The organism is Streptomyces sp. NPDC048659 (assembly GCF_040650575.1).
Classification (GTDB): Bacteria; Actinomycetota; Actinomycetes; order Streptomycetales; family Streptomycetaceae; genus Streptomyces.
Map to the genome: position 1 here is coordinate 1 of NZ_JBEZHM010000061.1, position 43,922 is coordinate 43,922.

Below are 43,922 nucleotides of genomic sequence, written 5' to 3' on the forward strand. Positions count from 1 at the left end.
GACCGTGATCCTGCACACGGACCTGCTGGCCTATCTGCGCACCTCCCCCGACCACTACGACGCCCTGTGCCTGGGTGAGCGAGACGAGGGGCGGCGCCCGGAGCGAGCGAAGCGAAGCGGAGGTCGCAGTCCGGACACCCCCTGCCCCCGCGGAGACTCCGGCGCCCGTGGAACCACCGACGGGGGCGAAGGCACCGACGGAGGCAATGCCGGAGGCGGCGGAAGCAAAGCCAGAGGCGGCGGAACTCCCCCACTCCCTGGGCCCCGCGGCAACGCCCCCCACAGGCTGGCAGGCGGTGCGAGCGGCCCGCGCCGACACCCGCCCCCGCGCCCCCGCCTACCTGGACGCGTACTTCACGGAGCGCGCCACGATCAGCGGCGACCGGTCCGGCGGCACGGACCCCGGGGTGGAGTGCGGCTTCGGCCTGCACGAGGGCCGGGTCGTGGCGTACGCGGCGCAGAACGGCGGGGCGACCCGCCCGGCGGGCTTCCGGACGGCCGCGAGGCTGGTGCGGCTGGCCGGCCGGCTGGGCATCCCGGTCCTGACCCTGATCGACACCCCGGGCGCGGCCAACGACGCGGAGGCGGAGCGGGCGGGCGCGGGCCCGGCGATCGCGGAGGCGTTCACGGCGATCGCGGAGGCCCGCACCCCGGTGACCTCGCTGCTGATCGGCGAGGGCGGCTCGGGCGGCGCGCTGGCGCTGGCGGCCCCGGGCAACACGTGGGCCGCGCCGGGCTCGTACTTCTCCGTCATCGCCCCGGAACTTGCCGCGCGGATCCTGAAACGGCCCCCCGCCCAGGTCCCGGAGACGGCGGAGCACCTGCGGCTGCGCCCGCCGGACCTGCTGGAACTGGGCGTGATCCGAGGCATGGCCACCCCGGCCCCAGCCCCAACCCCAGCCCCAGCCCCCACCCCGGCCCCGGCCCCGGAACGGCACAAGGCCCCCTCCGGAAAGAGGGGGCCCCGCGCCGAGCCGGATGACGGTTCAGGTCAGCCGATGTCGCCCGCGCAGTAGCTGAAGTCCCCACAGACGACGACCGTGTGGTCCACCACGGTCACGACGTTGACGTCGCCGTCGCCCTCGTCGCCGTACCCGTGGGCGAGGGCGGTGCCCGAACCCGAGAGGACGACGGCGGCGGCCAGAGCGGCCGTGGCGATGAACTTGCGCATGAAAACCTCCTGAAGAGCGGAGTTGCTCGACCGGAGCCTCTCCGGGGCATAGGCCCTCGGCAAGCGCACGCGCCCGGACCGGGGTGCGTGACTACCCGTTCGGGCGGCGTATTCGCTAGTTCACGCCCACCGCCCGGATGAGCTCCTGGGTGACGGCGCCGCCCCGGTCGTCGCGGGCGCCGGCCCGCAGCGAGACGGAGTCCGCCGCGCGGGGAACACGCAGCTCACCGCGCCAGGAGCGGTCGAGCGGGACCTTGGCCCAGGTCTTGCCCTCGTCGTAGGAGACCTCCAGCGTGCCGCCGCCGATCCGGCCGGTACCGGCCGCGCCGGCCACGTACGAGGCGGAGAGCTTCACCGGGACGCGGGCGCCGCCGCGCACGTCGCCCTTGAGGTCGGTGCCGAGGTCGAAGCCGAGGTTGATCAGCGGCAGGTAGGTGACCGAGTCGGCCGGGGTCTCGGCGGACCGGAAGGTCCACTCGGCGTGGCCGCGGGTGCCGAGCCGCCAGCGCGCCGGGTCGAGCGCGGTGTCGGTGACGACCTTGTACGTGGCCTCCTCGGCGGGGGCGTCCCAGGCGTAGGCGCCGGAGCTCTTGCGGCGGTCGACGCGGACCCCGTTCACGTACACCTCGGTGTACTGGGTCATGGTGTCGTCGCCCCACACGTCGCCGAAGCCGGTGTGGTCGGGCCCGGAGTCGCCCCAGCCCGGGGTGTTGAAGCGCAGGTCGTTGCCGCTGCGCTCCTGGCCCCAGCCGAGCCCGGTGCCGAGCCACGGGTGCCAGACCGGCTTGAACCACGCCAGCTCGCTCGTGGTGCCGCCCCGGTAGACGGACCGGCCGCCGCGCTGCTCCAGGGAGTCGCCGAGGTCGACGGACTCGTGCCAGTACTGGCCGGGGCCGGTGGAGACGTACTCGGTGCGCTCGGCGGGGAAGGCGATCCGCTCCTTGAAGCCGAAGCCGATCCGGAAGGTGTCGGTGAGCGAGTAGCGGAACTCGCCGCCGTCCTCCGCGCGGGCGGTCGGCATGTGGAACGTCGAGCGGACGGTGGCGAGGTCCTTGCGCCCCGGCCGGTAGACCAGGTCGGTCCCGATGGCGCCGGGGTGTCCCTCGGAGAGGTCGTAGGTGTACGGGGTGTAGCGGGTGCCGGTGAGGTCGAGCCGGGTGCCGCGGGCGGCGGCGCGCGCGAGGCGGGCGGCGTCGGCGGTGTTCACGGTGGCGACGGCGAGCGGCCGGTCCTCGTAGTCGGCGGTGCCGAACCAGGCCATCAGGCGGCCGGGCTGGTCGTCGGTGACGAACAGGGCCCCGGCGCCCGCGTCCTGGGCGGTCTGGGCGAGCGCGACGGGGTCGGCGCCTTCGGTGCGGCGGACCAGGACGGCCTTGCCGCGCACGTCCTTGCCCGCGTACTCGGCGGGGGTGCCGGTGCCCGCGTCGGCGACCTTGAGCCGCCGGTCGCCCTCGGGGAGCGCGGCGCCGGGCTGGGCGGTGACGTCGGCGAGCCGGGTGCCGCCGGCGGTCGCCTCCAGCAGCGGCTTGCCGAGCCGCCAGACGGTCCGGTACTCGAAGGTGCCGGTGGCGGGCTTCGCGGTGGGCGCGGCGAAGACGGAGTCGTAGGTCACGGGGACCTGGACGGCGCCGCCGTAGGAGACGCCGTTGGCCTGGCGGTCGAACTCCATGAGGAGCTGCCGGGTCTCGGTGCGCCGGTCGACCTCGGCGCGGATCTCGCGCAGCCGCCGCCCGTCGAGGGTGATCTCGCGGTCGCGGTCGAGGACGGTCTCGGGCACGGTGAGGAAGCCGAGGCCGAGGGAGTCGGCGCCGTGCGAGCCGCGCACGTCGAGGAAGGTGTCGACGGAGTACGTGCCCGGCTTCAGGCGCAGCCGGAGGGTGCCGGAGTCGTCGACGGAGACCGGGAAGGGCTCGTCTCCGGCGGTGAGCCGCTGCACGCCGAGGTGGGCGGCGGCGGGGGCGCCGTCGCGGTCCTTGACGTGCACGGTGAGGGTGTAGCGCTCCTCCTCCTTGACCAGGCCGAGCGCGGTGTGGGCGACGGCGGTGCCGGCCGCGCGGGCGGTGATCCGGCCGGTGCTGGCGCCGACGGGGGCCTTGGTGCCGTCGCCGGTGACGGTGGTGGCGGCGGTGCCGTGGGCCGGGACGGTCAGGGCGGTGTCGGCGAGGACGGCGCTGCCCTCGGGCATCCCTTCGACGGCGAGGTCGAGGCGGACGGGCGCGTCGGAGCCGTTGGCGTAGGTGACGGTCCGGGTCACCGGCTTGTCCGTCGCGTACGGCCAGGCGACGAAGCCGAGGTCGGCGGAGCCGGTGGCGGTGACGTCCGCGGCGATCGCGGCGCCGACGTCGACGCGCCCGGCGCCGAGGTCGTAGGCGGAGTCGGGGAGGGTCTTGGAGGTGGACATGAGGGCATTCTTGAGCTGGGCGCCGGTCCAGTCGGGGTGCTTCTCGGCGAGCAGCGCGGCGACACCGGCGACGTGCGGGGTCGCCATCGACGTACCGCTCATGGAGGTGTAGAGGCCGCTGCCGGGCAGGAGCTGGGAGCGGGCGGCGAGGATGTCGACGCCGGGCGCGGAGAGGTCGGGCTTGAGGCCCTGGTCGCCGTAGCGGGGGCCCTTGCTGGTGAAGTAGGCGGCCTCGTCGGCGGAGTCGACGGCGCCGATGGTGAGCGCGGAGTCGGCGGCGCCGGGCGAGCCGATGGAGCCGGGGGCGCCGGAGTTGCCCGCGGCGATGACGAAGAGGGCGCCGGTCTCGGCGGACAGCGTGTTCACGGCCTGGGCCATGGGGTCGGTGCCGTCGCTGGGCTCCTGCGAACCCAGGCTCATGGAGACGACCTTGGCGTCGACGTCCCGGGCGGCCCACTCCATGCCGGCGATGATCTGGGACTCGCTGCCGTAGCCCTCGTCGCTGAGGACCTTGCCGACGGCGAGGGAGGCGCCGGGGGCGACGCCCTTCTCCTTGCCGTCGGAGCCGGCGCCGCTGCCGCCGACGGTGGAGGTGACGTGGGTGCCGTGGCCGTTGCGGTCGGCGACCTCCTCGCCCTCGATGAAGGAGCGGGTCTCGGCGAGCCGCCCGGCGAGGTCGGGGTGGCCCGCGTCGACGCCGGTGTCGAGGACGGCGACCTTGACGCCCTTGCCGGTGAGCCCGGCCTCCCACGCCTTGGGGGTGCCGATCTGGGCGTTGGACTCGGCCATGTCGGCGGTGACGCGGGCGTCGAGCCAGATCTTGGCGGGGGCGGAGGCGGCGGCGCGGCCGGAGGGGGAGGCGGCGGTGAACGCGCGCCAGAAGGCGCCGGGTTCGGTGACGGTGAGGGCGGCGCCGCCGATGCTGGGCAGGGCGCGTACGGTCTCGGTGCCGCGCGGGGCGGCGGCGCGGGCGCCGCGGCCGTTCCCGTACGTGACGATGAGCGGGGTCCGGCCGGTGACGCCCTGCTCGACGAGGCCGCTGACGTCGAAGAGGCGCCGGTCGAGGACGCCGGAGTCCAGGTAGGGGCGGGCCTCGTCGGGTATGACGGTGACCTTGCCGTCGACGGTCTCGCTGCGGACGGCCCCGGTGGCGCCGGGGGGCCGCTCGACGGTGACGGTGCGGTGGCCGCCGCCGGCGTCGGCGAGGGTGACGCGGTCGCCGGTGACGAGGGTGACGGTGACGGAGCCGGCGGGGCCGGAGGCGGCCGGGGCGGCCGGGGCGCTGCGGAAGGTGTCCGGCACGGCGGCGGGTTCCGCCGCCCCGGCGGGGGTCTGGCCGACGGTGAGCAGCAGCAGGGAGAGCCCCGCGGCGAGCAGGCCGGCTGTCCCCCCTCCGGCGGAAGGTCTGATCACGACACACTCCTCGGCGCCCGGGGGAAGGGGTGGTTCCGGGCGTCGCGAGGAGTCTGGTCAGCGGTACGGGAGTTGACTCCCGTGGCGGCTGGCGGCTATGTGCCGTGGCGGCCAACCGCCAGTCGCGCGGGCCCCGTTCAGGCGGTGGGGTGCTCCGCGTCGTAGCGCCGGAAGCCCTTCCCGTACAGGGCGAGAAGGCCGATCGCGAGGACGCAGGCGAGGCCGCCGCCGGTGATGGCCACGGCCGGGGAGCTGAGGTCGGCGACCGAGCCCGCGAGGAAGTCGCCGAGCCGGGGCCCGCCCGCGACGACGACGATGAACACGCCCTGGAGCCGGCCCCGCATCTCGTCCGGGGCGGCGACCTGCATCATCGTGTTGCGGAAGATCATCGAGACGGTGTCGGAGTAGCCGGCGACGGCGAGCAGGAGCAGCCCGAGCCAGAGGTTCCGGGTGAGGCCGAAGGCGGCGATGGCGGTGCCCCAGGCCGCCACGGAGAGCAGGATCGCCTGCCCGTGGTGGCGGATCCGGCCCTGCCAGCCGGAGAGCACCCCGCCGAGCAGCGCGCCGAACGCCGGTGCGGCGACCAGGAGTCCGGCGGTGCGGGCGTCGCCGCCGTACCAGAGGACGGCGACGGCCGGGAAGAGCGCGCGGGGGTGGGCGAGGATCATCGCGCAGAAGTCGGAGAAGAAGGTCATGCGCAGGTTGGGGCGGGTGGCGAGGAAGCGCAGCCCGTCCAGGACGGAGGCCCGCTCGCCGCCCTCGCGGTCGGGCAGCATCGACGGCAGCCGCCACATCGCGTACAGCGAGGCGGTGAAGGCGACGACGTCGATGGTGTACGCGGCCTGGTAGCCGGCCAGGCCGACGATGAGGCCGCCCAGGCTGGGCCCGACGAGCGTGCCGAAGGTCATCGTCATGGAGTTGAGCGCGTTGGCGGCGCGGAGCTGCTCGGCGGGGAGCAGGCGGGGGATCATCGAGCTGCGGGCGGGCGCGTTGAGCGCGGCGCAGACGGCCTGGAGGGCGACGATCCCGTACAGGAACCAGACCGCGTGGAAGCCCGCGAAGGCCGCGGCGGCGAGGGCGGCGGAGAGCAGCGCGGAGCCGCCTGCCGAGGCGAGGCCGAGCTTGCGCCGGTCGACCGTGTCGGCGACGGCGCCGCCGTACAGGCCGAAGACGACGAGCGGGACGAGGGAGAAGAGCCCGACCAGGCCGACCGAGAACGGCGAGCGGGTGATGTCGTAGACCTGGAGGGAGATGGCGAGGGTCGTCATGCCCTGCCCGACCCAGGTGACGCTGTTGCCGAACCAGAGGCGGCGGTAGTGGACGGAGGTGCGCAGCGGGGTCAGGTCGGCGAAGACCCGGCGCTTCTCCGGTGCCTCGACGCCGCTCACGCGACGTCGAACCGGAGCTCGGGCCTGGCCCAGTGGATCCGGCCGCCGGGCGGGATGGTGCCGGTGCGGCGGGCGCCGGTGCGGAGGTAGAACTCCTCGGCGGGCGGGTGGGCGACGACCCGGACGCCGTCGAGCCCGGCGGCGCGGGCCTGCTCCACCATGTGCCCGATCAGCAGCCGCCCGACGCCGAGGCCCTGGGCCTCGTCGACGACGAAGGCGAGGTCGAGCTCGGCCTCGTCGAGGAGCAGGGCGTAGAAGCCGAGCACCTTGCCGTGGGGGTCGACGGCGGCGTAGACGGGGTGGTGCTCGATGTAGGTGGCGCCGACGACGTAGCCGTCGACCATGGCGGCATAGTCGCCCCGGTAGGCGCCGGATTTGCGGACGATCTGAGTGAGGCGCTTGGCGTCGTCCGCGGTGGCGCGTCTGAGGGTGATGTCGACCATGGAGGGAGTATAGGACCGAACACGTAAACCGATCCTTACATTTATGTGACGGATACACGGGTGCCCCTCGCACCCTCCTCGACGCCCCGCAACGCCCCGCGCGCACTAGCTCTCGTCCGCGCACTCCGCGAGCAGGTCCGGGTCGACGGTGTCGAGGCGGGCGGCGAGCGCGTTCAGCCGCTCCCGCAGCCCGACCAGCTCGTCCAGCTCCAGGCCGGTGGCGGCGGCGATGCGGCGCGGCACGGCGAGGGCCCGCGCGCGCAGCGCGACCCCCTCGGCGGTGAGCCGGACGGTGACGGAGCGCTCGTCCTCGGGGCTGCGCCGCCGCTCGACATGACCGGCCGCCTCCAGCCGCTTGAGCAGCGGGGACAGGGTCCCGGAGTCGAGCCGGAGCCGCTCGCCGATGCCCTTGACGGGCAGCTCGCCGTGCTCCCAGAGGACGAGCATCACCAGGTACTGGGGGTAGGTGAGCCCGAGCTCCTTGAGCGCGCCGCGGTAGACGCCGTTGAAGGCGCGGGTGGCGGCGTGCAGGGAGAAGCAGATCTGGTTGTCGAGCCGGAGGAAGTCCTCGGCGGCGGGCGCGTCGGCGGTGGGTCCGTCCATGGGGCCAGGATACGGGAGACGCCCGTCACACGCGATTAAGTTGTGCACAACTAAATGACGCGCTACAAATGAGGGAGAGCGAGCACGAGGCACCACCCGAGGCGCCACCCAAGGCACCGCCCAAGACACCGCCCCCCGGCGCGGCACGGCGCGGCGACCCCCGACCCGAAAGAGGACCCCATGGACGCGATCTACACCGCAGTAGCCACCGCCAACGGCCGCGAGGGCCGCGCCGTCAGCTCGGACGGGCGCCTGGACCTCCCGCTCGCCCACCCGGCGGCCCTCGGCGGCAACGGCCAGGGCACCAACCCGGAGCAGCTCTTCGCCGCCGGCTACGCGGCGTGCTTCGCGAGCGCGATGGGCGTGGTGGCCCGCCAGGAGAAGATCGACATCGCGGACGCCTCCATCACCGCCGAGGTCTCGATCGGCAAGGACCCGGCGGACGGCGGCTTCGGGCTCGCGGTCGTGATGCGCGCGGAGTTCCCGGACCACCTTCAGGGCGAGGCGGGCGCGGCGCTGCTGGAGAAGACCCACGCGTTCTGCCCGTACTCGAAGGCCACGCGCGGGAACATCAAGGTGGAGCTGGTCGTCGAGTAGGACCGCGCCCGGCACCGTGATCGTGGTGCTGTGCGTAACTGAACGCCCCCTGTGCGCTTTTCGCGCACAGGGGGCGTTCGCGTATGGGGGTTCCTGTGGGGTCACGGGGGATTCGCCTGCCGTACGGCGGGCAGTCATGGGACGGCCGCCGGGCGGTGGCTCGGGGGCGCTCTCCTTGGGGCGCCCGTGAGCCGGCCCGCCGGCTCCGCGCCCGCACCCCCACCGCCCGCCCCCACCCTCGGAGGACCTCGCCCCATGGCCGACCTCAACCGCCGCCGCTTCCTGCAACTCGCGGGCGGCACCGCCGCGTTCACCATGCTGTCGGACAGCATCGCCCGCGCCGCCGCCATCCCGGCGCAGGGCACGACCGGCACGATCCAGGACATCGAGCACATCGTGGTCCTGATGCAGGAGAATCGTTCCTTCGACCACTATTTCGGTGCGATGAAGGGCGTACGGGGCTTCGGCGACCCGCGCCCGGTGACGCTGCCCAGCGGCAAGTCGGTCTGGAACCAGTCGGACGGCAGCAAGGTGACCCTGCCGTTCCGGCCGACCAGCGACAAGCTGGGCATGGAGTACCTCCAGGGCCTCAACCACGACTGGCAGGGCGGCCAGAGCGCCTTCAACAAGGGCAAGTACGACAACTGGATTCCCGCCAAGACCAAGGCCACGATGGCCTACCTGACCCGCGAGGACATCCCGTTCCACTACGCGCTCGCGGACGCGTTCACCATCTGCGACGCGTACCACTGTTCGTTCATCGGGGCGACCGACCCGAACCGCTACTACATGTGGACGGGGTACGTCGGCAACGACGGTACGGGCGGCGGCCCGGTCCTCAACAACGCCGAGGCGGGGTACGGCTGGACGACGTACCCGGAGCGTCTCCAGGCGGCCGGCGTCTCGTGGAAGATCTACCAGGACATCGGCGACGGCCTGAACGCGGCGGGCTCCTGGGGCTGGATCAACGACGCCTTCCGCGGCAACTACGGCGACAACTCCCTCCTCTACTTCAACACCTACCGCAACGCGCAGCCGGGCAACCCGCTCTACGACAAGGCCCGCACCGGCACCAACGCGAAGGCGGGCGAGGGCTACTTCGACAAGCTCCGCGCCGACGTGCAGTCCGGGAACCTCCCCCAGATCTCCTGGATCGCGGCCCCCGAGGCGTTCTCGGAGCACGCCAACTGGCCGTCGAACTATGGCGCCTGGTACGTGGCGCAGGTGCTGGACGCGCTGACCTCGAACCCGGACGTGTGGGCGAAGACGGCCCTCTTCATCACGTACGACGAGAACGACGGCTTCTTCGACCACGTGGTCCCGCCGTACGCGCCGGGCTCGACGGCGCAGGGCCTCTCGACGACCGCGACCGCCCTGGACTACTTCGGCGGCAAGACGGGCTACGCGGCCGGCCCGTACGGCCTGGGCCCGCGCGTCCCGATGATCGTCGTCTCCCCCTGGTCCACGGGCGGCTACACCTGCTCGGAGACCTTCGACCACACGTCGGTGATCCGCTTCATGGAGACCCGCTTCGGCGTCCGCGAGCCCAACATCAGCCCGTGGCGCCGCGCGGTCTGCGGCGACCTGACGGCGGCGTTCGACTTCACCCGCACACAGACGCGGCAGCCCGCCCTCCCCTCGACGGCGGCCTACTACCCGCCGGACAAGAACCGCCACTCCGACTTCCTGGCCACCGCCCCGGCGGTCGGCACTATGCCCCGCCAGGAGCCGGGCGGCAAGCCGACCCGCCCCCTGAAGTACGCCCCGTACGTGGACGGCGCGGCGGACGTGTCGGCGGGCACGTACCGCCTGACCTTCAGCGGCGGCCCGGCGGCGGGCGCGCAGTTCTACGTGACGTCGGCGAACCGCACGGACGTCCCGTGGACGTACACGACGGAGGCGTCGAAGTCGATCTCGGACACCTGGAACACCAAGTACTCCAAGACCCTGACCGACCTCACCGTCCACGGCCCGAACGGCTTCCTCCGCCGCTTCCGCTCCCCCGGCAAGACGGCGGTCACGGAGGTCACGGCCCGCCACAACGCGACGACGGGCAACCTGGACCTGACCCTCACCAACCCGACCCCGACGGACACGACCCTGACCCTGACCAACTCCTACGCGGGCCCCCCGCAGACGGTCACGGTCCCGAAGAACTCCACGGTCACCCGCACCCTGGACCTGACCGCGTCCTCCCGCTGGTACGACTTGACGATCACGACCACATCGAACACGGACTACCTCCGCCGCCTGGCAGGCCACGTGGAAACGGGCACGACGGGCGTCTCGGACCCGGCGATCCTGACGTACTGAGGTCCGGCTCGCCGGGCATGCCGCCCGACCTCGTAGGGTGTCTCGCCGTGAGCGAATGGCAGATATCCGATGAGGCGGGCGGCGTGCTCGCCGCCCGTTGGTGGCAGTGGGCCCTGTCGGCGCCCGACGAGGTCAGCCCGGTCGCGGACAAGACCGGGGAGCACGCGGGCTGGCAGCAGCCGGAGGACCTGTGGTTCCTCGCCGGCACCTACGGCGGCCGGGTCGTCCGCCGCTGCGAACTCCCGTCCGGACGGCGGGTGTTCTTCCCCGTCCTGAACACCCACCACACGAAGATGCTGTCCCGCACACCCCTGACCCTGAACGTCGCCGAGGCCACCGCCCACCTCAACGGCGTCCCACTCCCCCTCAGGGAGTTCCTGGCACCCCCGTTCCGCGTCGGCCTGCGCATGCACCTCGCCTGGGGCCTGTGGACGGGCCTGGCCCCGCTGACCCCGGGCCAGTACGTCCTGGAGATCAGGGGCTCGACGGCGGAGGGCTTCCGGGTGGACACGACGTACCACCTGACCGCGGTGGGCGGTTGATCCTGCGGCTCGGCCCCCACGGGCACCCCCCACCCCGATGAGGTCTGACATGGCCGGCACAGCCCCAGAAACGCCGAGGCGGCTTACCGGGAGACCGGCAAACCGCCTCGAAGAATCGAACCCAAGCGGGCCGTCACGACCGCGATTCAACTCGCGAGAACATGGATTCTACAGTGCACAGATGGTCAGGATCGTCGCTGAGGCAAAGAGTTTTCCCACCGTCGACAACACTAACAAAAAAGCCACATCCACCGAGATCCTGTCCATCGAATGTCAAAGCAATCGATTTCCCAGAATCTGCTTGCGGATCCGAAAACAGACCGTCGCCTCGACTAACGAAGAAGCTCCACTCGCCTGTAGAGGCACCACTAGGACAGGACAAGTAGGTCTGCGATTCCAGCGAAACGGAGGTAAATCGGAAGGTCTGGTCCGACGAGAACTGCATCCGCTCCCCCTTCTCGCCGGTCCACGAACCCACCAGCTCCTGTTTCGCTATCTCGGCCGGTTCCTGCCCGCCATCCGCACATGCAGTCAGCGCAAGCAAAGCCACACAAGGCACCACTCGCCACCATTTCCAATTACCCACGACCCCCACCCCTCCCGACATCGATTCGACCAATCATACGGGAGGCAGGCCGCTTCACTCGCCCCACCTGTAGGGGTCACCCAGAGGGACCCTCTCGCTCCAGTTTATATGCTGGGAGGTTGCCGAACCCATGGAGTATCGGAACACAGGATTCCATTCTCTAGGGATAGCGTGAGTCGCAGAATTCCAGTCTGAAGTGTTCGTGACCTCAAAATCAAATATAGCCACCCCATTCTTTTTGTCCACACTTCTGATTTTGGCTTTTCCGAGATAGGAGCCCAGGAAAGCGTCTGCATAATTCCGCGTTCCTATCTTCCCGTTGCTCAGAGTTCCACTAAAATCTTGGATAGCGCCTCGGATTGAATTACCCCACCACCAGGGAGTTCCGGGCCCAGGACCCACATCATCATACGTAAAGCCGTAAGCCTTCCCCTCGGCGAGCTTTCCGTAACTCCAAGCTATACGGAGAAGCTCCATCCTCTTTATAGCGATCGTCCTGTCGGACGCAAGCTCAGCGACGAACTTATCTCCGCCCTTGAAATACTCATGCCGCTTAGCCAACATTTCCCGACCGAACAGCCACCCGAAGAACATCTGCTGCGAAGTCTCAAATCGATTTCCCCCCTCTTCATCTATAATGCCGAACTCGGGCTCCGCCAGTGGCTCCACAAAGCCGTAGAGGAAGTAGGGGTTCCAGCGTTTGGCCTCGTCGATCGTCGTGGGCCCCGGCGGCCATGTGCCACCCGAACCGCTGCCCTTTCCAGCATCGGACGTGCTCCCCGAGTGCGTTCCCGTCGATCCCGAACCCCCGCCCCCGGACCCGCCCGGAGGCTTTCCAGGCGTGCTGCTCTGCCCGCCGCCGGGTCCACCAGGTTCGTTGTGGCCAGTTCCGTCATCAAGCCACAGCCCCGTGGAGTCGCTGGACGTGACCGGAGTGTTGTTGGCATAGGCATAGCCGTTGAGCGACTGATGCTGGTCCAGGGTCAGAGCCGGGTCGACGCTGATGAACTGGCCGATTGCCGGGTCGTACTCACGGGCTCCAATGTGCGTCAGCCCCGTGTTCGCATCCGCCGGCTTGCCCAGGAATGCCTTGTCGTCCGGCCAGGCGCTCGGCGAAGTACCCCGAGGGGCGCCGAACGGTGTCGTCTGGCGTCGGGTGACGGCCCAGGTCGAGGCGTCAAGGGTAAGGCCCGACGTTCCGTGGTGGTCGGAGGCGAGGAAGCTGAGCTTGGTCCCCGTGACCCCCTTCGTCGCCGTGCGGACGGCGATGGTCTTGCCGGCGGCCGTGTAGTAGCGGGTTCCGGAAAGGACCTTGGTCGCGCCGGCGTCCTTCGTCGTGAGCCGTACCTCGTTGCCCGCGAGATACAGGACGGTGTCCCCGTCCTTGGTCGTCGGACGGCGGATCAGGAGTTCGCCGTTCGCGTCGTAGAGGTACTCGGTCCCCTGCGCGGACTTGCCCGCGGCGGCCGGCTCGGTGAGCGCGGCCAGCTTGCCCTCGGAGTTCCACGTCAGGGTCTGTGTCGCCTGGCCGCCCGGGCGGCTCGTGGTGTTGCCCGCGGCGTCGAACACGTAGTTCTTGGCCTGCGTGCCGGTGGTCGTCTTGGTCAGCGTGTGCGGCTGACCACCGTCCTCCTTGCCGTAGGAGTACTGCGTCGTGGTGTCGCCGCTCGTCGCGTGCTGCGTCTCGGAGCTGCGCTGGCCGGCCGCGTTGTACGTGTAGCTGGTCCAGTACGGAGCGATGCCGTCGATGGCGTCCTTGCTCGGAGCGGTGGCGCAGTCGGCGGTCTTCGGGGTCCAGGCGTCCTTGATGCGCCGGTGGCCGTCATAGGTGAAGCACTGGTAGTCGGCCTTGGCCGTGCCGCCCAGCGTCGTGTTGTCGAAAATCGACGTGACGTTGCCCGCGTCGTCCTGAGTGAAATTCAGGTCCTGGGGCGAGTAGGCATGGGCGTCCGTGGTGACGTACGACCGCTTCAATCGGCGCGTGCCCGGCTCGTAGGAGTAGCCGAGGTATGCCTTCTTGACCGAGTTCGTCTTGTCGGTTCCGACAGTCAGCCGCGTGACATCCCCCAGCGGGTCGTATGTCGCGTCGAGTAGGTAGCCAGTAGTGCCGGAGACCTCCGTCTGAAGACCGACGCCGGCGTAGTTGTACTTGTAGGAGACGAACTCGGAGGACAGACCGGCTACCGCGGGGCTCCCCGACTGCTTGATGCTGCCGTCGAGGCCGTAACCGGCGGAGAACGAGAGGGTGCTGGGCACGCCCGCCGCTACCAGCGGTTCGCTCGCCGGCAGGAACAGGCTCGACCCGGTGACCTGGTAGAGGCTGTCACGGGAGGTGACCTTCTGCGTATACGCCTTGCCTGTCTTGCCCGCTCCGCCGACGTACCGGATCGCCGTGTCCTGCTGCCCCTTCATGAGCGTGTCGAACTCCCACGCCGCGAGCTTGTGATCGTCGTCCTCGGTGCCGTCCCACAGGCCGGTCTTGCGTCCGAGGTCGTCGTACCCGCTGATGAGCGTCTTCTTGAGTCCGACGTTGGTGGACCCGACCGCCTGATCGAGCGCGTTGTACGTGGTGGTGGACGTTCCCTTGTCAGGGTCGGTCGCCGAGCTCTGGCGGCCGAAGAGGTCGTAGGTGTAGGACCAGACGGATGTGTCGGGCCCGGTGATCGAAGCCTGCTTCCCCGACGGCGTGTACGTGTACGTGGTGGTCGTGTAGTCGTCACCGGTCGGCGCCGGGCCCGCGTACTCCCGACGCTCGGTGAGCTGCCCGAGGGCGTTCGTCACCGATGCCGTGGCCTGGCCCCCGGCAGGAGCGGTCGTCGTGACGGTGTCACCCAGGTAGGCCGTGCCGATCGTCCACCGGACGACGTTGCGGGTCTTGGTGATCGCCTTGACCGCACGGCCGGCACCGTCGTAGACGGTGTCGGTCTGGACGGGCGGCTCCCCGCCGTCGGTCTCCACCGGGTTCCCGGACGGCTGCAGGGACTGTGCCCAGATGTCGGACTGCGTGGAGACGGCCAGTCCTCGTGAGTCGTACAGCGTCTGCGAGACGATCGAACCCCCGCCCGGCGAAGGGGTCTGCGCCTGGCGGGGGCGCAGCATCGAGTCGTACAGGGCGAACCCGGTGTTGTAACCCGTGCCGTCGCCCTTGATGGTGGCGCTGGAGACCCAGGGCATCGCCGACCTGGTGATGTTGTAGGTGTAGACGTGGCTGGGGGACTTCCCGGCGGCCTTCAGCTGGTTGGGCAGCCACACCTTCGTCAGACGCCCCAGGGCGTCGTATTCCGACTCGGTGACCTTGTTGTTCGGGTCGGTGACCTTCGTCGGGGCACCGGTGGCGAAGTCCACGAGGGTAGTCGTCGCGTGGTTGAGCGCGTTCTTCACCACGGTGGAGGTCAGGGGACCGGAGGCGGACGGCACATAGGACGTCGTCGCCGTCACGAGGCCGTTGGTGTTCTCGACGCTCGTCGGGCGTCCGAGATCGTCGTACGCCGTCGCGCTGATCTTCTGCCACTCGGGCGCGTTGTCGCTCTTGTAGCCCTTCGCGCGTCCGGTCCAGCGAGCCTCACCGATGGTCGGCTTCTGGTTCGCGGTCCACTCGGCCGTCGAGTCGAAGGTGATCGCCGAGTCGGAGACGATCTGCCCGGGCGTGCCTGAATCGGCGGGCAGGTCGAGGTCCTCGTCCTTGATCGTGCACGGGTCCGCGACCGGGTCGGTCTTGGCGTTCGCCACCACGCGGGTACGGGACACGAGGTTGTTGATGCCCACCGTGTCGTTGCGTGCGTACCACGTGTACGTGCAGGTCTCGTCGCCCGCCACACCGTCGTCGCCCCGGTCGGAGACCGTGACGGGCATTCCGTACGCGTCGTCGAACGAGGTCTTGACCGTACGGCTGCGCCAGGAGGGCGTGCCCGCGGAGGTGAGGTAGGTGTGCGTCGTCGTCGAGCCCGTGCGCACGAAGTACGCCTCGGTGTCCGCGTAGGACTTGTGCTGGGTGGAAGTGCGCTTGGACCACGGGGTGTTCACCGTGCTGGTGACCGGAGTCGTTCCGTCGTAGACGACGGACTCACGGGTGAAACCGGCGAACTCGTCCTTGTCGGTGAGGGCGCCCGCCTTGAATCCGGTGGAGGAGGCGGTCTTGCGCACCTTCTCGTCCAGCTTGCCCTCGGCGTCCAGGACACGGTCGCCGTTCATGCCGCGCATGTAGTAGGTGACGGTCTTGGACTGGGTGCCACCGGCCCTGCCGGTGAGGTGGGTGACCTGGTCGTAGCCTCGCCAGGAGGACCAGGTGCGTTCCTTCTCCTTGGTGAACGGGTCCTCGTTGTAGTGCCAGGCGCCCCCGTTCGAGCCGTAGAGGTAGGTGTTCTCGACGGCTTCGAGGCCGCCCTTGGGCGCCGTCGTCGACACCGTCTGGACGGGGTACTTGTGGAACCAGTCCAGGATCGGTGTCTTGCCGCCGTTCGGGGCCCAGTAGACCGGGTAGCAACGGCGAGTGTTCTTGTCGAGCGCCGGCATCGTCTGACCCGCGACGCAGTCCGCGGCCAGGTAGCTGACGATGGTCTGGGCGCCGCTCTCCGAGGTGACGGTCTTCAGACGGGGCTTGTGGAACGGCAGGATGTCATCGCTCGGGCCGTCGACGCGGTTGGACAGGAACTCGTGGGTGAAGGTGACCGGGTCGAGGGCCGGGGAGATCGCCGTGCCGTGCTTGCCGGTGCGGCGGATCTCCTGGAGCCAGAGCGACTGGTCGGCCGCGTCGCCGGTGTCACCGGGATCGAGGTAGGTCTGCTTCAGGGACCATTCGTCCACCGGCTCCAGGGCCGGGAAGCCCGTCGCCGCGTTCCACGCGTACGTGGTGATGGTGGTCAGCCGCTTGCGGGTGAAGAAGGACGGGCTGGTGCCGGTGCACTTGTCGCCGGCCTTGCAGACCATGTCGAACGGCACGTCCGGCCATTCGTCCTTGGTGGTCTCGGTCAGCTCGTTGCACGCCGAGCCCATCTCCTTGACGCACCGCTCGGCATAGCCGAAGACGACCGTGTTGGACGCGGTCGGATTCTTCGGGTCCGTGGTCTTGAAGAGCTCGCCCTTGCGCTGCCCGTAGCGGATCTCCTTGAGGAAGCCGCCGCGGACATAGGGAGTGCCCGTGTCGTCGTCGCCGAGCTGGTCGTAGTGGTTGGACTCGGCCTCGTACCAGTAGGACATGGCATTGCCCCGGGTGTCCTCGACGTAGTCGAGGTTCCAGCGCCACGCCTGCTTCACCGCGCGCTTGGCGAGCGTGTCGCCCGCGGCGTATCCGGGCTCGCCCGCGTCGTCGCCGAAGACCGGCACCGTCCAGACCGAGTTGGTCCTGACGCCCGCTCCCGCACCGTCCAGCTTGTTCAGGCCGAAGACGTACTTGGTGCCGTCGCCGGTCACGACGGTCCAGTGCTCGCCCTTGTCCGGAGAGCCCTCGTCGCCGTTGTCGGCGCCCGTGGAGAGCGTGACCGTGGAGGCGTCGTCGTTCTTCAGCCGCCAGACACCGCTCGTGTCGTCCTTGACGAGCTCGCTGGACTTGCCGTTGAGGACGAGGGACGCGTTCTCGAACTTCCAGCAGAGGTCGAACTTGTCGGTCTGCCCGTCGTCGTCACACGAGCCGTATCGCCGCTCGACGTAGGACGACGTCAGGTCGAAGCCCTCGCCTACCGTGGTGCCCTGGTTGTTGGTGGTCGCGGTGCGCCCGTCCACGCTGCCGGAGTCGTACGAGATCGACAGACTCGGGCTGGGTCCGGCGGCGGCCGGGGGCGTCGTGACCGGGTACGACCACGTGAACGAGCCGGACGAGCCGCCCGCCTCCCACGTCGACGATGCGGCCAGCGGCGTCGCCTTGTAGTCGCCCCGGGCCGAGGCCGCGCCGGCCGCGACGGCCATCAGCACCGTCCGGCCCGCGTCGGGAGCAGAGGCGCGCTGGCGAGCGGCGTCGCCCGAGCCGAATTCGACCTGCGCCGTGATCCGCTGCTCGGCGCGGTCGTTGGTGTACGGGAGCGTCTTCAGCGAGCGGCACTCGCCCGATGCCGGGGTGCTGAGAGCACACTCGGGAAGCCGCGAAACCTGAAGACGGCCTGCCCAGTCGCCTCCGTAGGCGCCGGCGAAGGCTCCGTAGTCGATGCCCAGCGAGGCGGATCCGCCTGCTGCCGGACCGGTCACCTTCAGGACCAGGCCCTTGACGCCGAGCTGCTTCGCCTGAGCTTGGCCGAGCACCTCGACGGCTACCTGGCCGGAGGCGGGTACGGCCTTCCTGCCCCGTGCGGTCGCACTGGGGCGGGACAGCATGACGGGAAGGGAGCCGGGGCTCGCGGTCGCCGTCCCGGCTGAGGGAACGTTCAGTGTGGTCTTGGCGGCCTTGGGCCAGACCGGGTTCTTCACCTGGTCGGTCCGCGCCCGGGACACGGCCGCGCGGGTCTCCTCCGCGGCCTTCTTCATCTCGGCCGCCGCCTTCTTGTCGACCTTGTCGGTCAACGGGGCGACCCGGTCCGCCTGATGGGCGGGAAGGTCGGGCCGCCCGAGCGGGGCTGCGGACGCGGCGAGGGTGACGGGTGTCAGAAGCTCTGGCACGAGCATGAAGCCGGCGACGGCGGCGATACGCCTCGCCCACGGACGTCTTCTGGAACCGGTACTGCCTCTTTCGGGCAGAGTTCCGTTTGGTTTCATCGTCTTTCCGCTCTCCTGGCGCCGCGGCCGAGGCAGCACGAAGTGCGGCGTGCCTCGGCGATGCATGGCGCGTCGATGTGTGTTTCGGGCTTGATGGGGATCCGTGGGCGGCAGCGTCAGCGCTGCCGCCCACAGAGATGAAAGTGCTACAGCTCGGGCGAAACGATCTTGTTTGCCACCTGGTCGAGGGACATGGCGCCCACCCAGACGCGAGCTTCCGACACCGCTCCGGGCATATAGTGCCCGAGGGCCCCGCCGGCCGCTCCTCGACCGAGCGCCACCGCTCCGCCGCCCTGGCTGTAGGACGAGAAGGCGGACTTCGCCATGTCCGTGCTCTGCTCGGCGGCGTTCAGGAAGAGGTGCAGCCTTCCATAGGCACCCGTCTCCCCGTCCCGCTCCGCGGCATCGAAGACACCCGTCACCTGCACCCAGTCTTCAAGGGTCGCGATGTCGTCGCTGCCCGTCTGAGCGGAGGCGGTGACGGAGCCGGTGCCGTCGACGGCCGTCCGGCTGAACCGCCACATGTAGACGCCGGTCGCCATCTTCTCCACCCACAGAGACCAGGAGGATTCGCTGCCTGCCGAGGTGGCCTGGCCGAGCAGCTGGGCACGGTACCCGTTGGGCTTGCTCTCGAGGGCATCGCCGGAGAGCTTGACGCGTGCCGTGACCGTGAAGGAGCCGGACTCGTCGACCACGGGCCCCGGGGGCGTACTGAGGTAGCTCGTCGTACCGTTCAACGGCACGGAGCCCTCGGCGTCCACCGCCGCACCGTTGATCTTCATGTCGCCGGCCACGTACTCGGTCGACTCGCCGATCACCGTGGCACCGGGTGCGGCTGATTCCGCGTTCCACTGCCCCACCAGTTCGGTGGCCGGGGCGTTGTCCGAGGCGAGGGCGCTCTCCCAGCGCAGCTCGTCCTCGTTCAGGGCGCGCTGCCACACCTTGGTCTCGTCGATTCGGCCCGTGAAGTACTGGGTGTAGACGCCGTTCACCCGAGCCCGGCCGATCTGCACGTCCCCCGTGGCGGACCACGGCTGGTAGGTGGAAGAGGCGTTCTTCAGGTTGACAGGCGCACCCTGCGGGCTTCCGTTGACGAAGAGCTGAAGCGTGTCGTCCGCCTCCACCGGCCGGCCGTCGTCGCAGGGACTCTGCACGCACTTCCCGGTGGAGTAGACCCCGGCCAGATGGGTCCACACGTTCACCGGCGGGGTCGCGTAGTCGGCGACGGACCGAATGGCGACGAGTCCGGTCGAGCCGTCATGGTTCGACCGGTTGAGCACCCACTTCTTGTCGGCGGACGAGTAGTACACCGTGAACGCGACGCCGGAGTTCCCCGGAGCGGCGAGGACCGCCTTCGTGGAGGAGGCGTCGGTCAGCATCACCCACGTCGACACCGTGAAGGAGTTCGCGGTGTTGATCGGCATCGGCGTCGTCGCGTAGCCGGTGCGCTTGGCGGGGTCCGTCACGTCGTCGTTGAGGCGCAGGGAGTGGTCACCGGAGCCACGGCGCGCCTGGCTGGACCAGGTCGCCGCCGCGCCCGCCTGCGGGTAGACCGTCACCGGCTTGGCAGTGCCCTCCGTCGCCGTGTTGGCAGCGGTGGTTCCGGTGCCTTCCGAGAAGCGCCACTCGCCCGTGGGTCCCTGCGGCAGCGGCACCCTGAAGGCGTACTCGGCGGGGGCGCCCCACCGGTTGCGCACGTCGCGTGCCTCGACGACCAGGGTGAGCTTGCCTCCCGTGGCCGGGATGGCCTCGATCGGCGTGTCGGGCCCGGTCTGGTTCGCCGCGATCTCACGTACCGTGCGCGGGTCCTGCAGGTACCAGCGGTAGCCCTTGATGTCCTTGTCGTCCGGGTGCGGTGTCAGCTTGAACCGGCCCGGGACATCCACGCCTCCGCCGGGGGTGCAGGTGTCCGAAGGAGTGCAGGTGTAGGGGTTGCCTGTGTCCAGTGAGATCTGTGGAGGCTTCGGAACCGTCGAGTCCATCGTGAAGTAGCACCAAGACGAGTACGCCGAAGACTGACTCGATGTCACGCCGGCATAGGTCCAGTGCGACTGGGTCAGGGCACGCATCCGGTAGAGAACGCCGTCCTCCCGGGCCGACAACCGGACCTTCTCGAGCGTGTTGTCCACGTGAAAGCCGGTGGAGGGCGCGGCCGCGGTCCAGGAACTGCTCCACGACCCGTCGCTCTTCTTCTTCTCGACGGCCATGTAGGCCCGCAGCGAGCCTTGGCCCTCGCCGGAGGCCGGGGCCACCTGCGTCTGCACCGCGGCCTGGACGATCGGGTCCGCGCGGGTGACCACGGTGGGCTTGCTCTCGGGCTCGCAGTAGGCCGTCGTGCCGTCGCCCGGGATCACTCCGACGCTGGTGGGCACGCCCGGCTTCGGGGCGTACTCGATCTGCAGCTCGGCGTTCTGGTTGAACCGCTTCCAGGCCCGGGGCTCGGACTCGTTGTTCGCCCGGAGCATGAGCGTCAGCCGGGCGAGTTTGCCGTCGGCGAACGACTGGACGGTGGGCGTCAGGTTCTCGTTGGGTTCCGCGGGATTGTCATGGAACTCGACCCAGGCGTCGGGCTGCGCCGGGCTGCACAGGTCCCCGCGTCCGTAGGACACCAGTCGGTCGCCGACCCAGTCCCGCTGCGCCGGCCCGGGCCAACGGGTCGCCTCGGAGATGTTGTCCGTGCGGACGAGGTCGACTGTCCACGGATTGCAGTTGAAGGACCAGGTCTCGTAGGCGCGGAACGTCGCGTCGAGGATCTTCTTGCCCGCGAGCTTCGTGGGGGCGAACTCGTAGTACATGCGGTTGGTGTAGTTGTTGCCGCAGGTGTAGCCGCCGGAGGTGCCGCAGAATCCGACGCCGTAGTCGCCGCTGAACTGCCAGAAGTGGTCGCCGTCGGAGGACAGCACCGTCCGCTCGGAGTACCCGAGGCCCATGGGCGGGTCGATGTACACGGGGTAGACCGTGTCCGAACCGCGCAGCAGGTCGAGGTCGGGGGTGACCGCGAGCGAGCCTTCCTGGACCTTGACCGGCAACGCCTCGCGGGCGTCCCCCTTGGTCGGGGCGTCGGCCTCGTCCACCGGCTGCTCCTCGGTGGGGACAGCCGCAGCCCGTGAAGAAGACTTCAACGCCGCCCTGGCGCCCATCGGCTGGGGCCCGGTCGGCGCCGTACCGGCGGAATCCCACATCAGGCCGGCGGGACCCTTGAAGACGGCGTTGCCGTTGTCGTCGAGCGCGCTGACACCGCCGCCCGCGCCCGGGACGACCCGCAGCCCGTCAGCCCGCACGTCGAGCTTGATGTGCTCCAACTGCGGATTCGCGGCGGCCTCGGCGCTCTTGACCACCAAGACCTCGCGGAAGCCCTCGGAGGTCGCGGTCAGCTGCAGGTCGACGCCCGCGAAGGCCTCGGGGTACGTGGCGGTGTCGCCCGAGAGGACCGGCGCCGGGAGAGGCGTCGGCCAGTCGAACGTCAGCGAGCCCCGGTCACCTCCCAGGCGGATCAGACCGTCGCCGTCGCCTCCGTTCGAGAAGCTCAGATCCACGACGGCCGACTTCGGACCGACGCTGCCGTCCGCGCGACGCTCGAGGGATGCGTCCACCCCGCGCCACGTACCGTCCGCGGCTCTCGCGCGCTGAGGCGTCGTCGCCTGCGTCAGCGTGAACGTGCCGTCCGGGTTCGCCATCGTCGTCGTGTACTCGGTGCGCTCGGCGACCACCTCGACAGGCTCTCCCGACTGCGCCGCTCGCACCGAAGGCGAACCCGCCTCGGCTGATGAGCCGGCCTTCGACTCCAGGCTTGTCGCCCCGAGAGCGATGCCGGGAGTGACGCCGACGGCAAGGACGCCGGCGAGTACACCCCCCGCCACTCTCAGTAGTCGACGCCGCGCATCAAAAGACATGACACCCCACCCCTCCAGAGCCCCCCCGGGCTCATACATACGTTCGAACGGCGGGCCAAGGGCCAGCCATTCGAGGCACCCTACGCACCGACCACGAACCCGATCAAGGGGAAATCGACAACGAAAACCGCACGTCAGGAAGGTGCGGCCGACCCAAACCGGGCGCAAGCGCCTACTCTCGGGGGCAAACGGATCGTCACGAGTCCATTACGGCAAGGTGGCTGCCGGGACGACTGTACGAGGCCGGCATCAAGGCCCCGCCGACCGGGTGACGCCGGCGTGTCGCTGCCCCTGCACCGGTCGTCGAGGGTGCACCGTAGGTATGAAAAGAAGCCCGCGCTCGCAGGCGAATCCTTCCTGCGGGCACGGGCAGTGGTGGGGCGGGTGGGACTCGAACCCACGGCCGACGGATTATGAGTCCGCTGCTCTAACCGGCTGAGCTACCGCCCCGAACACCACGGCGCGTACAAGTGTGCGCGCCGTCTGCCGCAGCATAGCCGCTCATACGATCTCCTGCTTCGGATGGTCGGCCATGCTCGATCTAGAGGACTCCGGGGCGCGGCCGGTGGTTCCCGGGGAAACGAAAAAGGACCCCGAAGGGTCCTCTTCCGCTCTGCTCCCCCGACTGGACTCGAACCAGTAACCCTCCGGTTAACAGCCGAATGCTCTGCCAATTGAGCTACAGGGGATCGCGCTCCCCCGACTGGACTCGAACCAGTAACCTGCCGGTTAACAGCCGGCTGCTCTGCCAATTGAGCTACAGGGGATTGCTGCGTTGCGACGAACGGATCCACCACTGGCCTTGCCAGGCGGCGGTCGCTCGCTGCGAGACATAGATTAGCGCAAGCAGGGGGGTGCTCCGCCAATCGGTATCCCCAGGGCGCTCCAGGGAAGGGTCACAGCCGTGCGGTACAAGCTGATCTTCGTCGCGGGACTGGCCGTCGGGTTCGTGCTCGGGACCCGCGCCGGGCGCGAGCAGTACGAGCGGATGAAGAAGTCCGCGCAGGCCGTGGCGCAGAACCCGGCCGTGCGCAACGCCGCCGAGTCCGCCGCGCAGACCGGGCGCGAGGCCGCCGGGAAGGCGCTGCACGCCGTCGGCGACCAAGCGCAGAGGATCCGGTCGCGGCGCGAGCGGAACGGGCAGCTCCCCGGGTTCGACGAGGACGACTGGGGGACCAGCAACACCTGACCCCGGCACGGCCCGGCATACGGCAGAATCATGTGTCATGGGGATAGTCGCCGGACTCGACAGTTCTTCGGATTCCACCCGCATCGTCGTCTGTGACGCCGATACGGGCGCCGTGCTGCGCCAGGGCCATGCCCCGCACCCGGTCGATCCCAAGGCCCCCGACGTCGACCCGCAGGCGTGGCTGCTCTCGCTCGGCGAGGCCGCCACCGGCGGGCTGCTCGAAGGTGTCGAGGCCATCGGGGTCGCGGCGCAGCAGCACGGGCTCGTCCCGCTCGACCCGCAGGGCGCCCTGGTGCGGCCCGCGCTGGTCGGCAACGACAAGCGGGCCCAGGTCGCCGCCGCCGACCTGGTGGAGGGGCTCGGCGGCCGGTCCGCCTGGGCCGAGGCCGTCGGCGTCGTCCCGCACTCCGGGCTCCCGCTGGCCAAGCTGCGCTGGCTCGCCCGCACCGAGCCCGAGCACGCCCAGCGGGTCGCGATGCTCCTCCAGCCGCACGACTGGCTCGTCTGGCAGCTCCTCGGCCGCCCCGCCCGCCGCACCACCGACCGCGGCGCCGCCTCCGCCACCGGCTACTGGTCCGCCCGCGGCAACACCTACCGCCCCGACCTCGTCGAGCTGGCCCTCGGCCACCAGGCCGTGCTCCCCGAGGTGCTCGGCCCCGCCGAGGCCGCCGGCACCACGCCCGAGGGGCTGCTGATCTCCGCCGGCACCGGCGAGACGATGGCCGCCGCCCTCGGGCTCGGGCTCGGCGCCGGCGACGCCGTCGTCTCCCTCGGCGCCTCCGGCTCCGTCATGGCCGTCCACCAAGAGGCGCTCAGCGACCCGGCCGGCGCCATCACCTCCTTCGCCGACGCCACCGGGATGCACCTGCCGGTCGTGCACACCTCGAACGCCGTGCGCGCGCTGCGCGGCACCGCCGAGATGCTCGGCGCGGAGTCGCTGGACGAGCTCTCGGCGCTCGCCCTCAAGTCCACCGCCGGCGCCTCCGGGCTCGTCCTGCTCCCCTATCTGGAGGGCGAGCGCACCCCGAGCCTCCCGCACACCGCCGGCACCCTCTCCGGGCTGCGCCGCGAGTCGATGAAGCCCGAGCACCTGGCCCGCGCCGCCTTCGAGGGGATGCTCTGCTCCCTCGCCGACGCCATGGACGTGCTGCGCGGCCGGGGCGTCGAGGTGCGCCGGGTGTTCCTGCTCGGGGCCGCCGCCGGGCTGCCCGCCGTGCAGGCCCTCGCGCCCGCGCTGTTCGGCGCGCAGGTCGTCGTCCCCCAGCCGGCCGACTACGCGGCGCTCGGCGCCGCCCGGCAGGCCGCGTGGGCGCTCGGGGTGTCCCGGGGCACGCTCTCCCCGGCCGCTCCCCCGGCCTGGCAGGGCGCCGCCGCCCAGGTCTTCGAGCCGGGCGAGGAGCTCGCCGTCGGGCAGGCCGTGCGGCAGCAGTACATCGCCACCAGGGAGCAGATCCACCCCGGGGCCTTCGGCGGGTGACGGCCGGGGCCTCGGGCCCGCCGGGACGGGACCTGTGGCCTCCGCTTCGTAAAGACTTGGCCAGGGCTGCCGTGGGGCCCGGAAACCGAGTCGTAACGCCGGACCGGTGCGGGCGATAGTAGAACCCGTGCTCATAAGACTCCTCCGAACCCACCTTCGGCCGTACCGAAAACCGATCGCCCTGCTCGTGGTGCTGCAGCTGCTGCAGACCAGCGCCACGCTCTACCTGCCGACCCTGAACGCCGACATCATCGACAACGGTGTCGTCAGCGGGGACACCGGCTACATCCTGCGGTTCGGCGCGCTGATGATCGGCGTGTCCGTGATCCAGGTCGTCTGCAACATAGGGGCCGTCTACTTCGGTGCCCGCACGGCCTCCGCGCTCGGGCGGGACGTGCGCGCCGCCGTCTTCGACCGGGTGCAGTCCTTCTCCTCCCGCGAGGTCGGGCAGTTCGGCGCGCCCTCGCTGATCACCCGTACGACCAATGACGTGCAGCAGGTCCAGATGCTGGTCCTGATGGCGTTCACCCTGATGGTGTCCGCGCCGATCATGTGCGTCGGCGGCATCATCATGGCGCTCGGCCAGGACGTGCCGCTGTCGGCCGTGCTGCTCGCCGTGGTGCCGGTGCTCGGCATCGCCGTCTCGCTGATCGTGCGGAGGATGCGCCCGCTGTTCCGCACCATGCAGACGCGTCTCGACACCGTGAACCGGGTGCTGCGCGAGCAGATCACCGGCAACCGGGTCATCCGCGCCTTCGTGAAGGACGACTACGAGCGGGAGCGCTTCGCGGGCTCCAACGCCGAGCTGACCGAGGTGTCGATGTCGACCGGGCGCCTGATGGCGCTGATGTTCCCGACCGTGATGACGGTCGTGAACGTGTCGTCGATCGCCGTCGTCTGGTTCGGCGCGCACCGCATCGACAGCGGCGGGATGGAGATCGGCGCGCTGACCGCCTTCCTCGCGTATCTGATGCAGATCGTGATGGCGGTCATGATGGCCACCTTCATGTTCATGATGGTGCCGCGGGCCGAGGTGTGCGCCGAGCGCATCGAGGAGGTCCTGTCGACCGAGTCCAGCGTGGTCCCGCCGGCGGCGCCGGTGACGGAGCTGGGGCGGCGCGGGCACCTGGAGGTCAGGAGCGCGGACTTCCGGTACCCGGGCGCCGAGGAGTCGGTCCTCAAGGACGTCGCGCTGGTCGCCCGGCCGGGTGAGACCACCGCGATCATCGGCTCGACCGGCAGCGGCAAGTCGACGCTGCTGGGGCTGGTGCCGCGGCTGTTCGACGTGACCGGCGGCGAGGTCCTCGTCGACGGCGTGGACGTGCGCGAGCTGGACCCGAAGCTGATGGCGAAGACGGTCAGCCTGGTCCCGCAGAAGCCGTACCTCTTCTCCGGGACGGTCGCGACGAACCTGCGGTACGGGAAGCCGGACGCCACCGACGAGGAGCTCTGGCACGCGCTGGAGGTCGCCCAGGCGGCCGACTTCGTGCGGAAGCTGGAGGCGGGGCTGAACGCGCCGATCGCGCAGGGCGGCACGAACGTGTCCGGCGGGCAGCGGCAGCGGCTCGCGATCGCCCGCACGCTGGTGCAGCGGCCGGAGATCTACCTCTTCGACGACTCCTTCTCCGCGCTCGACTACGAGACGGACGCCCTGCTGCGGGCGGCGCTCTCCGAGGAGACCTCCGACGCGACGGTGGTCATCGTCGCCCAGCGGGTGTCGACCATCCGGGACGCCGACCGGATCGTGGTCCTCGACGAGGGCCGGGTCGTGGGCACCGGACGGCATCACGAGCTGATGGCGGAGAACGAGACGTACCGGGAGATCGTGCTCTCCCAGCTGACCGAGGCGGAGGCAGCCTGATGGCCGGTCCACGTATGCCCATGGCCGGAACCGGCCCCGATGCCAAGTCGATGGACTTCAAGGGCTCCGGCAAGCGGCTGCTCGCCCAGCTCGCGCCGGAGCGGGGCTCGCTGTGGGTGATGCTGATCGCCGGCGTGCTGTCGGTGGCGGCCTCGGTGGTCGGGCCGAAGATCCTCGGCAAGGCGACCGACCTGATCTTCGCGGGTGTGGTCGGGCGGCAGATGCCCGAGGGCGCCACGAAGCAGCAGGCCCTGGACGCGCTGCGGGCCAAGGGCGACTCCGGGATGGCGGACATGCTGGGCGGGGTGGACTTCACGCCCGGCCACGGCATCGACTTCACGGCGGTCGGCGAGGTGCTCGGCGTCACGCTGGGCGTCTATCTGCTGGCCGGTCTGCTGATGCTGGTGTCGACCCGCATGTCGATCAAGGTGATCAACCGGACCGTGTACCGGATGCGCGAGGACGTGCAGACGAAGCTGGCGCGGCTGCCGCTGTCGTACTTCGACAAGGCCAAGCGCGGTGAGGTGCTGTCCCGGGCGACCAACGACATCGACAACATCTCGCAGACGCTCCAGCAGTCGATGGGCCAGCTGATCAACTCGCTGCTGACCATCGTGGGCGTGCTCGTGATGATGTTCTGGATCTCGCCGCTGCTGGCCCTGGTGGCGCTGGTGACGGTGCCGATCTCGGTGGTGGTCGCCACGAAGATCGGCAAGCGGTCGCAGCCGCACTTCGTGCAGCAGTGGAAGTCCACGGGCAAGCTCAACGCCCATGTCGAGGAGATGTACACCGGCCACACGCTGGTGAAGGTCTTCGGCCGGCAGGAGGAGTCCGGGCAGGACTTCCACGAGCAGAACCAGGCGCTGTACGAGGCCGGGTTCAAGGCGCAGTTCAACAGCGGCGTGATGCAGCCGGTGATGCTGTTCGTGTCGAACCTGAACTACGTCCTGGTGGCCGTGGTGGGTGGTCTGCGGGTCGCGAGCGGCAGCCTGTCCATCGGTGACGTGCAGGCGTTCATCCAGTACTCCCGGCAGTTCTCGATGCCGCTGACCCAGGTCGCCTCGATGGCGAACCTGGTGCAGTCCGGGGTCGCCTCGGCCGAGCGGATCTTCGAGCTGCTCGACGCCGAGGAGCAGGCGCCGGACGGGCCCGCCACCGTCAAGCCGGCGGACCTCAAGGGCAAGGTCGCCCTGGAGGGCGTGTCCTTCCGCTACGAGGCCGACAAGCCGCTCATCGAGGACCTGTCGCTCGCGGTGGAGCCGGGCCAGACGGTCGCGATCGTCGGCCCGACCGGCGCCGGCAAGACGACCCTGGTCAACCTGCTCATGCGGTTCTACGAGGTGACCGGCGGGCGGATCACGCTCGACGGCGTCGACATCGCGAAGATGGCCCGCGAGGACCTGCGCGAGGGCATCGGCATGGTCCTCCAGGACACCTGGCTCTTCGGCGGCACCATCGCCGAGAACATCGCGTACGGCACCACGCGCGAGGTGAGCCGGGCGGAGATCGAGGAGGCGGCGAAGGCGGCCCACGCGGACCGCTTCATCCGCACCCTGCCGCAGGGCTACGACACGGTCATCGACGACGACGGGGCCGGTGTCAGCGCCGGCGAGAAGCAGCTGATCACCATCGCGCGGGCGTTCCTGTCCGACCCGGTGATCCTGGTCCTCGACGAGGCGACCAGCTCGGTCGACACCCGGACCGAGGTGCTGATCCAGAAGGCGATGGCGCGGCTCGCCCACGGGCGGACCAGCTTCGTGATCGCGCACCGGCTCTCCACCATCCGGGACGCGGACGTGATCCTGGTGATGGAGAACGGCTCGATCGTGGAGCAGGGCACGCACGAGGAGCTGCTGGCCTCGGGCGGCGCCTACGCGCGGCTGTACGCGGCCCAGTTCGCGCAGGCGGTCGCCGAGGTCGACTGACGGGCCGGGCCGCCGGTCACGGTCAGTCGAGGTAGCCGCGCAGCTGGTCGGCGTAGGCATGGTCCCGCAGCTTGTTGAGGGTCTTGGACTCGATCTGGCGGATGCGTTCGCGCGTCACGCCGAAGAGCTGTCCGATCTCCTCCAGGGTGCGGGGCCTGCCGTCGTCGAGGCCGTAGCGGAGCTGGACGACCTTGCGTTCGCGTTCGCCGAGGGTGGAGAGCACCGCCTCCAGGTGTTCGCGCAGCAGCAGGAAGGCGGCGGACTCGACGGGGGACGCGGCGTCGCCGTCCTCGATGAGGTCGCCGAGGGCGACGTCCTCCTCCTCGCCGACGGGGGCGTGCAGCGAGACCGGCTCCTGGGCGAGCCGCAGCACCTCCCCGACCCGTTCGGGCGCGAGGTCGAGCTGGGCGGCGACCTCCTCGGCGGTGGGCTCGTAGCCCCGCTCCTGGAGCATCCGGCGCTGGACCCGGACGACCCGGTTGATGAGCTCGACGACGTGCACCGGGACGCGGATGGTGCGGGCCTGGTCGGCGAGGGCCCGGGACATGGCCTGGCGGATCCACCAGGTCGCGTACGTGGAGAACTTGTAGCCCCGCGCGTAGTCGAACTTCTCGACGGCGCGGATCAGGCCCAGATTGCCCTCCTGGACCAGGTCGAGCATGGTCAGGCCGCGGCCGACGTACCGCTTGGCGACGGAGACGACGAGGCGCAGATTGGCCTCGATGAGGCGGCGCTTGGCGATCCGGCCGAGCACCACGAGCCGGTCCAGGTCGAGCGCGAGCCGGGTGTCCAGGTGCGGGGTGCGGGCCAGCTTCTCCTCGGCGAAGAGCCCGGCCTCGACCCGGCGGGCGAGCTCCACCTCCTCCTCGGCGGTGAGCAGCGGCACCCGGCCTATCTCGCGCAGGTACTGCCGGAAGAGGTCGGAGGAGGGGCTGCCGGCGCCTGGGTCGGGGCGGCGGCGCTGGGGCGGTGTCCCGGCCTCGCGCTCGACGGCGCCGAGTTCGGCCGGGGTGGGGTCCTGGGACACGGTGACGGTCTGGGTCTGCACGGGGGGCGACCTCCAGGGTGGGTGATCGCTGCCGGTTCGGGGGCGTGACGGCAGCGGGACTGCACCGTCACCCAGTGTGCGGTACGACACATCGCCGCCACGAGGGGCGTGCGGTGACTTTTTGAGTCCGGTCCGTGACCGAACGTGCGGCCCCGGCCCGTCAGAGGGCGGCGGCGCCCTGGTTGCGCAGCGACTGCCCGTACTGGGTGAGGACCCACAGCTCGTTCTGCACGGCCGCGATCCGCGCGGGGTCGCCCTGGGCGCCGAGCCGGGCCAGGGTGCCCTGGACGTCGCGGATGCGGCGGTCGACGGCGCGCAGCCGGACGGTGACGAGCTGGTCGCCCGCGTACGCCTCGTCGACGGTCCTGGCGAAGATCGTCTCGACGGCGAGTTCGGTGACGAGGGCGCGGACGGTGTCGTCGGGGGCGGCCTCGCGGACCGCGTCGAGGTAGTCGGAGGGGGCGTCGGCGGCGCCGCCCGCGTCCTGGACGCACTGGCGGACGGCCGCGTAGGGCGGGGCGGTGAACTCGTCGATCCCGTAGGCGTCGAAGGCCGGGGAGACCAGCTCGGGGCGCTGGAGGGCGAGCTTGAGCAGTTCGCGCTCGGTGCGGTGGGCGGGGCTGCGCAGGTTGAGCGCGGGCCCGGCGGGGGCGACGGGGGCCTGGACGTCGCCGTAGCCGCGCTGTGCGCGGGCGGCGCCCCGGCCGGCGGACTGGTCGGTGCCCTTGGTGCCGCCGCCGCGCTGCCAGCGGGCGATCTGGGCGACCCGGCGGACGACGAACTGGGTGTCGAGGATGCCGAGCATCCCGGCGAGCTGGACGGCGACCTCGTGCTGGGAGGCGATGTTCTTGATCCGGGCGACGATCGGGGCGGCCTCGTCGAGGGCGGCGGCCCGGCCGGAGGGGATCTCCAGGTCGTAGCGGTTCACGATCTGCCGGAGCGCGAACTCGAAGAGCGGGGTGCGCGGCTCGGCGAGGTCGCGGACGGCGTCGTCGCCCTTGGCGAGGCGCAGGTCGCAGGGGTCCATGCCGTCGGGGGCGATGGCGATGTACGTCTCGGCGGCGAACTTCTGGTCGTCCTCGAAGGCGCGCAGGGCGGCCTTCTGGCCGGCGGCGTCGCCGTCGAAGGTGAAGATGACGCGGGCCGAGCCGTTGTCCATGAGGAGCCGGCGGAGGATCTTGATGTGGTCGCCGCCGAAGGCGGTGCCGCAGGTGGCGATGGCGGTGGTGACGCCGGCCAGGTGGCAGGCCATGACGTCGGTGTAGCCCTCGACGACGACGGCGCGGCTGACCTTGGCGATGTCCTTCTTGGCCAGGTCGATGCCGTAGAGCACCTGGGACTTCTTGTAGATCGGGGTCTCGGGCGTGTTGAGGTACTTGGGCCCGTTGTCGTCGTCGCGGAGCTTGCGGGCGCCGAAGCCGACGACGTCGCCGCCGACGTCCTTGATCGGCCACATGAGCCGGCCGCGGAAGCGGTCGATGGGGCCGCGGCGGCCGTCCTGGGAGAGGCCGGAGGTGATCAGCTCGCGGTCGGTGAAGCCCTTGCCGCGCAGGTAGCGGGTGAGGTGGTCCCAGCCGGCCGGGGAGTAGCCGACGCCGAAGTGCTCGGCGGCGGCCTGGTCGAAGCCGCGCTCGGCGAGGAAGCGGCGTCCGATCTCGGCCTCGGCGGAGCCGAGTTGCTCGGCGTAGTACCGGGCGGCGGCCTGGTGGGCCTCGACCAGGCGGGTGCGTTCGCCGCGCTGGTGGCCGGGGTTGTAGCCGCCCTCCTCGTAGCGCAGGGTGATGCCCGCCTTGGCGGCGAGGCGCTCGACCGTCTCCGAGAAGGAGAGGTGGTCGATCTTCATCACGAAGGCGATGGTGTCGCCGCCCTCCTGGCAGCCGAAGCAGTGGAAGAGTCCCTTGCTCGGGCTGACCTGGAAGGAGGGCGACTTCTCGTCGTGGAAGGGGCACAGGCCCTTCAGGTTCCCGCCGCCCGCGTTGCGCAGCTGGAGGTACTCGGACACGACGGCGTCGATCGGGACCGCGTCCCGTACCGCCTTCACGTCGTCATCGTTGATCCTGCCTGCCACGCGTGAATTCTACGGGGACGGCTCAGCCGATCAGGCTCGCCAGCGGCACGGAGGGGTCGGCGAGGGCGTCGGGGTCCACGGCGGCACGGGAGCGGATCAGGTTCTGGACGGTCTCTGTGACGTCCCACACATTCACGTTCATCCCGGCGAGGACCCGGCCCTCGCGCAGCCAGAAGGCGATGAACTCCCGCTTCCCGGCGTCGCCGCGGATCACGACCTGGTCGTACGCGCCGGGCGGCGCCCAGCCCGAGTACTCCAGGCCGACGTCGTACTGGTCGGAGAAGAAGTAGGGGACGCGGTCGTAGGAGACGGTCTGGCCGAGCATGGCGCGGGCGGCGGCGGGGCCCCCGTTGAGCGCGTTGGCCCAGTGCTCGACGCGCAGCCGGGTGTGCAGCGACGGGTGGTGGGCGGCGGCCACGTCGCCGGCGGCGAAGATGTCGGGGTCGGAGGTGCGCAGCGACTCGTCGACGGCGATGCCGCCGCCGTCGGCGCGGTCGACGAGGGCGAGCCCGGCGGTCTCGGCGAGGGCGGTGCGCGGGGCGGCGCCGACGGCGGCGAGCACGTCGTGGGCGGGGTGCTCCTCGCCGTCGTCGGTGCGGACGGCGAGGACCATGCCGTCCTGGCCGGTGATCTCGGTGATCCTGGCGCCGAAGTGGAAGCGGACGCCGCGCTCGGCGTGCAGGTCGGCGAAGAGCTGGCCGAGCTCGGGGCCGAGGACGTGGTGCAGCGGGGTGGCGGCGGGCTCGATGACGGTGACCTCGGCGCCGTACTCGCGGGCGGCGGCGGCGACCTCCAGGCCGATCCAGCCGGCGCCGGCGATCACCAGGTGCCCGTTGTCCCGGCCGAGGGCGGCGAGGACGTGGCGCAGCCGGTCGGCGTGGGCGAGGCGGCGCAGGTGGTGGACGCCGGCCAGGCCGGTGCCGGGGACGTCGAGGCGGCGCGGCTCGGAGCCGGTGGCGAGGAGCAGCTTGTCGTAGCGGATCACGGTGCCGTCGCCGAGGCGGACCGTGCGGGCCTCGCGGTCGACGGAGACGACGGTCTGGCCGAGGTGGAGCTCGATGTCGGCCTGCGCGTACCAGGCGGGCTCGTGGACGAAGACGGAGTCGCGGTCCTCCTTGCCGAGGAGGTAGCCCTTGGAGAGCGGCGGGCGTTCGTAGGGGTGGTCGCGTTCGTCGCCGATGAGGATCACCCGGCCGGTGAACCCCTCGGCGCGCAGCGTCTCCGCGGCCTTGGCTCCGGCGAGCCCCCCGCCGACGATGACGAAGGTCTGATCTGCGTCGACCACGTTCATTCCTCCTCGTTGCGACCGGTTCACTACGCTACGCCCCCCTGCCCGGCGCGGGCCGTCCGCCTCGGGGCGTGGATGCGAGGGTCCCGCACGAGCGAGGGGCACCGGAAGGGGGCGAACGGCCCTTACGGTCGCTGGGCGCGGAAGCGTGCGTGGAGGCTGCGGGCGGAGGCGTCGGTGAGGGAGGCGATCTGATCGACGATCACCCGCTTGCGGGAACGGTCGTCGGCCGCGCTGACGTACAGGGCGCGGAACTGGGGGTCGAGCCCCTCGGGGGCGCGGGCGGTGAGCGCGTCGGCGAGCTCGGCGAGGACGATCCGCTGGTCGGCGCGGAGGGCCTCCTGCTCGGCGCGCTGCATCACGTACCGGTCGGCGACGGCCTTGAGGACCGCGCATTCGTTGCGGGTCTCGCGGGGGACGACGAGCTCGGCGCCGTAGCGGGTGAGACGGCCGGAGCCGAACGCCTGCCGGGTGGCCCCCTCGGCGGCGAGGCAGAAGCGGCCGATGAGCTGGCTGGTGGCGTCCTTGAGGCGGGCCTGGGCGACGGCCGAGCCGTCGTAGCCGTGCGGCCACCAGTCCTGGTCGACGAGGCGGTCGAGGGCGTCGGCGAGCTCCTGCGGGTCGGTGTCCTCGGGTACGTAGCGGCCGAGGGCGACGGCCCAGATGTCGGCGCGCTCGGGCTCGGCGAGCAGCATGTTCGGGTCGATGTGGCCGGCGTGCAGGCCGTCCTCGAAGTCGTGCACCGAGTAGGCCACGTCGTCGGACCAGTCCATGACCTGGGCCTCGAAGCACTTGCGGTGGGCGGGGGCGCCGGCCCGGATCCAGGCGAAGACGGGCAGGTCGTCCTCGTACACGCCGAACTTGGGCGAGCCGGGGTCGGTGGGGTGGCCGCCTCGGCCCCAGGGGTACTTGGTGGCGGCGTCGAGGGCGGCGCGGGTGAGGTTGAGCCCGACGCTGACCTGGGCGCCGGTGGCGGGGTCGGTGACGAAGCGCTTGGGCTCGATGCGGGTGAGCAGGCGCAGCGACTGGGCGTTGCCCTCGAAGCCGCCGCAGTCCTTGGCGAAGTCGTTGAGCGCCTGCTCGCCGTTGTGCCCGAAGGGCGGGTGGCCCATGTCGTGGGCGAGGCAGGCGGCTTCGACGAGGTCGGGGTCGCAGCCGAGGGCGGCGCCGAGCTCGCGGCCGACCTGGGCGCACTCCAGGGAGTGGGTGAGCCGGGTCCGGGGGCTGGCGTCCCAGGCGTGGCTGAGGGTGCCGGGGGTGACGACCTGGGTCTTGCCGGCCAGCCTGCGCAGCGCGGCGGAGTGCAGGACGCGGGCCCGGTCGCGCTGGAAGGCGGTGCGACCGGGGCGCTTGTCGGGCTCGGCGGCCCAGCGCGCGGTGGCGTACGTGTCGTAGCCGGGGGTGCTGTCGGTGCCGGTGAGGACGTCGGTGCCGCTGATGCCGCTGCCGCCGTTGCCGCTGATGCCGCCGTCGGTGCTGTTGCTGCCCTTGGTGTCTCCGTTGCCTTCCATGTCTCCGACGGTAGCCGCCGGGACGGACAACCGGGACCAAGCGGCGGCGAGTTCCCCTAGGCAGCGAGCCAGATCCGCAGCGTGCCCAGCTCCGTGAAGCCCGCCGCCTTCGCGTCCGTCAGGGCGTCGCCCGACTCGTAGCCGACGACCGGGAGGCCGGGGGCGGCCTGGGCGGCGTGGGCGAGGGCGCCGGACCAGGCGTGGCCGGCGTCGACGTCGGCGACGGTGAAGAGGTTGGAGACGCCGATGACGCCGGCCGACTCGGTGAGGACGGCGCCGCCGAGGACCCGGCCGGTGGGGTCGTAGGCCCCGACGACGGTCGTGGCCGGGTCGGCGAGCAGCTCCGGCCGGAAGAGCGCGGCCTCCTCCGCGTCGCCGTCGCTCCAGGCGAGCGCCCAGGCGGCGAGGGCCTCCGGGGTGCGGACGGGGCGGTGGCCGGCGGTGATGGGGAGTTCGGGGGCCCCGACGGGGCGGTGGATCCAGTGCGCGTCGAAGAGGGGCCGGAAGTCCGGGCCGAGGTCGAGGCGCGCGTAGCTGTCCTTGACCGAGGCGCCGGGCGTGCCGAGGTCGATCGCGCCGAGCACGTCGGCGGCCGTCGCGTCCGCGTCGAGGGTGACGGCGTCCGGGTAGTAGAGCGGGGTGCGGCGCGGGCTGCTCCAGGCGCGGGTGCCGAAGGAGCCGGGCAGACCGTGGGCGCGGCACATCGTGTCGCACCAGTCGGCGTTGTTGCGGACGGCGGCGGCGAGGAGGAGGGTCGAGTCGATCATCACCAGCGGATGGTAAAGGGAGTCCCACTTCTCTCTCCTCACCATTTTTTCGTTCCGTACAACGGAATATGTTTTCCGCCATGACACTGTCGTCTCCTGCCACCGCCCCCTCGCTCTCCCGGCGCGTCACCGCCGAGTTCGCCGGCACCGCCGCCCTCCTCGCCGTCATCGTCGGCTCCGGCATCCGCGCCGACTCGCTCAGCCAGGACCTCGGCGTCCGGCTGCTCGCCAACGCCGGCGCCTCCGCCATCGGCCTCGGCCTGCTCATCACCCTCCTCGGGCCCATATCCGGCGCCCACTTCAACCCCGTCGTCACCCTCTCCGAGTGGTGGCCGAACCGCCGCGAGGGCGGCGCCGCCGAGGTCGCCTGCTACCTCGGCGCCCAGGTCGCCGGCGCCGTCGCGGGCGCCCTGCTCGCAGAGGCGATGTTCGGCCACACACCCGGCACCCTCGCCACCGAACGGCGCTCGGAGACCCACCTGTTGATCGGCGAGGCCGTCGCCACCGCCGGGCTCGTCCTCGTCATCCAGGGCCTGCGCCGCATCGGCCGCTCCTCGCTCGCCCCGGTCGCCGTCGCCGGATACATCGGCGCCGCGATCTGGGCCACCTCCTCCGGCTCCTTCGCCAACCCCGCCGCCACCGTCGGCCGCGCCTTCTCCGACTCGTTCACCGGCATCGCCCCCGGCTCCGTCGGCGCCTTCGCCGCCGCCCAGTTGCTCGGGATGGTGCTCGGCATGGGCCTGGCCGCCCTGATCTGGGGGCAGCCGCGGACCGGGCCGTCCGGACCGGCGCCCGACCCCGCGTCCGGACAGGTGCCCGGCCCGGCGAGTGAACCGAACGCCGCTCCCGCGCGTCGGAGCAGGTGACCGGCCCCGCACCGGCCACCGCACCGACCCCGCACCACCACGGAGGACCCCCATGCGCGGCGTACGCCTGCCGATTCCCCGGACCACCCGGGCCCGCCGCCGCACCGTCCAGGCCGTGATGCTCGGCGCCGTGCTCGCCCTCGCCCCCGCCACCTGGATGCACGTCACCACCGGGGACCGGCTGCGCACCACCGCGGACGTGCCCGCGCAGGACGTCGCCGTCGTCTTCGGCGCCGGGCTGTGGAAGGGGCGTCCCACCCCCTACCTCGCGCACCGGCTCGACACGGCCGCCGAGCTCTACCGCGCCGGCAAGGTCAGGGTCCTGCTCGTCACCGGCGACAACAGCCGCACCGAGTACGACGAGCCGAGCGCCATGCGCGCCTACCTGGCCGGCCGGGGCGTCCCCGACGACAAGGTCGTCAGCGACTACGCGGGCTTCGACACCTGGGACTCCTGCGTCCGCGCCAAGAAGATCTTCGGCGTGGACCGGGCCGTCCTCGTCACCCAGGACTTCCACATCAAGCGGGCCGTCGCCCTCTGCGGCGCGGCCGGGGTCGAGTCGTACGGCGTCGGCGTCCCCGAACCCCACGACTCCACCTGGTACTACGGCACCACCCGCGAGGTCGCCGCGGCGGGGAAGGCCGCCCTCGACGCGGCCCTGCGCCCCGACCCGCACTTCCTCGGCGCCCGCGAGGACGGCGTCACCGAGGCCCTCGCCGCCGCACCGCGCGCCCGGCCCTGACCGGGGCGGCGGAGACCGCCGCGGACCCTACGGCCTGTCCTTGAACTCTCGTCCGAACCAGTCGCCGCCCGCGATCACCGGACCCAGCGGGGCGCCTGGCGCCGCCAGGTACACCCAGGCGCTCACGTGCGCCCCGTCGCGGGCCCGCACCACCTGGCGCAGCAGCCGCTCGTAGCCCGCGGGCTCCTCCAGGCGGTCCAGTACGCCGAGCAGTTCGCCGTAGCGGCCGGGCGCGGCCGAGACCAGGGCGCCCGCGACCCGGCCGGGGCCGGCGACCGCGAAGGGGTAGCCGGGCCCGTCGTGCAGCAGCGCCCCCGGCAGCACCGCGTCCTCCTCGGCGCCGGTGCGGCCGAGCAGGAAGCGGTCGTGGTTGTACGCGCCGGGGCGCAGCGTCCCGTACACGAAGAAGGGCGGTTCGGCGCCGCTCACGGGGCGGTGGTCTCCCGCTCGACCCAGCGGGCGTAGTCGGCGCCCGCCCGCGCCACCGGGGTCGCGAGGAGCTCGGGCGTCTCGTAGTCGTGCGCGGCGAGCAGGTGCGCCTCCAGGGCGGCGTACCGCGCCTCGGTGGTCTTGAACTCCACCCGCCACTCCTCGGCGGTCTCGATCGCGCCCTGCCACCGGTAGACGGAGGTGACGGGCCCGGACACCTGCGCGCACGCGGCGACCCGCGCCTCGACGGACCCCCGGGCGAGGGCCTCGGCCTTGGCGCGGGCGTCGGTGGTGGTGACGACGGTGAGGATGCTGGGGATCACCCGCCCACCGTACGGCAGGGCGGCTCCGGGCCGCCGGGTCGCGCGGCGCGGCGGGCGCGGGGCTCGGCGGGGGCAGCGGCAGCGGCTGGTCCCGCCGGGGACTCCCGCTACTCCGGGGCCCCTTGGGCGAACTGCGCCGCGTGCAGCCGGGCGTAGGCGCCGTGCGCGGCCAGGAGTTCCTCGTGGCCGCCGCGCTCCGCGATCGTGCCGTTCTCCATCACCAGGATCAGGTCGGCGTCCCGGATCGTGGAGAGCCGGTGGGCGACGACGAAGCTGGTGCGGCCGGTGCGCAGGGCGGTCATGGCGCGCTGGATCAGGACCTCGGTGCGGGTGTCGACGGAGCTGGTGGCCTCGTCGAGGACGAGCACGGCGGGTTCGGCGAGGAAGGCGCGGGCGAGGGTGACGAGTTGGCGTTCGCCGGCGCTGAGTCCGCCGCCGTCCTCGTCGAGCACGGTGTCGTAGCCGTCGAGCAGGGTGCGCACGAAGCGGTCGGCGTGGGCGGCGCGGGCGGCCTCGACGATCCGTTCCCGGGAGACCTCGCCGGGGACGCCGTACGCGATGTTCTCGGCGATGGTGCCGCCGAAGAGCCAGGTGTCCTGGAGGACCATGCCGATGCCGCCGCGCAGGTCCTCGCGGGTCATCCTCGCGATGTCGACGCCGTCGAGGGTGATCCGGCCGCCGGTCAGTTCGTGGAAGCGCATGAGGAGGTTGACCAGCGTGGTCTTGCCGGCGCCGGTGGGGCCGACGATCGCTACCGTCTGGCCCGGTTCCACCGCGAGCGACAGGTCCTCGATGAGCGGCTCCCCGTCCTCGTAGCGGAAGGAGACCTTCTCGAAGGAGACCCGGCCCTCGGGGGGCGCGGGGCGGACCGGGTCGGCGGGGTCGGGGGTCTCCTCCTCCGCGTCGAGGAGGTCGAAGACCCGCTCGGCGGAGGCCACCCCGGACTGGAGCAGGTTGGCCATCGCGGCGACCTGGGTGACCGGGCCGTTGAACTCGTACGAGTACTGGATGAACGCCTGCACGTCGCCGACGGTGAGGGTGCCGCTCGCGACCCGCAGCCCGCCCGCGACGGCGATGAGGACGTAGGTGAGGTTGCCGACCAGGGTGAGGGCGGGCTGGATGAAGCCGGAGACGGCCTGGGCGCGGAAGGCGGCCCCGTACAGCTCCTCGCCGAGCTCGTCGAAGCGGCGGACGGCCTCCTCGCGGCGCCCGAAGGCGACGACCTCGGCGTGGCCGGTGACCATCTCCTCGACGTGCCCGTTGAGGCGCCCGGTGACCGCCCACTGGCGGACGAACTGGGGCTGGGCGCGGCGGCCGACGAGCGCGGCGACGCCGACGGACAGCGGCACCGTGCCGAGCACGACGAGGGCGAGCAGCGGGGAGATCCAGAACATCGCGGCGAGCACGCCGACGAGGGTGAGCAGGGCCCGGGTCATCTGGCTGAGGGCCTGCTGGAGGGTCTGGACGACGTTGTCGACGTCGTTGGTGGCGCGGGAGAGCAGTTCGCCGCGGGACTGCCGGTCGACGTGGCCGAGGGGCAGCCGGGACAGCTTGGCCTGGGCCTCGGCGCGCATCCGGTGACCGGCGCGCTGGACGACGGTGGCGGCGAGGCGCTGCTGGAGCCAGGTGAGGAGGGAGGCCGCGGCGACGACGGCGGCCGAGGCGGCGAGGGCCCGGCCGACGGCGCCGAAGTCGACGCCGCCGGGGGTGCGGGCGCCGCCGACGACGAGGTCGGTGGCGTGGCCGAGGAGCAGCGGCGAGAGGACGGACAGGGCGACGGCGAGGGCGGCGGCGGCGAGCACGGCGAGGAGCAGCGGCCGGTCGGGGGCGAGGGTGCGCAGCACGCGCAGGCCGGACGCCCGGAAGTGGAGGGAGCGTTCGAGGGCGGGAGTGGGGGCGCCGGGGGCGCGCTGGTGCGCCGGGGGGCCGACGCGGGCGGGGGTGGGTGTGGGGGCGGGGGCGGGGGTGGTTGTGGGGGCCGTCGCGGGGCCGGGCTCGGGGCCGCGGTCGCGGACGGGGGCGCTGGTGGTCATGCCGCGGTCTCCTGGTCGGCCGGGTGGGTGGGGTGGTGGTCCTGGGTGGGCTCGCGGCTGGGCTCGTGGGCCCGGGTGGGCTCGCGGCTGGGCTCGTGGGCCGGGGCGGGCTCGCGGCTGGGCACGTGCTCCCGGGCGGGCTCGTGGTCCCGGGCGGGCTCGTGGCCGGACTGGGAGCGGACGATCTCCTGGTAGGTCGGGTTGGCGGCGAGGAGTTCGGCGTGGTCGCCGGAGCCGACGACGCGGCCGTGGTCGAGGACGACGATCCGGTCCGCGTCGCGGATGGTGGAGACGCGCTGGGCGACGATGACGACGGTGGCGTCGGCGGTCTCCTTCGCGAGGGCGGCGCGCAGGCGCGCGTCGGTGGCGTTGTCGAGGGCGGAGAAGGAGTCGTCGAAGAGGTAGACCCGGGGGCGGGCGACGAGGACCCGGGCGATGGCGAGGCGCTGGCGCTGGCCGCCGGAGAGGTTGCCGCCGCCCTGGGTGACGGGCGCGTCGAGCCCCGCCGGGAGCTTGCGTACGAAGTCGGCGGCCTGAGCGACTTCCAGGGCGTGCCAGAGCTCCTCGTCGGTGGCGTCGGGCTTCCCGTACCGCAGGTTGGTGGCGACGGTGCCGGAGAAGAGGTACGGCTTCTGCGGGACGAGGCCGACGGTGCGGGCGAGCAGCGCGGGGTCGAGGGCGCGGACGTCGGTGCCGCCGAGGGTGACCCGGCCGCCGGTGGTGTCGTGGAGGCGGGGGATCAGGCCGAGGAGGGTGGACTTGCCGCTGCCGGTGGAGCCGATGACGGCGGTGGTGCGGCCGGGGCGGGCGGTGAGGGAGACGTCGGTGAGGACGGGCTGTTCGGCACCGGGGTAGCGGAAACCGACATGGTCGAGGCCGAGCAGGCCCGGGTCGCCGGCCGGGGGCCGGCGGTCGGCGGGCGGGGTGACGGAGGGGACGGTGTCGAGGAGTTCGCGGACGCGTTCGGCGCCGGCCTCGGCGCGCGGCATGTGCATGAGGAGGAAGAGGACCATCATCACGGACATGGAGATCTGGAGCAGATAGCCGAGGAAGGCGATGAGCCCGCCGGGCTGGAGGGCGCCGGAGTCGATCCGGTGGGCGCCGACCAGCACGATGCCGAGGGTGGCGAGCTGCCAGACGACGAGGACGGTCGGGAACATGACGGCCTGGAGGCGTCCGGCGCGCAGCCCGACGTCGCGCAGTTCGTCGTTGGCGGCGGCGAAGCGGCGCCGTTCGTGGCGGTCGCGGACGACGGCGCGGACGACCCGGATGCCGGTGATCTGCTCGCGGAGCAGCCGGTTGACCCGGTCGACGCGCTGCTGCATCCCCCGGAACAGGGGCCGCATCCGCAGGACGACGGCGCCGACGGCGCCGGTCATCACGGGGACGAAGAGCAGCAGCACGAGGAAGAGCGGGACGTCCTGGTCGAGGGCCATGGCGAGGCCGCCGAGGCACAGCAGGGGCGCGGGGACCAGCATGGTGAGGACGAGCACGGCGAAGGTCTGGATCTGCTGGACGTCGTTGGTGGTGCGGGTGATGAGCGAGGCGGTGCCGAAGCGGCCGGTCTCGCGGGCGGAGAAGTCCTGGACGCGGCGGAAGGTCTCGGAGCGCAGGTCGCGGGCGAGGCCCATGGCGATCCGGGCGCCGGTGTAGCCGGCGGCGCCCGCCGCCGCGGCCTGGAGGAGGGTGACGGCGAGCATGAGCCCGCCGCCGGCCAGGACGCGGGCGGTGTCGCCGCGCAGCACGCCCCGGTCGATGACGTCGGCGTTGAGGGTGGGCAGGGTGAGGGAGGCGAGCACCTGGACGAGCTGGAGCAGGACGAGTAACGCGAGCCGGGGCCGGTGGGGACCGAGCCGGGCGGCGAGGAGGCGCAGCAGCATGACGGGACGTCCTTCCGCTCAACCGGCGTACGGGCGGACGGCCTTGGCGTCGCGCAGGGCGTGGGCCCACCAGGCGAGCTGGTCGAGCATGGACTTCGCGGCGGCCTCGGTGCCCTCGGGGTCCTTGGGGGTGCCGTCCTCGTGGAAGCGGCCGTGGGCGCCGTGGAAGGAGACGGTGTCGCGGACGGTGACGGCGTGCATCTCGGCGTAGACCTGGCGGAGTTGCTCGACGGCGCGCAGGCCGCCGGACATGCCGCCGTAGGAGACGAAGCCGACGGGCTTGGCCTGCCATTCGCCGAAGTGCCAGTCGATGAGGGACTTGAGGGCGGCGGGGAAGGAGTGGTTGTACTCGGGGGTGAGGACGACGAAGGCGTCGGCGGCGGCCAGGACCGGGGTGACCTTGGCGAGTTCGGCGCGGACGGCGGGGGCGGGGGCGTGCGAGAGGGCGGTGGGGAGGTCGATCTCGGCGAGGTCGACGAGGTCGACGGCGAAGTCGTCGCGCTCGGCGGTGCGGGCGGTGAACCAGTCGGCGACGACGGGGCCGAAGCGGCCCTCGCGGTTGCTGGCGACGATGACGGCGAGACGGAGGGGGCCCTGCTGGGCGGTGGTGATGTCCATGCCGAGGATCGTGGTACCTCAAGTTTAGTTGAGGTCAAGCCCCTTTCTCCGGGCATACGGTGGGCCCCATGACCACCCCCGCCGCGCCCGGCACGCCGCCCGCCACTCCGCCTGCCACCTCGCCTGTCACCTCGCCCGCCGAGACGCCCGGCGGGGCCCCCGCCGAGACGCCCGCCGGGACGCCCGCCCTGCACATCGAGGTGGACGGCTCCCCCGCCGCCGACCCGGAGCTCCTCGCGACCCTGATGAGCGGGTACGGCCACTTCACCGCGATGCAGGTGCGCGACGGCCGGACGCAGGGCCTCGGGCTGCACCTGGAGCGCCTGGACCGGTCCACCCGCGAGCTCTTCGACCGGGGCCTGGACGGCGGCCGGGTCCGCGCCCTCGTCGGCGGCGCGCTGGAGGCGGCGGGGCGGCGGGACGCGTCCGTGCGGGTGTACGTGTACGAGGGCGCCCGCACCGTCGTGACCGTACGGGCCCCCTTCCCGCCGGACCGCACCCCGCAGGCGCTGCGCTCGGTCGCGTACTGGCGCCCCGCCGCGCACATCAAGCACCTGGGCGGCTTCGGCCAGACCTTCCACGGCGAGGCGGCCCGCCGGGCGGGCTTCGACGAGGCGCTGCTGACCGCCTCGGACGGCGAGATCGCCGAGGGCGCGGTCACCAACATCGCCTTCTGGGACGGCACTTCGGTGATCTGGCCGTCGGCGCCGTGCCTGGCCGGCATCACGATGGCCCTGCTGGCCCCGCGCCTGCCCTCGACCACCCGCCGGGTCACCCTGGCGGACCTGCCCGGCTTCCGCTCGGCCTTCGTCACGAACTCGCGGGGCATCGCGCCGGTCTCCCGGATCGACGGGGTCGAGCTCACGGTCGACGGGGAGCTGATGGACCGGGTGTACGCGGCGTACGCGGCGGCCCCGTGGGAGACCGTCTGAGGGGGCGGGGCGCGGGGGCTCCGCCGCACCCCCCTATCCCCGCACCCCCGCGCCCCCGCCCACCCGCTCACCCGCTCACCCGTTCGGCACGCCCCGTCAGCTGACACAGTGACACCCGCTCTGACCTGCGAAGACGCGTCGGCGCCAGCGGACGCGCCACACCGGACGGAGCAATTCTGATGGGACATCAGCAGGCGCGTGACCTCCGCACGCATTTATCTCGGTCCTACGGAAGCCCCTTTCCGCAAGACCGTCCGCGCGCCACGGAGGCCCCCCATGCGCCGCACCCCTGTCCCCCTGCTCACCCGCACCGCGGTGGCCGCCGTCGCCCTCGGGGCCCTCGGAGCCCTCGCCGCGCCCCTGGCGTACGCGAACAACGGCAACGACGGGCACGACGGGCGCCCCGAGGCGCTGGAGATCTTCCCGTCCTCCGCCGACCCCGGGAGCACCGTCACCGTCAACACCCTCGCCTGCGGCTCCCACGGCCACGGCGTCGGCGACGCGAACTCGCTCGGCGCGGGCGACTTCCAGCTCGACCCGAGCACGCACAAGGAGGTCGTGGTGGGCCGGTTCACCGTGCCGCACCACGCCCGCTCCGGGAGCTACGGCATCAGCGTCGCCTGCGACAACGGGCGGACCGCCCGCGGTGAGCTCTTCGTGAAGCACAAGGGCCCGAGCGGCCATGTGCAGACCGGTGTCGGCGGCAGCGTGGGCCCCGACACGGCCCAGGTCACGGCGGGCGCGGCGGTGCTGGCCGCGGCCGCCGTGGGCGGTACCTGGCTCCTGCGCCGCCGGGCGAGCGGCGCGCAGGGCGACTGACCGTACCGCCCCCGTCCCGCCCCCGCCCCGCCCGGAGCGGCTCCGCCCGACACCCCTGGGCGAGCTCGCCGCACGGCTAGGCACCGGGACCGCCGATGGGACCATGGTCACCCGC

The 43,922-nt window shown here is 71.8% G+C and carries 29 protein-coding genes, 3 tRNA genes and 1 pseudogene; 12 read left to right on the forward strand and 21 right to left on the reverse strand.

All coding sequences use genetic code 11. The features are described from left to right. Positions 1-257 precede the first annotated feature (257 nt). Positions 258-872: pseudogene (locus AB0C99_RS32760) on the forward strand (carboxyl transferase domain-containing protein); the annotation flags it as partial. Positions 873-991: 119 nt separating this feature from the next. Here AB0C99_RS32760 and AB0C99_RS32765 read toward each other — a convergent pair. The 5 genes from AB0C99_RS32765 to AB0C99_RS32785 form a co-directional block, all read right to left on the reverse strand. After that, positions 992-1,171 (reverse strand): hypothetical protein, encoded by a 180-nt coding sequence (locus tag AB0C99_RS32765; protein WP_362483038.1) that lies wholly within the window; start codon positions 1,169-1,171, stop codon positions 992-994. Between the two features lie 115 nt (positions 1,172-1,286). Beyond that, positions 1,287-4,985 (reverse strand): S8 family serine peptidase, encoded by a 3,699-nt coding sequence (locus tag AB0C99_RS32770; protein ID WP_362483039.1) that lies wholly within the window; start codon positions 4,983-4,985, stop codon positions 1,287-1,289. 137 nt (positions 4,986-5,122) lie between these two features. Further along, positions 5,123-6,373 (reverse strand): MFS transporter, encoded by a 1,251-nt coding sequence (locus AB0C99_RS32775; RefSeq protein ID WP_362483041.1) that lies wholly within the window; start codon positions 6,371-6,373, stop codon positions 5,123-5,125. Continuing rightward, complete coding sequence (locus AB0C99_RS32780; RefSeq protein ID WP_362483043.1) at positions 6,370-6,816, reverse strand: GNAT family N-acetyltransferase; 447 nt, start codon at positions 6,814-6,816, stop codon at positions 6,370-6,372. The genes AB0C99_RS32775 and AB0C99_RS32780 overlap by 4 nt, the downstream gene beginning before the upstream one ends. Positions 6,817-6,921: 105 nt before the next feature. Then, positions 6,922-7,419 carry a MarR family transcriptional regulator gene (locus tag AB0C99_RS32785; RefSeq protein ID WP_362483044.1) on the reverse strand — a complete coding sequence of 166 codons (498 nt, stop codon included), beginning with the start codon at positions 7,417-7,419 and terminating at the stop codon, positions 6,922-6,924. 180 nt (positions 7,420-7,599) lie between these two features. On the opposite strand from AB0C99_RS32785, the gene AB0C99_RS32790 reads away from it, so the two are divergent. From AB0C99_RS32790 to AB0C99_RS32800, 3 genes are all read left to right on the forward strand, one after another. Next, positions 7,600-8,016, forward strand: coding sequence for an organic hydroperoxide resistance protein (locus tag AB0C99_RS32790; protein ID WP_362483046.1), 417 nt, complete (start codon positions 7,600-7,602; stop codon positions 8,014-8,016). A 255-nt stretch (positions 8,017-8,271) separates the two neighbouring features. Continuing rightward, on the forward strand, positions 8,272-10,329 hold the full coding sequence (locus tag AB0C99_RS32795) for a phosphocholine-specific phospholipase C (protein ID WP_362483047.1): 2,058 nt from the start codon (positions 8,272-8,274) through the stop codon (positions 10,327-10,329). 47 nt (positions 10,330-10,376) lie between these two features. After that, a complete protein-coding gene (locus AB0C99_RS32800; protein WP_362483049.1) occupies positions 10,377-10,871 on the forward strand; it encodes a hypothetical protein in 495 nt (164 codons plus the stop codon). Between the two features lie 133 nt (positions 10,872-11,004). Here AB0C99_RS32800 and AB0C99_RS32805 read toward each other — a convergent pair whose 3' ends face one another. The 6 genes from AB0C99_RS32805 to AB0C99_RS32830 all read right to left on the reverse strand — a co-directional run bounded on the left by AB0C99_RS32805 (position 11,005) and on the right by AB0C99_RS32830 (position 22,798). Beyond that, the gene (locus tag AB0C99_RS32805; RefSeq protein WP_362483051.1) at positions 11,005-11,421 is read right to left on the reverse strand and encodes a hypothetical protein; all 417 of its coding nucleotides are present in this window, start codon (positions 11,419-11,421) and stop codon (positions 11,005-11,007) included. Positions 11,422-11,511: 90 nt separating this feature from the next. Further along, positions 11,512-18,048 carry an RHS repeat-associated core domain-containing protein gene (locus AB0C99_RS32810; protein WP_362483052.1) on the reverse strand — a complete coding sequence of 2,179 codons (6,537 nt, stop codon included), beginning with the start codon at positions 18,046-18,048 and terminating at the stop codon, positions 11,512-11,514. Positions 18,049-18,284: 236 nt separating this feature from the next. Next, positions 18,285-21,848: a LamG domain-containing protein gene (locus AB0C99_RS32815; RefSeq protein WP_362483054.1), complete on the reverse strand. Its 3,564-nt coding sequence runs from the start codon at positions 21,846-21,848 to the stop codon at positions 18,285-18,287. Positions 21,849-22,404: 556 nt separating this feature from the next. After that, positions 22,405-22,481: transfer RNA gene (locus AB0C99_RS32820), tRNA-Ile, on the reverse strand. A gap of 166 nt (positions 22,482-22,647) precedes the next feature. Next, positions 22,648-22,720, reverse strand: a tRNA-Asn gene (locus AB0C99_RS32825). Positions 22,721-22,725: 5 nt separating this feature from the next. Then, positions 22,726-22,798: transfer RNA gene (locus AB0C99_RS32830), tRNA-Asn, on the reverse strand. A gap of 137 nt (positions 22,799-22,935) precedes the next feature. Between AB0C99_RS32830 and AB0C99_RS32835 the strand changes: the two genes are divergently transcribed. The 4 genes from AB0C99_RS32835 to AB0C99_RS32850 all read left to right on the forward strand — a co-directional run bounded on the left by AB0C99_RS32835 (position 22,936) and on the right by AB0C99_RS32850 (position 28,483). Further along, entirely contained in the window at positions 22,936-23,220 is a 285-nt protein-coding gene (locus AB0C99_RS32835; RefSeq protein ID WP_362483056.1) for a YtxH domain-containing protein, read from the forward strand. 37 nt (positions 23,221-23,257) lie between these two features. Beyond that, the gene (locus tag AB0C99_RS32840; protein WP_362483058.1) at positions 23,258-24,697 is read left to right on the forward strand and encodes an FGGY family carbohydrate kinase; all 1,440 of its coding nucleotides are present in this window, start codon (positions 23,258-23,260) and stop codon (positions 24,695-24,697) included. 127 nt (positions 24,698-24,824) lie between these two features. Further along, a complete protein-coding gene (locus AB0C99_RS32845) occupies positions 24,825-26,558 on the forward strand; it encodes an ABC transporter ATP-binding protein (RefSeq protein ID WP_362483060.1) in 1,734 nt (577 codons plus the stop codon). Further along, positions 26,558-28,483, forward strand: a complete 1,926-nt coding sequence (locus tag AB0C99_RS32850) for an ABC transporter ATP-binding protein (RefSeq protein ID WP_362483062.1) — start codon at positions 26,558-26,560, stop codon at positions 28,481-28,483. The genes AB0C99_RS32845 and AB0C99_RS32850 overlap by 1 nt, the downstream gene beginning before the upstream one ends. Positions 28,484-28,505: 22 nt before the next feature. On the opposite strand, the gene AB0C99_RS32855 is transcribed toward AB0C99_RS32850, so the two are convergent. From AB0C99_RS32855 to AB0C99_RS32875, 5 genes are all read right to left on the reverse strand, one after another. Next, a complete protein-coding gene (locus tag AB0C99_RS32855; protein ID WP_362483063.1) occupies positions 28,506-29,621 on the reverse strand; it encodes an RNA polymerase sigma factor in 1,116 nt (371 codons plus the stop codon). A gap of 70 nt (positions 29,622-29,691) precedes the next feature. After that, complete coding sequence (gene dnaG, locus AB0C99_RS32860) at positions 29,692-31,599, reverse strand: DNA primase (RefSeq protein ID WP_362483065.1); 1,908 nt, start codon at positions 31,597-31,599, stop codon at positions 29,692-29,694. A gap of 22 nt (positions 31,600-31,621) precedes the next feature. After that, a complete protein-coding gene (locus tag AB0C99_RS32865; RefSeq protein WP_362483067.1) occupies positions 31,622-32,884 on the reverse strand; it encodes an FAD-dependent oxidoreductase in 1,263 nt (420 codons plus the stop codon). Positions 32,885-33,012: 128 nt separating this feature from the next. Next, entirely contained in the window at positions 33,013-34,326 is a 1,314-nt protein-coding gene (locus AB0C99_RS32870) for a deoxyguanosinetriphosphate triphosphohydrolase (protein WP_362483086.1), read from the reverse strand. 128 nt (positions 34,327-34,454) lie between these two features. Further along, positions 34,455-35,165: a hypothetical protein gene (locus AB0C99_RS32875; protein ID WP_362483088.1), complete on the reverse strand. Its 711-nt coding sequence runs from the start codon at positions 35,163-35,165 to the stop codon at positions 34,455-34,457. A gap of 80 nt (positions 35,166-35,245) precedes the next feature. On the opposite strand from AB0C99_RS32875, the gene AB0C99_RS32880 reads away from it, so the two are divergent. Further along, on the forward strand, positions 35,246-36,031 hold the full coding sequence (locus AB0C99_RS32880; RefSeq protein WP_362483069.1) for an aquaporin: 786 nt from the start codon (positions 35,246-35,248) through the stop codon (positions 36,029-36,031). 52 nt (positions 36,032-36,083) lie between these two features. After that, positions 36,084-36,773 carry an ElyC/SanA/YdcF family protein gene (locus AB0C99_RS32885; protein WP_362483071.1) on the forward strand — a complete coding sequence of 230 codons (690 nt, stop codon included), beginning with the start codon at positions 36,084-36,086 and terminating at the stop codon, positions 36,771-36,773. A 27-nt stretch (positions 36,774-36,800) separates the two neighbouring features. Here AB0C99_RS32885 and AB0C99_RS32890 read toward each other — a convergent pair whose 3' ends face one another. The 5 genes from AB0C99_RS32890 to AB0C99_RS32910 all read right to left on the reverse strand — a co-directional run bounded on the left by AB0C99_RS32890 (position 36,801) and on the right by AB0C99_RS32910 (position 42,056). Beyond that, on the reverse strand, positions 36,801-37,202 hold the full coding sequence (locus AB0C99_RS32890; protein WP_362483073.1) for a gamma-glutamylcyclotransferase family protein: 402 nt from the start codon (positions 37,200-37,202) through the stop codon (positions 36,801-36,803). Beyond that, on the reverse strand, positions 37,199-37,525 hold the full coding sequence (cutA, locus tag AB0C99_RS32895; RefSeq protein WP_362483075.1) for a divalent-cation tolerance protein CutA: 327 nt from the start codon (positions 37,523-37,525) through the stop codon (positions 37,199-37,201). Before cutA ends, AB0C99_RS32890 begins: the two co-directional genes overlap by 4 nt. A 107-nt stretch (positions 37,526-37,632) precedes the next feature. Next, the gene (locus AB0C99_RS32900; protein ID WP_362483076.1) at positions 37,633-39,558 is read right to left on the reverse strand and encodes an ABC transporter ATP-binding protein; all 1,926 of its coding nucleotides are present in this window, start codon (positions 39,556-39,558) and stop codon (positions 37,633-37,635) included. Beyond that, positions 39,555-41,438 carry an ABC transporter ATP-binding protein gene (locus AB0C99_RS32905; protein WP_362483078.1) on the reverse strand — a complete coding sequence of 628 codons (1,884 nt, stop codon included), beginning with the start codon at positions 41,436-41,438 and terminating at the stop codon, positions 39,555-39,557. Before AB0C99_RS32905 ends, AB0C99_RS32900 begins: the two co-directional genes overlap by 4 nt. A gap of 18 nt (positions 41,439-41,456) precedes the next feature. Further along, complete coding sequence (locus AB0C99_RS32910) at positions 41,457-42,056, reverse strand: NAD(P)H-dependent oxidoreductase (RefSeq protein ID WP_362483080.1); 600 nt, start codon at positions 42,054-42,056, stop codon at positions 41,457-41,459. A gap of 68 nt (positions 42,057-42,124) precedes the next feature. Between AB0C99_RS32910 and AB0C99_RS32915 the strand changes: the two genes are divergently transcribed. After that, positions 42,125-42,988 carry an aminotransferase class IV gene (locus tag AB0C99_RS32915; RefSeq protein ID WP_362483082.1) on the forward strand — a complete coding sequence of 288 codons (864 nt, stop codon included), beginning with the start codon at positions 42,125-42,127 and terminating at the stop codon, positions 42,986-42,988. Between the two features lie 276 nt (positions 42,989-43,264). Then, positions 43,265-43,807, forward strand: coding sequence for a hypothetical protein (locus tag AB0C99_RS32920; protein WP_362483084.1), 543 nt, complete (start codon positions 43,265-43,267; stop codon positions 43,805-43,807). Positions 43,808-43,922 lie beyond the last annotated feature (115 nt).

Bases quoted from the DNA above. Each gene is read 5' to 3' on its own strand.
- AB0C99_RS32795 (WP_362483047.1), top strand. From the start codon at position 8,272: ATGGCCGACCTCAACCGCCGCCGCTTCCTGCAACTCGCGGGCGGCACC.
- AB0C99_RS32780 (WP_362483043.1), bottom strand. From the start codon at position 6,816: ATGGTCGACATCACCCTCAGACGCGCCACCGCGGACGACGCCAAGCGC.
- AB0C99_RS32880 (WP_362483069.1), top strand. From the start codon at position 35,246: ATGACACTGTCGTCTCCTGCCACCGCCCCCTCGCTCTCCCGGCGCGTC.
- AB0C99_RS32850 (WP_362483062.1), top strand. From the start codon at position 26,558: ATGGCCGGTCCACGTATGCCCATGGCCGGAACCGGCCCCGATGCCAAG.
- AB0C99_RS32885 (WP_362483071.1), top strand. From the start codon at position 36,084: ATGCGCGGCGTACGCCTGCCGATTCCCCGGACCACCCGGGCCCGCCGC.
- AB0C99_RS32840 (WP_362483058.1), top strand. From the start codon at position 23,258: ATGGGGATAGTCGCCGGACTCGACAGTTCTTCGGATTCCACCCGCATC.
- AB0C99_RS32915 (WP_362483082.1), top strand. From the start codon at position 42,125: ATGACCACCCCCGCCGCGCCCGGCACGCCGCCCGCCACTCCGCCTGCC.
- AB0C99_RS32910 (WP_362483080.1), bottom strand. From the start codon at position 42,056: ATGGACATCACCACCGCCCAGCAGGGCCCCCTCCGTCTCGCCGTCATC.
- AB0C99_RS32790 (WP_362483046.1), top strand. From the start codon at position 7,600: ATGGACGCGATCTACACCGCAGTAGCCACCGCCAACGGCCGCGAGGGC.
- AB0C99_RS32765 (WP_362483038.1), bottom strand. From the start codon at position 1,171: ATGCGCAAGTTCATCGCCACGGCCGCTCTGGCCGCCGCCGTCGTCCTC.
- AB0C99_RS32905 (WP_362483078.1), bottom strand. From the start codon at position 41,438: ATGCTGCTGCGCCTCCTCGCCGCCCGGCTCGGTCCCCACCGGCCCCGG.
- AB0C99_RS32875 (WP_362483088.1), bottom strand. From the start codon at position 35,165: ATGATCGACTCGACCCTCCTCCTCGCCGCCGCCGTCCGCAACAACGCC.
- AB0C99_RS32785 (WP_362483044.1), bottom strand. From the start codon at position 7,419: ATGGACGGACCCACCGCCGACGCGCCCGCCGCCGAGGACTTCCTCCGG.
- AB0C99_RS32900 (WP_362483076.1), bottom strand. From the start codon at position 39,558: ATGACCACCAGCGCCCCCGTCCGCGACCGCGGCCCCGAGCCCGGCCCC.
- AB0C99_RS32810 (WP_362483052.1), bottom strand. From the start codon at position 18,048: ATGCTCGTGCCAGAGCTTCTGACACCCGTCACCCTCGCCGCGTCCGCA.
- AB0C99_RS32920 (WP_362483084.1), top strand. From the start codon at position 43,265: ATGCGCCGCACCCCTGTCCCCCTGCTCACCCGCACCGCGGTGGCCGCC.